Source organism: Bacillus sp. GbtcB10 (assembly GCF_019091365.1).
In the GTDB taxonomy this organism is placed as follows: domain Bacteria; phylum Bacillota; class Bacilli; order Bacillales; family Bacillaceae; genus Bacillus; species Bacillus altitudinis.
Genome location: NZ_JAGXJP010000004.1, coordinates 52721 through 110391, shown reverse-complemented (window position 1 = coordinate 110391; position 57671 = coordinate 52721). Strand labels below are relative to the sequence as shown.

60 protein-coding genes, 2 riboswitches and 1 other annotated feature (2 of these 63 running past the window's edge) are annotated in these 57671 nt (G+C 41.6%); of the genes, 21 read left to right on the top strand and 39 right to left on the bottom strand.

All coding sequences use genetic code 11. The annotated features are described in order from the left end of the window. A protein-coding gene (locus KVT11_RS15520) for a YgaP family membrane protein (RefSeq protein WP_081114585.1) crosses the window boundary here: on the top strand, positions 1-187 show its 3' portion. The gene continues 35 nt to the left of window position 1, outside the view; the window shows 187 of its 222 coding nt (coding positions 36-222); its start codon lies off the left edge, out of view; it ends in the stop codon at positions 185-187. A gap of 25 nt (positions 188-212) precedes the next feature. Here KVT11_RS15520 and KVT11_RS15515 read toward each other — a convergent pair whose 3' ends face one another. Genes KVT11_RS15515 through KVT11_RS15500 form a run of 4 tightly spaced genes read right to left on the bottom strand, consistent with a single transcriptional unit; the run spans position 213 to position 4197 of the window. Beyond that, positions 213-1478, bottom strand: a complete 1266-nt coding sequence (locus tag KVT11_RS15515; RefSeq protein WP_210552323.1) for a peptidase — start codon at positions 1476-1478, stop codon at positions 213-215. Positions 1479-1492: 14 nt separating this feature from the next. Further along, positions 1493-2158: a 3-oxoacid CoA-transferase subunit B gene (locus KVT11_RS15510; RefSeq protein ID WP_025206868.1), complete on the bottom strand. Its 666-nt coding sequence runs from the start codon at positions 2156-2158 to the stop codon at positions 1493-1495. Continuing rightward, positions 2134-2820 (bottom strand): CoA transferase subunit A, encoded by a 687-nt coding sequence (locus KVT11_RS15505; RefSeq protein WP_008344277.1) that lies wholly within the window; start codon positions 2818-2820, stop codon positions 2134-2136. Before KVT11_RS15505 ends, KVT11_RS15510 begins: the two co-directional genes overlap by 25 nt. A gap of 12 nt (positions 2821-2832) precedes the next feature. After that, positions 2833-4197, bottom strand: a complete 1365-nt coding sequence (locus KVT11_RS15500; RefSeq protein WP_210552322.1) for an aspartate aminotransferase family protein — start codon at positions 4195-4197, stop codon at positions 2833-2835. A gap of 191 nt (positions 4198-4388) precedes the next feature. On the opposite strand from KVT11_RS15500, the gene KVT11_RS15495 reads away from it, so the two are divergent. Then, positions 4389-6047: a PucR family transcriptional regulator gene (locus tag KVT11_RS15495; protein WP_210552321.1), complete on the top strand. Its 1659-nt coding sequence runs from the start codon at positions 4389-4391 to the stop codon at positions 6045-6047. On the opposite strand, the gene ablB is transcribed toward KVT11_RS15495, so the two are convergent. The 21 genes from ablB to KVT11_RS15390 form a co-directional block, all read right to left on the bottom strand. Beyond that, positions 6042-6887, bottom strand: a complete 846-nt coding sequence (gene ablB / locus KVT11_RS15490) for a putative beta-lysine N-acetyltransferase (RefSeq protein ID WP_210552320.1) — start codon at positions 6885-6887, stop codon at positions 6042-6044. The genes KVT11_RS15495 and ablB overlap by 6 nt on opposite strands. Positions 6888-6902: 15 nt before the next feature. Continuing rightward, positions 6903-7097 carry a hypothetical protein gene (locus KVT11_RS15485; RefSeq protein WP_008344285.1) on the bottom strand — a complete coding sequence of 65 codons (195 nt, stop codon included), beginning with the start codon at positions 7095-7097 and terminating at the stop codon, positions 6903-6905. 119 nt (positions 7098-7216) lie between these two features. Beyond that, positions 7217-8491 (bottom strand): phosphoribosylamine--glycine ligase, encoded by a 1275-nt coding sequence (gene purD, locus KVT11_RS15480; protein ID WP_116307577.1) that lies wholly within the window; start codon positions 8489-8491, stop codon positions 7217-7219. 12 nt (positions 8492-8503) lie between these two features. Beyond that, positions 8504-10042, bottom strand: a complete 1539-nt coding sequence (gene purH, locus KVT11_RS15475) for a bifunctional phosphoribosylaminoimidazolecarboxamide formyltransferase/IMP cyclohydrolase (protein ID WP_116307575.1) — start codon at positions 10040-10042, stop codon at positions 8504-8506. A gap of 15 nt (positions 10043-10057) precedes the next feature. Continuing rightward, entirely contained in the window at positions 10058-10627 is a 570-nt protein-coding gene (gene purN / locus KVT11_RS15470; protein ID WP_008344288.1) for a phosphoribosylglycinamide formyltransferase, read from the bottom strand. Continuing rightward, positions 10624-11664, bottom strand: a complete 1041-nt coding sequence (gene purM, locus KVT11_RS15465) for a phosphoribosylformylglycinamidine cyclo-ligase (protein WP_113747737.1) — start codon at positions 11662-11664, stop codon at positions 10624-10626. Before purM ends, purN begins: the two co-directional genes overlap by 4 nt. 96 nt (positions 11665-11760) lie before the next feature. Further along, positions 11761-13191 (bottom strand): amidophosphoribosyltransferase, encoded by a 1431-nt coding sequence (gene purF, locus KVT11_RS15460; RefSeq protein ID WP_017359819.1) that lies wholly within the window; start codon positions 13189-13191, stop codon positions 11761-11763. After that, the gene (gene purL, locus KVT11_RS15455) at positions 13167-15398 is read right to left on the bottom strand and encodes a phosphoribosylformylglycinamidine synthase subunit PurL (RefSeq protein WP_008344291.1); all 2232 of its coding nucleotides are present in this window, start codon (positions 15396-15398) and stop codon (positions 13167-13169) included. Before purL ends, purF begins: the two co-directional genes overlap by 25 nt. Further along, complete coding sequence (purQ, locus tag KVT11_RS15450; protein ID WP_008344292.1) at positions 15382-16065, bottom strand: phosphoribosylformylglycinamidine synthase subunit PurQ; 684 nt, start codon at positions 16063-16065, stop codon at positions 15382-15384. The genes purL and purQ overlap by 17 nt, the downstream gene beginning before the upstream one ends. Next, positions 16062-16316, bottom strand: coding sequence for a phosphoribosylformylglycinamidine synthase subunit PurS (purS, locus tag KVT11_RS15445; RefSeq protein ID WP_003214349.1), 255 nt, complete (start codon positions 16314-16316; stop codon positions 16062-16064). The genes purQ and purS overlap by 4 nt, the downstream gene beginning before the upstream one ends. Beyond that, positions 16309-17031, bottom strand: a complete 723-nt coding sequence (gene purC / locus KVT11_RS15440) for a phosphoribosylaminoimidazolesuccinocarboxamide synthase (protein WP_007496901.1) — start codon at positions 17029-17031, stop codon at positions 16309-16311. The genes purS and purC overlap by 8 nt, the downstream gene beginning before the upstream one ends. A gap of 72 nt (positions 17032-17103) precedes the next feature. Continuing rightward, positions 17104-18399, bottom strand: a complete 1296-nt coding sequence (gene purB / locus KVT11_RS15435) for an adenylosuccinate lyase (protein ID WP_017359822.1) — start codon at positions 18397-18399, stop codon at positions 17104-17106. Next, positions 18396-19538: a 5-(carboxyamino)imidazole ribonucleotide synthase gene (purK, locus tag KVT11_RS15430; RefSeq protein ID WP_035391450.1), complete on the bottom strand. Its 1143-nt coding sequence runs from the start codon at positions 19536-19538 to the stop codon at positions 18396-18398. Before purK ends, purB begins: the two co-directional genes overlap by 4 nt. Continuing rightward, on the bottom strand, positions 19531-20019 hold the full coding sequence (gene purE, locus KVT11_RS15425) for a 5-(carboxyamino)imidazole ribonucleotide mutase (protein WP_017359824.1): 489 nt from the start codon (positions 20017-20019) through the stop codon (positions 19531-19533). Before purE ends, purK begins: the two co-directional genes overlap by 8 nt. Before the next feature lie 169 nt (positions 20020-20188). Continuing rightward, positions 20189-20290, bottom strand: a riboswitch (purine riboswitch). 79 nt (positions 20291-20369) lie between these two features. Further along, a complete protein-coding gene (locus KVT11_RS15420; RefSeq protein WP_017366746.1) occupies positions 20370-20570 on the bottom strand; it encodes an NETI motif-containing protein in 201 nt (66 codons plus the stop codon). Then, positions 20567-21121, bottom strand: coding sequence for a DUF2179 domain-containing protein (locus tag KVT11_RS15415; RefSeq protein WP_008344300.1), 555 nt, complete (start codon positions 21119-21121; stop codon positions 20567-20569). Before KVT11_RS15415 ends, KVT11_RS15420 begins: the two co-directional genes overlap by 4 nt. A gap of 306 nt (positions 21122-21427) precedes the next feature. Beyond that, positions 21428-22225, bottom strand: a complete 798-nt coding sequence (locus KVT11_RS15410) for a hypothetical protein (RefSeq protein ID WP_116307568.1) — start codon at positions 22223-22225, stop codon at positions 21428-21430. A 217-nt stretch (positions 22226-22442) separates the two neighbouring features. Beyond that, complete coding sequence (locus KVT11_RS15405; protein ID WP_008344304.1) at positions 22443-22625, bottom strand: YezD family protein; 183 nt, start codon at positions 22623-22625, stop codon at positions 22443-22445. 18 nt (positions 22626-22643) lie between these two features. Continuing rightward, complete coding sequence (locus KVT11_RS15400) at positions 22644-22805, bottom strand: hypothetical protein (RefSeq protein WP_008344307.1); 162 nt, start codon at positions 22803-22805, stop codon at positions 22644-22646. 206 nt (positions 22806-23011) lie between these two features. After that, entirely contained in the window at positions 23012-24337 is a 1326-nt protein-coding gene (locus KVT11_RS15395; protein ID WP_024719393.1) for an NCS2 family permease, read from the bottom strand. Positions 24338-24482: 145 nt separating this feature from the next. Next, positions 24483-24584: riboswitch (purine riboswitch) on the bottom strand. A 126-nt stretch (positions 24585-24710) separates the two neighbouring features. Further along, positions 24711-25589 carry a LysR family transcriptional regulator gene (locus KVT11_RS15390; RefSeq protein ID WP_116307566.1) on the bottom strand — a complete coding sequence of 293 codons (879 nt, stop codon included), beginning with the start codon at positions 25587-25589 and terminating at the stop codon, positions 24711-24713. A 100-nt stretch (positions 25590-25689) separates the two neighbouring features. Here KVT11_RS15390 and KVT11_RS15385 point away from each other — a divergent pair, with 100 nt between their 5' ends. Beyond that, a complete protein-coding gene (locus KVT11_RS15385; protein ID WP_076822773.1) occupies positions 25690-26877 on the top strand; it encodes an MFS transporter in 1188 nt (395 codons plus the stop codon). 18 nt (positions 26878-26895) lie between these two features. On the opposite strand, the gene KVT11_RS15380 is transcribed toward KVT11_RS15385, so the two are convergent. Then, positions 26896-28344, bottom strand: a complete 1449-nt coding sequence (locus tag KVT11_RS15380; protein ID WP_116307564.1) for a DUF4179 domain-containing protein — start codon at positions 28342-28344, stop codon at positions 26896-26898. Next, positions 28313-28858: a sigma-70 family RNA polymerase sigma factor gene (locus KVT11_RS15375; RefSeq protein WP_035391460.1), complete on the bottom strand. Its 546-nt coding sequence runs from the start codon at positions 28856-28858 to the stop codon at positions 28313-28315. The genes KVT11_RS15380 and KVT11_RS15375 overlap by 32 nt, the downstream gene beginning before the upstream one ends. A 179-nt stretch (positions 28859-29037) precedes the next feature. On the opposite strand from KVT11_RS15375, the gene KVT11_RS15370 reads away from it, so the two are divergent. The 6 genes from KVT11_RS15370 to KVT11_RS15345 all read left to right on the top strand — a co-directional run bounded on the left by KVT11_RS15370 (position 29038) and on the right by KVT11_RS15345 (position 32352). After that, positions 29038-29223, top strand: a complete 186-nt coding sequence (locus KVT11_RS15370; protein ID WP_056705714.1) for a hypothetical protein — start codon at positions 29038-29040, stop codon at positions 29221-29223. Positions 29224-29227: 4 nt separating this feature from the next. Then, positions 29228-29797, top strand: coding sequence for a GNAT family N-acetyltransferase (locus KVT11_RS15365; protein ID WP_116307562.1), 570 nt, complete (start codon positions 29228-29230; stop codon positions 29795-29797). Between the two features lie 15 nt (positions 29798-29812). Then, a complete protein-coding gene (locus tag KVT11_RS15360) occupies positions 29813-30265 on the top strand; it encodes a LytTR family DNA-binding domain-containing protein (protein ID WP_116307560.1) in 453 nt (150 codons plus the stop codon). Positions 30266-30270: 5 nt separating this feature from the next. Beyond that, entirely contained in the window at positions 30271-30681 is a 411-nt protein-coding gene (locus KVT11_RS15355) for a hypothetical protein (protein ID WP_116307558.1), read from the top strand. Between the two features lie 95 nt (positions 30682-30776). Next, entirely contained in the window at positions 30777-31505 is a 729-nt protein-coding gene (locus KVT11_RS15350; RefSeq protein WP_210552319.1) for a CPBP family intramembrane glutamic endopeptidase, read from the top strand. A 19-nt stretch (positions 31506-31524) separates the two neighbouring features. Continuing rightward, entirely contained in the window at positions 31525-32352 is an 828-nt protein-coding gene (locus KVT11_RS15345) for a hypothetical protein (protein ID WP_210552318.1), read from the top strand. 119 nt (positions 32353-32471) lie between these two features. Here the strand turns inward: KVT11_RS15345 and KVT11_RS15340 are convergent, their stop codons facing one another. Together KVT11_RS15340 and KVT11_RS15335 are read right to left on the bottom strand one after the other, a co-directional pair. Further along, a complete protein-coding gene (locus tag KVT11_RS15340) occupies positions 32472-33044 on the bottom strand; it encodes a GNAT family N-acetyltransferase (RefSeq protein WP_210552317.1) in 573 nt (190 codons plus the stop codon). Positions 33045-33057: 13 nt separating this feature from the next. After that, entirely contained in the window at positions 33058-33930 is an 873-nt protein-coding gene (locus tag KVT11_RS15335) for an AraC family transcriptional regulator (protein WP_210552316.1), read from the bottom strand. A 409-nt stretch (positions 33931-34339) separates the two neighbouring features. Beyond that, positions 34340-34604, top strand: a binding site (T-box leader). 55 nt (positions 34605-34659) lie between these two features. Between KVT11_RS15335 and KVT11_RS15330 the strand changes: the two genes are divergently transcribed. The 4 genes from KVT11_RS15330 to KVT11_RS15315 all read left to right on the top strand — a co-directional run bounded on the left by KVT11_RS15330 (position 34660) and on the right by KVT11_RS15315 (position 38929). Beyond that, on the top strand, positions 34660-36321 hold the full coding sequence (locus KVT11_RS15330) for a 2-isopropylmalate synthase (RefSeq protein WP_210552315.1): 1662 nt from the start codon (positions 34660-34662) through the stop codon (positions 36319-36321). Beyond that, the gene (locus KVT11_RS15325; protein ID WP_210552314.1) at positions 36322-37404 is read left to right on the top strand and encodes a helix-turn-helix domain-containing protein; all 1083 of its coding nucleotides are present in this window, start codon (positions 36322-36324) and stop codon (positions 37402-37404) included. 15 nt (positions 37405-37419) lie between these two features. Further along, positions 37420-37905 carry a YbaK/EbsC family protein gene (locus KVT11_RS15320; RefSeq protein ID WP_041093237.1) on the top strand — a complete coding sequence of 162 codons (486 nt, stop codon included), beginning with the start codon at positions 37420-37422 and terminating at the stop codon, positions 37903-37905. A gap of 331 nt (positions 37906-38236) precedes the next feature. Further along, positions 38237-38929 (top strand): hypothetical protein, encoded by a 693-nt coding sequence (locus tag KVT11_RS15315; protein WP_046342833.1) that lies wholly within the window; start codon positions 38237-38239, stop codon positions 38927-38929. Between the two features lie 89 nt (positions 38930-39018). Here KVT11_RS15315 and guaA read toward each other — a convergent pair whose 3' ends face one another. From guaA to KVT11_RS15290, 5 genes are all read right to left on the bottom strand, one after another. Then, positions 39019-40560: a glutamine-hydrolyzing GMP synthase gene (guaA, locus tag KVT11_RS15310; RefSeq protein ID WP_017359841.1), complete on the bottom strand. Its 1542-nt coding sequence runs from the start codon at positions 40558-40560 to the stop codon at positions 39019-39021. A 186-nt stretch (positions 40561-40746) separates the two neighbouring features. Beyond that, positions 40747-42945, bottom strand: coding sequence for a transglutaminase TgpA family protein (locus tag KVT11_RS15305; protein ID WP_217609065.1), 2199 nt, complete (start codon positions 42943-42945; stop codon positions 40747-40749). 11 nt (positions 42946-42956) lie between these two features. Next, on the bottom strand, positions 42957-44147 hold the full coding sequence (locus KVT11_RS15300; protein ID WP_210552312.1) for a DUF58 domain-containing protein: 1191 nt from the start codon (positions 44145-44147) through the stop codon (positions 42957-42959). After that, positions 44144-45106, bottom strand: coding sequence for an AAA family ATPase (locus tag KVT11_RS15295; RefSeq protein ID WP_017366721.1), 963 nt, complete (start codon positions 45104-45106; stop codon positions 44144-44146). The genes KVT11_RS15300 and KVT11_RS15295 overlap by 4 nt, the downstream gene beginning before the upstream one ends. A gap of 102 nt (positions 45107-45208) precedes the next feature. Beyond that, positions 45209-46108, bottom strand: coding sequence for a cation diffusion facilitator family transporter (locus KVT11_RS15290; RefSeq protein ID WP_008344349.1), 900 nt, complete (start codon positions 46106-46108; stop codon positions 45209-45211). 482 nt (positions 46109-46590) lie between these two features. Here KVT11_RS15290 and gabP point away from each other — a divergent pair, with 482 nt between their 5' ends. The 3 genes from gabP to KVT11_RS15275 all read left to right on the top strand — a co-directional run bounded on the left by gabP (position 46591) and on the right by KVT11_RS15275 (position 50248). Continuing rightward, a complete protein-coding gene (gene gabP, locus KVT11_RS15285) occupies positions 46591-47979 on the top strand; it encodes a GABA permease (protein ID WP_024719380.1) in 1389 nt (462 codons plus the stop codon). Positions 47980-48076: 97 nt separating this feature from the next. After that, positions 48077-49606, top strand: coding sequence for a multicopper oxidase family protein (locus KVT11_RS15280; protein WP_025206837.1), 1530 nt, complete (start codon positions 48077-48079; stop codon positions 49604-49606). Positions 49607-49873: 267 nt separating this feature from the next. After that, positions 49874-50248: a carboxymuconolactone decarboxylase family protein gene (locus KVT11_RS15275; RefSeq protein ID WP_046342826.1), complete on the top strand. Its 375-nt coding sequence runs from the start codon at positions 49874-49876 to the stop codon at positions 50246-50248. 218 nt (positions 50249-50466) lie between these two features. Here KVT11_RS15275 and KVT11_RS15270 read toward each other — a convergent pair whose 3' ends face one another. Both KVT11_RS15270 and KVT11_RS15265 read right to left on the bottom strand, forming a co-directional pair. Then, positions 50467-51516, bottom strand: a complete 1050-nt coding sequence (locus KVT11_RS15270; RefSeq protein WP_017359848.1) for a hypothetical protein — start codon at positions 51514-51516, stop codon at positions 50467-50469. A gap of 73 nt (positions 51517-51589) precedes the next feature. After that, positions 51590-51958 carry an RlpA-like double-psi beta-barrel domain-containing protein gene (locus KVT11_RS15265; protein WP_003213878.1) on the bottom strand — a complete coding sequence of 123 codons (369 nt, stop codon included), beginning with the start codon at positions 51956-51958 and terminating at the stop codon, positions 51590-51592. 210 nt (positions 51959-52168) lie between these two features. Between KVT11_RS15265 and KVT11_RS15260 the strand changes: the two genes are divergently transcribed. The 3 genes from KVT11_RS15260 (at position 52169) to KVT11_RS15250 (ending at position 54121) form a co-directional block, all read left to right on the top strand. Beyond that, positions 52169-52843 (top strand): hypothetical protein, encoded by a 675-nt coding sequence (locus KVT11_RS15260; RefSeq protein WP_116307530.1) that lies wholly within the window; start codon positions 52169-52171, stop codon positions 52841-52843. Between the two features lie 321 nt (positions 52844-53164). Further along, complete coding sequence (locus tag KVT11_RS15255; protein WP_017366718.1) at positions 53165-53632, top strand: hypothetical protein; 468 nt, start codon at positions 53165-53167, stop codon at positions 53630-53632. A gap of 138 nt (positions 53633-53770) precedes the next feature. After that, positions 53771-54121, top strand: coding sequence for a DUF4064 domain-containing protein (locus KVT11_RS15250; protein ID WP_041506691.1), 351 nt, complete (start codon positions 53771-53773; stop codon positions 54119-54121). A 45-nt stretch (positions 54122-54166) separates the two neighbouring features. Here KVT11_RS15250 and KVT11_RS15245 read toward each other — a convergent pair whose 3' ends face one another. After that, a complete protein-coding gene (locus KVT11_RS15245) occupies positions 54167-54592 on the bottom strand; it encodes a hypothetical protein (protein ID WP_116307527.1) in 426 nt (141 codons plus the stop codon). A 205-nt stretch (positions 54593-54797) separates the two neighbouring features. Between KVT11_RS15245 and KVT11_RS15240 the strand changes: the two genes are divergently transcribed. Then, on the top strand, positions 54798-55676 hold the full coding sequence (locus KVT11_RS15240; RefSeq protein WP_116307516.1) for a D-alanyl-D-alanine carboxypeptidase family protein: 879 nt from the start codon (positions 54798-54800) through the stop codon (positions 55674-55676). A gap of 35 nt (positions 55677-55711) precedes the next feature. Here KVT11_RS15240 and KVT11_RS15235 read toward each other — a convergent pair whose 3' ends face one another. Next, complete coding sequence (locus tag KVT11_RS15235; RefSeq protein WP_116307513.1) at positions 55712-56323, bottom strand: FMN-binding negative transcriptional regulator; 612 nt, start codon at positions 56321-56323, stop codon at positions 55712-55714. A 22-nt stretch (positions 56324-56345) separates the two neighbouring features. Further along, a complete protein-coding gene (locus KVT11_RS15230; protein ID WP_008344363.1) occupies positions 56346-56798 on the bottom strand; it encodes a MarR family winged helix-turn-helix transcriptional regulator in 453 nt (150 codons plus the stop codon). A gap of 696 nt (positions 56799-57494) precedes the next feature. On the opposite strand from KVT11_RS15230, the gene KVT11_RS15225 reads away from it, so the two are divergent. Next, positions 57495-57671, top strand: partial view of a YolD-like family protein gene (locus KVT11_RS15225; RefSeq protein WP_217609064.1) — the 5' portion only. The gene runs 159 nt beyond the window's last position; the window shows 177 of its 336 coding nt (coding positions 1-177); its start codon is at positions 57495-57497; its stop codon lies off the right edge, out of view.

Here is a 57671-nt window from a genome sequence, read left to right as displayed (position 1 = left end):
GAGAATTGCCTGCGGAATGACGATATGTACTGTAGCTGGATCCTTATATGCTCGAAAACCATGGAGTAAATTGCTGCTTTTTGGCATCATGCTCGGCGGATTAAAATTGGGCTCTGGTATTCTTCGTTTTTGTCCAGTGACCTATATGTGTGAACAGCAGAATACACATAAAGAGAAGGCTGAGTAGACAGCCTTCTTTTTTTGTGTGTGAATCATTCCGCTGCTTCGCACCATTTGACCAACGTACCAGCAATGATTTCTGCTGCTTCAATGACATGTTTGATCTCAATAGATTCATTCGGGAAATGGGCAAGCTCTGTCGTTCCAGGTCCAAACACAATGATTGGGATATCCGCTGCTTGTGACAGTAATCCGCCGTCTGTCCCCCAAGGGGCGGCTTCTACCTTTGGCGGGTGCTGCATGACCTCTTCATATTGTTCCTTCAATAGAACTAAAAGCGGGTGATCAGAGTCGATTGACCCTGGAAGCCATCTAGCACCAAACCACTCCACCTCCACAGGATGTTCTTGAAACCAATCATCCTTTTCAGCGAGTCCAGTCATCCAATTTTCTAATTCCTTCTCTGCCTGCTCAACTGTCTCACCTGGCATCACACCAAGCCTGCCTTCCATTGTGACAAGATCTGCGACAGAGGACGGCCAATCACCGCCTTGAATTTTCCCAATGTTGATTGGAATTGGAATCGGGATATGCTGAAACAGAGGCTCCGTCACTCGCTGATTTCTTTCTTTTTCTAGTGCCGCTATATGAGAAAGGACCACCGTGCTCTTTTCAATAGCAGAAACACCGTGATACCTTGTTCCGCCATGAGCTGCCCTTCCTTTAATATGCAGCCTGAACCACTTTGATCCTTGCTGAATCGGAAAAATGTTCATATGACTTGGCTCTGGAATGATGGCAGCATCCGCTGTGTACCCTTTCAATATCGCTGCAAGTGTGCCTGCTCCACCGCTTTCCTCTTCGACGACACTATGAAACACCACATCTCCTTTCAGGGGAATCTGAAGCGCATGCAGTGCCTCAAGCGCAAAGAGTAAAGAAACGTTTCCACCTTTCATATCTGTTGCCCCGCGTCCATAAAGTCTCCCGTTTATGATATGCCCGCTGTAAGGTGGATATGTCCATTGATTCTTATCTCCTGCCGGAACCACATCTACGTGCCCGTTTAATAAAATTGATTTGCCGCCACCTTTTCCTTTCAATCGCCCAGCAACGTTGGGACTCCCTTGAAAAGATCGGCGCGGGGAATAAAAATAAGGATGCTCTAGTAATTCATCGCCGCCAATTTCCCAAACGTCTACATCAAAGCCAATGGCGGACAGTTTATTGGCCACGATCTGCTGAACCTCTTCTTCATTTCCTTGGGTGCTGTCACATTGCACCATTTGCTGAAGAAGCGTAATGGCTTCATCCTGATGCTCTTTCATCCAGTTTCTGATACGTGTCATTGGCTGCAAGTCGTTCATCCTTTCTACACAACAGATTTGACATCAGGCGCTAAAATTAATGGCGCTTCAGTCGCCCTGATGACATCTTCCGGCTGAAATGGCGGCATGACTTCACGTAAAATGAGCAGCTGAGACTTGACCTCAATGACCGCCATATCCGTAATAATCAAATCGACACACGCTTTAGCGGTTAATGGCAATGTACAAGCCGTTTTCACTTTAGATCGACCGTGTTTATCCAGATGGCTCATCACCACTACCACTTTTTTCGCTTTTTGCGCCAGCTCAATCGCTCCGCCCATACCCGGTACTCTTTTCCCCGGTACAATCCAATTGGCAAGATCCCCTTGGCTGCTTACTTCAAGTGCACCCAAAATCGTCATATCCAGCATTCCTTTTCGGATGATGCCAAAAGCAGTCGTACTGTCCATGTACGAGCCGCCCTTTGTTAACGTAATGGGAAAACCACCGGCATTGCACAAATTCGGATCTTCTTCCCCTTGCAGAGGCGAGGCTCCTGCCCCCATAATGCCGTTTTCTGCATGCAGCCACACCTCGTAATGTGATGGAATGTAGTCTGCTGCTAGGGTCGGAATGCCGATCCCAAGATTCACAATCATGCCATCTTCAATTTCTTGTGCTGCTCTTTTGGCAATGCGGTGTCTTAAATCGATGTCTCCCATGCCCATGTCCAGTTCACTCCTTTTGATTGCACGATTTGATTCACAAATACGCCTGGCGTCACGATTTCTTCTGGATCGAGCTGCCCCGCTGCCACAATTTCTTCTGCCTCCGCTATGGTCCAGTCTCCTGCCATCGCCACAATCGGGTTTGTATTCCGTGCGCTTTTATCAAAAATCAGGTTTCCCACTTCATCTGCTTTGTAGGCATTGACGATGGCAATATCCGCTGTGAGCGCAGGCTCTAACATATAATTCTTCCCATTCAGCTCAACCAATTGTTTCTCATCGAGATTCAGGCTATCCATCCCAACATCTGTCACAATGCCCGCCAGCCCCATTCCGCCTGCTCTGATTTTTTCTGCAAGAATGCCCTGCGGGTAAAAATGAACGTCTAATGTACCAGCCTGCATTTTCTGTCCGGCAATGGGATTTGAGCCGATATGAGAGGCGATGATTTTTTTCACTCTTCCTTCTGTGATGAGCCTGCCCACACCAATTTGCGGGAAACCTGCATCATTTCCGATCAATGTCAGATCTTGAATATTTGCTTCCAAAATGGCATCAATCAACGATGGTGGTGAACCCACGCCGCCAAATCCGCCAAACATGATGGTCATGCCATCTTTTAATCGCGTCATCACTTCATCCAAACCCACAGTTTTGTTCATGTTCGTTCCTCCTTACATAGCAGATGGGAAAAACCCTCGATTGATTACTTCTTGTTCGACTTGTGTGATGGTCTGCCCGAATAAATCAATGAGTTCATCCATTTCCTGCTGTGTGATGGAAAGCGGCGGTGCGATCATAACTGCTGCGCCTCCGACTCCATCCTCTCCAGCGCTTGCTGGATACACAAGCAGTCCATTTTGTTTTGCCGTTTCAACGACGAGATTGGTTATCTGAGCATGTGCAGGAAATGGCGTTTTGGATAAACGATCTGCGACAAACTCAATGCCAATCAGCAATCCCTTCCCTCTCACATCTCCTATGATGGAATGATTGACTTGCAAATCTTTTAAAGCATTCATCAGATATCGCCCGGAAAGTTCAGCCCGTTCGGGAAGCTGATGCTTTTTCATATATCGAATGACCGCTAATGAAACGGCTGCTGAAAGCGGATTGGCACTATATGTGTGCCCTGCCATGACAGAGCCGGAGCCGCTGATAATCGGTGCCATCACACGATCCGTTGAGACAACTGCTGCAATTGGAGAATAACCTGCGCTCATGCCCTTTCCAAGAACCATGATATCTGGTACCGTGCCCCAGTGTTCCATCGCAAACATTTTCCCAGTTCGTCCAAAGCCCGTCATGACCTCATCTGCGATCATTAAAATGTCGTTTTCTTCACAGATACGCTTCATTGCTTCGAAATAACCGTCTGGCGGCAGGAGCGCCGCTCCCGCTGCGCCAACAATCGGTTCAGCAATCAATGCGGCGATCCTCTCTTTTCCTATACGCTGAATGACGGTCTTAAATTCCTGAACATACCACTCGACCTGCTTGCTGTCTTCCTTTGGCAGCCATGACCGGTAGCTATAGGGCGGAGACAGCACTGGATGCTTTTCAAGCAGTGGTTCAAAACGCTCTCTCCTTGCAATATGACCTGACATCGACAGCGCCCCTAATGTAATGCCGTGGTAACTCATCCATCTTGAGATGATATGATTTTTTTCCGTCTTCCCCTGCTCCTGCCAATGCTGTATCGCCATTTTCATAGCAGTCTCCGTTGCCTCTGAACCGCTCCCTACAAAAAAAGACCAGTTCAGATCACCTGGGCAAAGTGTACTCAATTCATACGCTAGTTCTTCCGCTGGTTCATTCGTAAATTGTGACCTGTACGTAAAGCTCACCTTTTTCGCTTGCTCCGTCATCGCATCAATAATGTCTTGTATACCATGTCCAATACTTGCCGTGACTGCCCCTGATGAGCCGTCTATATATTTTTTTCCGTCCCGATCATATAAATAAATCCCCTCTCCTCTCACAGCCACAGGATATTGCTGATTTAACATCGGTTTGATTAAGTAATCCCGGGTCTCCACTTTGTCATTCCTCCCTCTCTTGTCAGCAGCTGCACTTTTCTTTTCACATGAATCGCAAGAAAATTTTGTATACTTGGTATAAGATTAGCTTAATCAAGAGGGCAGTCATCCTCCATTCGCCATTTGCCCGAATTTCACGCGTGTTTTTTATACATGGTGTATAAGAGTGTTCAAAAGGAGGTCATGAGTCTATGGCGATTCTCGTCAAAGATGCACTCTCGCTCGATATGATGAAAGAAACCAAACTGCTTGCTGGAGAAAATGGACTGGATCGGCTTATCCAGTGGGTGACCATTGTGGAAATTATTGAGGACACGTCTAGACTTTCAGAAGGAGAATTACTTGTTACAACTGGATTTGGACTGACAGAAAATAAAGAAAGACGCATCCGGCTTGAAAAATTAATTCAATCTCATCGTCTTTCAGCTATTGCTATTTATAAAGGCGTGTACTTAACGGAAATTCCCGCATCACTCATTGAAGCTGCCGAAAATAGCGGTATTCCGCTCATCGAGATTCCGCCTCATGTCAATTTTTCAGACATCACAAAAGCCGTTCTAGAACAAATCGTCAGCAGTCAGCTTCATCAGCTCAAATATTCTTCCGCGATTCATCAAAGACTGACCCATTTAAATGTGAGCAATAAAAATGTCACGCAAATTACGGATGAACTGGCACATCTCACAGCAGCAAATATCGTCGTGCTGGATGTATTTTTGCACCAAACAGCAGCTCATCTCGAAACAGACGAAGTGATATATTCCCCTGCTTTTGGCTTTCTAACAGATGACGAACCGATTGAAACCTCTTCTCTGCTCAAGCAGGCAGAGGAAAAAGGCCGGCTCGTCTATGACACATATGGTGCGTTTGTTCTAGCAGCATGCCCTGTGATTGCAATGGGTGATATTTTCGGATTCATTGTGGCGTTAAAGAAAAAAGAGACGTGGCACCATCTCGATGCCATCGCCATTGAGCATGCCGGTGCGGTGTATGCGATTGAATGGTTGAAACAAAAAGCCATTCAAGATACAGAAAACCAAATGCAGGGGCATTTATTGGATGATATGCTGCAACAGCAATACACAGAAGAAAGTTATGTCATCGAACAAGCAAGAAAACTGCAATATGATATGAGCGAAGAACAAGTCGTCATCTACTTTCAATTTCAGCATCAGCACACACAGCTCGATCATCAAATGGTGCAGCGCCTATCCCAATTGCTCACATCCATTTTTGAACGCAGACAAATTCCTTTTTTATTAAAAGCAAGGCTTGATTCCATTTTCGTTCTGACACCCGCAGGGAAAAACACGTATCAAGAAACAAATTGGTATCGCGCATCAGAAGAATGCCGCAGCACTTGGTCTTATTTTTTCCCCGTCCATCCGATTGTGATTGGCATCGGAAGAGCCTACGACCAGATCAGTCTCTTTGCTAAAAGTGCAAAAGAAGCCCAGTATGCAGCAAGGCTTCTTCCTCTTTTTAAAACAGATGACAGCATCATTCATTATCAGAAGCTCGGTCTATATGGGATGCTGCTTGAAATGAACGAAGCCGGAATGAATTTGCATGACTTTTATGTGGAGCTGTTAAGCCCGCTGCTTTATACAAAAAAACAAGGAGCTGACCTCATTCATACACTCGAAGTGTATTTGGCACATAATGAAAATATTCAAAAGTCAGCGGGGGAATTGTTTATTCACCGGCATACGTTAAGCTACCGGTTGAAACAAATTGAAACGAGAACAGGCTGCAGCCTCAAATCCACTGATGATCGGATGAAGCTGCAGCTGAGTATCATGGCGTACCGCCTATCTGGTCTGCTTGATCAGATGAGAACCATCTCATGATTCATTTGGCGTTTTGACCCAGAGATTCATATCTTCAATTTTGTCAAAAATATAGCAGTTGTTTTGAAAGCGTCCGGTGTATGTATACCCGAGCTGATAAAATACTTGATTCATTCCATAGGACAGTGCACGGGCGAGAGAATAAAAGACATAAATGTGCATGGATTGAAGCTCTTGTTCGAGGGCTAGAATCAAATGATGCATGAATCCTAGTTTTCTGTATGTCGGAAGGGTTGCACAATCTGTTAATTCTGCATGACCATACGGTACATTGATTTCAGCAGAAGCGGCACTTACAAGTTGACCGTCATGTTCAACGGCATAAAAAACCGTCCCTTCCTCCATTACCTTTTGGATGTAATCTGGCTCGTTCATTGGCGTGGGGTACGTTTCAAAGACCGTATCATAGAGCGCTGCCAGCTTGTGCACATCCTCTGGACCGGCTTTCCTCATCACATACTCATCCTGCCACACGCCTTGATCTTTTTTCATCGGCTTTTCTTGAATAGACGTAACGATTTCATCTTCCTTCAGCCAAAACGGGCTGTTCATTCGATCTTCGGTCAGAAAGAGCGACATGCCGTATGCATCACTTCCGAGAAAATAATGAGAAAACACCCCTTCAAGCCGAAAGCCTTTTGCTAAAAAAAGCGGCATATGCTCACGCCTTACTTTTACAATGACCTTAGACGCCTTGCAGTCCGCCGCTTCCTGAAGCACGGACTGAATCACATCCTGCACCCTGCCGCTATAGTCATCCAAACGAATTCGCTCATTGAATGAATCCATACAGATCAAAGCAGAAAAACGCTCGTTTGCAAGCTTCTTCAATTGCACCATACACTCATTCCCCTCTTAGCTAATGAAAAACTTCCAAATTAAAAATGAAGAAATAGCAATGCCAGAAAAAATGGATAGGATCATATAACTAATGGCAAAGCCTTTTTTCAATTTATTCTGCTTAATGGCAGTCACCATGATGTTATTTATAGTTATGAGATATAAAACAAGCATGACGTTTGCAAAGATGATAAATGCTTTGATTTCCATGTTGCCTCCCCAAATTCATTCGTAATCCCATACTACTTCTTCATAACCTGCCCGCATCCCTCTATGAACAGAAGAAGAAAAAACACCTTTCCATCTCGTCAGATAGAAAGGTGTTTTGATTAAACGTTTTTCCCCGCAGCCTTCAGCGCACGGGCGCCAATGTCACGGCGATAGAATAAACCTGGCTGAATGATTTCTTCAACCGCTTCATACACTCTTGATCTTGCCGCTTCAAATGTGTCGTCAAATGCGGTCACATTTGCTACACGGCCGCCATTTGTGACGAATTGATCGTTTTCCTTTTTCGTTCCTGCATGGAAGGTGACGACATCAGAGACCGTTGTTTGCAAAGCACCGATTGGCGTGCCTTTTGCATAGTCTTCCGGGTATCCTTCTGATGCAAGAACGACACTGACAGCGGCTGTGTCTTTCCACTGTAAGTCCACATCTTTTCCATCTAGAATGTCTAGGAATACTTGGACTAGATCTGATTCAAGACGAGGGAGCACTACTTGCGTTTCAGGATCGCCAAAGCGTGCATTGAACTCAATGACCTTAGAGCCTTCTGGTGTCAGCATTAAGCCCGCATATAAAATGCCTGTAAACGAACGCTCTTCCTGCACCATCGCGCGAGCTGCTGGTTTGACGACGTCTTCCACCGCTTTTTGTACGATTTCATCAGAAATTTGTGGAACCGGTGAATAAGCGCCCATCCCGCCGGTGTTTGGTCCTTTGTCATCTTCAAATGCACGTTTATGATCCTGTGCGATCACCATCGGATACACCTTTTCTCCATTGACAAAGGCCATCAGAGAAAACTCTTCACCTGTTAAAAATTCTTCAATGACAACCGATGCACTCGCATCGCCAAACTTTTCATCCTCTAAAAAGTCATGCAGGCAGTTGATTGCCTCTTCAAGCGTCATTGCCACTGTCACGCCTTTTCCTGCGGCAAGTCCATCTGCTTTAATGACAATTGGGGCACCCTTTTCTTCCACATATGCCTTCGCTTCTTCAAACGATGTAAAAGTGGCGTAAGCGGCTGTCGGGATCTCATAATTATTCATTAAGTCCTTTGCAAATTCTTTTGAGCCTTCAATGACTGCGGCTTTTGCATTCGGTCCAAATACCTTTAGACCTGCTTCTTCAAATGCATCGACGACACCTGCAATTAATGGAACCTCTGGACCGACAATTGTTAAACCGATGTTATTGTCTTTTGCAAAACGAATTAACGCCTCATGATCGCCCTCGTCGATTGGGACAAGCTTCGCAGCGTCTGTCATTCCATCATTGCCGGGTGCGACAAATACTTGGCTGACAAGTTCGCTTTGATTCACTTTCCATGCGATGGTATGCTCTCTTCCGCCTCTGCCGATAATTAATACGTTCACACTGTCATCCCCTTAATGTTTGAAATGTCTAACGCCAGTGAAGACCATGGCGATGCCGTATTCATCTGCTTTTTGGATTGATTCTTCATCACGAATGGAACCACCTGGCTGGATGATCGCTGTAACGCCCGCCTTTGCAGCAGCTTCCACTGTATCGCCCATTGGGAAAAATGCATCAGAACCTAGTGCACTCCCTTTTGCCTTTTCACCTGCTTGCTCAATCGCAATGTTAGCCGAGCCAACACGGTTCATTTGACCAGCACCAATACCTGCTGTCATTTGATCCTTCGCGAGAACGATGGCATTAGATTTCACATGTTTGACGACTTTCCAAGCGAGCTTTAAGTCTTTCCATTCGTCTTCAGTCGGCTCTCTTTTCGTTGGAATAGAGATCGTTGCTTCCTCTAAACCGTACGTGTCGATATCCTGAACGAGCAATCCACCATGAACACTTGTGAGCTGCTTTTCTTTTTTCCCAAGATCTGCTTCAACATCTAATGTTAGTAGACGAAGGTTCTTTTTCGCTGTTAGCACATCAAGTGCTTCTTGGCTAAACGATGGTGCGATGACGATTTCTAAGAAAATCGTATGGAGCACCTCAGCCGTTTGCTTGTCTACTTCACGATTAAGCGCCACAATGCCGCCGAAAATAGATGTTTCATCTGCTTTAAATGCACGATCAAATGCTTCTGCAATCGTTTCTCCTGTCCCAACACCACATGGGTTCATATGCTTTACAGCCACAGCCGCTGGCTCCGTAAATTCACGTACAATTTGAAGAGATGCATCTGCATCTTTGATGTTGTTGTAGGAAAGTTCTTTTCCATGTAATTGCGTTGCAGTCGCTAAAGAGCCTTTGCTTGGAAGCGCATTTTCATAGAACGTCGCCGCTTGGTGCGGGTTTTCTCCATAACGAAGAGATTGCTTTTTCTCAAATGTGACTGTGAACTGTTCTGGCTCTGTTTCGCCAACAAAGTTCGTTAAATAATCCGCAATCAGGGCATCGTAAGCAGCCGTATGACGGAATACTTTTGCTGCAAGCTCACGTTTTTTCTCTAGTGAGACGCCGCCTTCTTTAATTTGTTGAACGACAGAATCATAATCACGCGGGTCTACAATCACAGTGACGTCCTGATGGTTTTTAGAAGCAGCACGAAGCATACCCGGTCCGCCAATATCAATGTTTTCAATCGCTTCTTCATACGTGACATCGTCTTTGGAAATGGTCTCTTTGAATGGATATAGATTCACAACGACAAGATCAATCGGCTGAATGCCGTGCTTTTCGATCTGTGCCATATGCTCATCGTTTTCTCTCACTGCTAACAGTCCACCATGAATGTTCGGGTGAAGCGTTTTGAGTCGTCCGTCCATGATTTCTGGGAAGCCAGTCACTTCAGAAATACCAATGACATCAATGCCGTTCTCTTGAAGAAGTTTGTGTGTACCACCAGTTGAAATCACTTCAACGCCAAGTTCTGTTAGTTCTTTCACAAAAGGTACAAGATTTGTTTTATCGGAAACACTGATTAATGCGCGTTTGATCGTCATGCCTTTGTCACCTCATTAAGATAATTCTAAAAGTGATTTGATCACTTTTGGATATAGTGTATGTTCTAATTCATGCATTCTTTTTTCAATGGATTCAAGGTCTTCCCCTTGTTCAATATGAATGGCTGCTTGGTCAATAATCGGGCCGGTATCCATGCCTTCGTCGACATAATGAACCGTGATGCCAGCCACTTTGACTCCTGCTTGATAGGCTTGTCCAATCGCATCGAGTCCAGGAAATGCTGGCAATAAAGAAGGGTGGATATTCACGATTTTCCCTCTAAATGCATCAAGCAATGTCGGACCGATCAGTCGCATATACCCAGCGAGGAAAATCCATTCCACTTCATGCAGCTTCAGCTGTTCAATGATGGTTTGCTCAAAAGCGGCTTTACTCGGGAAAGCCTTCGGCGTAAAAGAAAAGGACGGAATGCCCTCTTTCTCTGCCCGCTCCAGCACCTTCGCACCCGGTTTATCACAGATCACAATGGCGGCTTTTGCCGGCCACTGTTCTTCTTTTAACGTATCAATAATGGCTTGAAAATTTGTCCCGCTTCCAGAGGCGAAGATCGCAAACTTTTTCATGAGAGGCTTCCACCACCGAAAGTGACGCCTTCTCCTTTTTGAACTCGTCCGATAAGAAAGGCTTTCTCTCCGTCTTGTTCAAGTCCGCTGATCACATCGACGAGATCATCCTCTTTGACGGCTAGGACAAAGCCAATGCCCATATTAAATACATTGAACATCTCTTCTGCTTTCAATTGCCCTTTTTCTTGAATAAAGGAGAAAATAGGCGGGACCGGCCATGAGCCGTTATCAATCTCCACACCAAGTCCTTCAGGCAGCATACGTGGTAAATTCTCAATAAAGCCGCCGCCTGTCACATGTGCCATACCATCAACTTTGCCAGCTTTCACTTGTTTAAGAACAGGCTTGACATAAATCTTCGTCGGTTCAAGCAGCTCTTCTCCAAGTGGTCTTGTAAAAGGTTCATACGTTTGGTGAAGATCTAGGCCCGCATCTTCAAGCAATACTTTTCGTACAAGAGAATAGCCATTGCTATGAATGCCGCTAGAGCTGAGTCCAATCAGCAAATGCCCTTCCTGGATGTTCTCTCCTGTGACGATTTCATCCTTTTCAACGACACCTACAGAAAATCCGGCAATATCATATTCTTCTTCTGTGTAAAGACCCGGCATTTCTGCTGTCTCTCCGCCGACAAGCGCTGAACCAGACTGCTCGCATCCGTCAGCTACACCTTTGACGATGGATTCAATTTTCAAAGGATCTGCTTTTCCAACTGCTAAGTAATCTAAGAAAAAGAGCGGCTCTGCCCCTTGTGCAAGTACATCGTTCACACACATAGCAACAGCATCTACACCGATCGTATCGTGTTGATCCATTAAAAAAGCGAGCTTTAATTTCGTACCAACACCATCTGTTCCTGAGACAAGAACGGGCTTTTTGTATGGCAGTTCAGATAAATCAAACATCCCGCCAAATCCACCTAGAGCGCCCATGACACCTGCTCTTTTTGTACGTTCTACGTGTGTTTTCATTCGTTTGACGGCTTCGTATCCTGCTTCGATGTCGACACCGGCGTTTTTATATGCTTCTGACATCCCATTCACTCCTTTTATCTGCTTGTCTTTCATGTATTTTCGGCAGAATGAAAGAGCAGCATATCAAATCACGTTGACTGCTGCTCCATTATTCGATTATTTCGTCAGGACTGTTTCCTTCACATGAGGAAGGACAGTATCTTCATAAATTTCGGTCGGGTATTTTCCAGTAAAGCATGCTAAACACTGACCGCGCTGCGGATCATCATACTTTCTGCCAATCCCGTCCATTAAACCGTCTACAGATAAAAATGCAATGGTGTCTGCACCGATTTCCTGTCTAATTTCTTCCACTGAATGAGATGACGCAATCAGCTCTTCGTGTGTAGACGTATCAATTCCATAAAAACACGGATGAGCGATTGGCGGTGAACTAATGCGTACATGCACTTCCGTCGCACCTGCTTCTCTTAGCATCGTCACAATCCGGCGGCTTGTTGTTCCTCGTACGATGGAATCATCCACCATGACGACACGTTTGCCTTCGACCACCCCGCGCACAGCAGACAGCTTCATTCGCACGCCCTGCTCACGCAATGCTTGAGACGGCTGAATAAATGTCCGGCCGACATAACGGTTTTTAATTAAACCTAGCTCATATGGAATACCTGTTGCTTCGGCATAGCCAATCGCTGCAGAAATACTGGAGTCTGGCACACCTGTCACGACATCTGCTTCGACATGAGCTTCTTCTGCAAGCTTCTTGCCAAGATTCTTTCTCGCACTATGCACGTTGATGCCATTGATATTGCTGTCAGGTCTTGAGAAATAAATGTATTCCATGCTGCACATGCTGCGGTTAATGTTCATCGAGAAGCGCTCAGATTTTAAGCCTTCATCATTAATGATCAGCATTTCGCCAGGCTCCACATCACGTAAATAGGTAGCACCAACGACATCAAAGGCACATGTTTCAGAAGCGACAACATAAGCATCCCCAAGCATACCAAGTGAAAGTGGGCGTAATCCGTTCGGATCAAGCGCTACGATCATTTCTGTTTCCGTCATAATTAAGAAAGCATAAGCTCCTTTTAGCATGGACAGAGCATTTTTGATTTGATCCTTCAAATCCATATATCCGCTACGCTTAATTAAGTGAGCGAGCACTTCGGTATCAGAAGACGTTTGAAAAATACTTCCTTGGTTCTCTAGCTGCTGTTTTAATTGCGTTGCATTGACCAAGTTTCCATTATGAGCAAGGGCAAGGCTGCCATTGTTTTGTGAGCGGAAGAAGAGGGGTTGCACATTCTCAAAGCCGCCTCCGCCTGCTGTCGCATACCGAACGTGTCCGATCGCACCTTTTCCCTTTAAATCCTTAAGCTCACCATTTTGGAACACTTCCGTAATCAGTCCAAGGCCTTTGTGTGACGTCAGGTTTTCACCGTCTGTTGCAATAATTCCTGCACCTTCTTGTCCTCGGTGCTGAAGGCTATGCAATCCGTAATAGGTGATTTGCGGGGCTTCTTCGTGTCCCCAAACCCCAAAGACGCCACATTCTTCGTTTAAGCCTCTGATTTCAGCAAGCATGGGATCGCTCCTTTCCATGCGCGTTCAAGCTCGTTGACTGCCGCATGAATCCATTGTTGTCCTTCTTGATTTTTGACAGTGAATACACCATCATTTGTGACCGTTCCAACTTCTTTTGCATCTTGCACAGCCGCAGCAAACGCTTCGCGGTTTTCTGGTTTCACTGTGACGACAAAACGTGACTGCGATTCACTGAATAGTGATGCTGCGCTGTTTAGATCGATCTGGATATCAGCGCCAAGACCATCTGTTCCAAATGTACTTTCAGCTAAAGCTACACCAAGACCGCCTTCAGACACATCATGTGCTGACTGAACAAGTCCGTTTTGAATTGCTGCTAATAGGGCTTCTTGACGCGCCAGTTCTACATCCAAATCAATTTCTGGTGCTTTTCCGTAGATACGGCCTTCTGTCATTTTTTGAAGCTCACTGCCTGCGAATTCTTCCTTCGTTTCACCAATGACGAAAATCACATCGCCTGCCTGCTGGAACGATTGAGTCGTAATATGAGCTGTATCTTCAATCAAACCAACCATGCCAATAACTGGCGTTGGGTAAATGGCTGTTCCATTTGACTCGTTATATAAAGAGACGTTACCGCCGATGACCGGTGTGCTTAATGTACGGCAAGCTTCGCTAATGCCGTCAGCAGACTTTTCAATCTGCCAGAAGATTTCTGGTTTCTCCGGGTTACCGAAGTTCAAGTTATCTGTTACTGCAAGCGGACGAGCGCCTGAGCAGACAATGTTACGTGCGGCTTCTGCAACGGCGATCTTCCCGCCGACCTCTGGATCAAGGTAGAGATAACGTGCGTTACAATCTGTTGTCATCGCAAGAGCTTTTTTCGTCCCACGGATTCTGAGCACACCCGCATCAGAGCCAGGTGCAACGACTGTGTTTGTACGAACCATATAGTCGTATTGATCGTAAACCCATTCTTTACTCGCAATCGTTGGCTGTTTTAACAGCTGTTTCAATGTATCTGCTGCATCTGTGATCGCTGGAGCTTCCACTTTTGTTTCTAAAAACTCACGATAGTATGCAGGCTCACTTGACGGCTTGTGATAAACCGGTGCTTCTTCTGCAAGTGCATCAACTGGAAGCTCACACACTACTTCTCCTTGATGGAGTAAACGAAGCATTTTATCGTCTGTCACATGACCGACTGAGACTGCTTCAAGATCGTATTTTTCAAAAATATCAATGATTTCTTGCTCACGGCCTTTTTCAATGACCAACAGCATTCTCTCTTGGGATTCAGACAGCATCATTTCATACGCTGACATGCCTGTTTCACGCTGAGGGATCAGGTCTAGGTTCATTTCGATACCTGAACCGGCTTTACTTGCCATCTCTGCACTTGAGCTAGTTAAGCCAGCCGCTCCCATATCTTGAATGCCCACAAGCGCATCATTTTTGATGACTTCAAGGCATGCTTCAAGCAAAAGCTTTTCCATGAACGGATCGCCGACTTGAACCGCTGAACGTTTTTCTTCTGATTCATCAGAAAATTCTTCAGACGCAAATGTTGCACCGTGAATCCCGTCACGTCCCGTTTTAGCACCAACGTACATGACCGTATTGCCAACACCTTTTGCCTGCCCTTTCTTGATGTCTTCATGGTTGATTAACCCTACACACATTGCGTTAACGAGCGGGTTGCCTTCATAGCTTTGATCAAAATGAACTTCTCCGCCGACTGTTGGAATACCGATACAGTTTCCATAGCCTGCAATCCCTGCCACTACTTCTTCAAACAAGTACTTCACGCGCGGTGAAGTCAGTTCACCAAAACGAAGAGAGTTTAATACCGCAATTGGACGAGCACCCATGGAGAATACATCACGGATGATTCCGCCAACACCTGTTGCCGCTCCTTGATACGGTTCAATTGCAGATGGATGGTTATGTGATTCGATTTTAAATACAACCGCTTGGTTGTCTCCAATATCAACGATTCCAGCGCCTTCCCCAGGACCTTGAAGAACATGCTCTCCTTTTGTCGGGAATTTGCTTAAAACAGGCTTTGAGTTTTTATAACTGCAATGCTCTGACCACATGACAGAAAAGATACCCGTTTCTGTGTAGTTTGGCAGCCTGCCAATAATGGATTCGATTAAAGCGAATTCTTCATCACTCAATCCCATTTGCTGATACAATTTCTCTTCTTTAATTTGCTTGTGACTTGGTTCAAGCAGTAGTGACATGAGTGTCCCTCCAATTTTTCACGATAGATTGAAACAATTTAAGTCCGTCTGCGCTGCCTAGTAATGAGTCAACCGCGCGCTCAGGGTGCGGCATCATGCCGAGTACATTGCCCTGTTCATTCGTTACACCTGCAATTCGATTGACACTGCCGTTAATATCGTCACCGTAAGTGAAAGCGATTTGGCCTCGTTCAATCAGCTTCGCTAACGTGTCTTCGTCACAGTAGAAGTTGCCTTCACCGTGTGCTACAGGAATCGTAATCGATTCACCTTTTTGATAACCGCTTGTAAATTGCGTTTCGTTGTTCTCTACAATGAGTTCAACTGGACGACAGATAAATTTTAGATCTTTATTCCGTCTCATTGCACCTGGCAAAATGCCAAGCTCCTGAAGAATTTGGAACCCGTTACAAACACCAAGAACAGGTTTTCCTTCCGCAGCTGCTTTTTTCACAGCCGGCATGATGTTAGAAAAACGAGCAATCGCACCGCATCTTAAGTAATCCCCATAAGAGAAACCGCCTGGTACGAGTACACCGTCAAAACCATCAAGACTCGTTTCGTCGTGCCATACATATTCAACTTGTTCACCTAACTCATCTTGAATCGCATGGTACATATCGATATCACAGTTAGAGCCAGGCAAGACGATCACTGCAAACTTCACTGTGCGACAACCTCCTCCACCTCATAGCGGTAATCTTCAATCACCGTGTTGGCAAGCAATTTTTCACACATTTCTTTGACCACTGTGTCTAAGTCACGATCTGATTTCTCAATGACTAGCTCCATATATTTCCCGATACGGACATCCTTTACTTCCTGATAAGACATACTGTGCAAAGCGTGCTGCACGGCACTTCCTTGTGGATCAAGAACGCTCTCTTTTAAGCTGACAAAAATTTTCACTTTATACATGTTTATGGCCTCCAAGTCTTTTGAAAATTTCTTCGTATGCATTTGTTAAGCCGCCCAGGTTTCGTCTGAACACGTCTTTATCAAGCTTTTCGTTTGTGTCTTTGTCCCAAAGCCTGCACGTATCAGGTGAAATCTCATCAGCTAGCAAAATACGATTCTCGTGATCTATTCCGAATTCAAGCTTGAAATCAATTAAATTCACATGGCAATCTGAGAAGATTTGCTTCAATTCTTCATTCACTTGTCTTGTGATTTGTTTCATTTCCTCGACCTGTTCAGGTGTCGCTGCATGTAAAATGCGAATATGATCTTCTGTAATGAGCGGATCGCCAAGTGCATCATCTTTGTAGTAAAACTCGATCAAAGGTGTGTCCAGTTTCGTTCCCTCTGGAATCCCAAGACGTTTTGACATACTGCCTGCCACCACGTTTCGCACAACGACTTCAAGCGGTACGATGTCTACCTTTTGAATGAGCTGTTCTGTTTCAGATAGGCGTTTCACAAAGTGATTGTTGATTCCTTTCTCATGTAGCATTTGAAAAATCAAGCTGGAAATTTCGTTATTCAGTCTGCCTTTGCCTTCAATTTCCGCTTTCTTTTCACCGTTAAATGCTGTAGCTGAGTCTTTATATTCAACATATAAAATATGCTCGTCATCGGTCTGATAGATTCTTTTCGCTTTGCCTTCGTAGAGAAGTTCTTGTTTCACAGTCATTCAGATTGGCCTCCTAATTTGAATGTTGGCAATTTTCAGGATTAGGCGCCTGACTAGCAGGCGGCCCATTTCTTACGCAAGACCTAGACGTTCGAAAATCATATCGACATTTTTCAAGTGATAGTTGTAATCGAAGCAGTCAGCGATTTGTTCAGGTGTTAAGCGTGAAGTGATTTTCTCTTCTGCTTCTACTAATGTACGGAATGGTACTTGTTTCTCCCAAGCTTCCATCGCCTTTGGCTGAACCGTGTCATATGCTTCTTCTCGTGCCATACCTGTATCAATGAGTGCAAGCAGAACACGCTGTGAGTAAATTAAGCCGAGTGTGCGGTCCATGTTGCGCTTCATGTTTTCAGGGAAAACCGTTAAGTTTTTCACGATGTTTGAGAAACGGTTGAGCATGTAGTTCAGGGCAATCGTTGCATCTGGTAAAATGATGCGTTCAGCAGATGAATGAGAAATATCACGTTCATGCCAAAGCGGTACATTTTCATAAGCAGTCAGCATATAACCACGGATGACGCGGGCAATTCCCGTCATATTTTCAGAACCGATCGGGTTTCGTTTATGAGGCATCGCTGATGATCCTTTTTGTCCTTTTGCAAAGAACTCTTCTACTTCACGTGTTTCACTCTTTTGAAGACCACGAATTTCAACAGCAAATTTCTCAATGCTTGTTGCAACTAAAGCAAGGGTTGCCATGTAATCTGCATGACGGTCACGCTGCAAGGTTTGGGTTGAAATTGGTGCAGCTTTGATGCCAAGTTTCTCACATACATATTGCTCAACAAACGGGTCAATGTTCGCATATGTGCCAACAGCACCAGAGATTTTGCCGTATTCGATGCCGGCTTTTGCTTGTTTAAAACGTTCTAAGTTACGCTTCATTTCCTCGTACCAAAGACCAAGCTTTAGGCCAAATGTTGTCGGTTCAGCGTGTACACCGTGTGTACGGCCCATCATGACGGTATATTTGTGCTCTTTTGCTTTTTCTTTTAGTATGTCAACAAATCTCTCAATGTCCTTGAGCAAAATATCGTTCGCCTGTTTTAATAGATATGAAAGCGCCGTATCCACTACGTCTGTAGAGGTTAACCCGTAATGAACCCACTTTCTTTCTTCTCCTAGAGATTCAGATACAGCACGCGTAAAGGCAACCACGTCGTGGCGCGTGTCTTGTTCAATCTCTAGAATACGATCAATATCAAAGCTTGCATTCTTGCGCATTGTCACAACGTCTTCTTTCGGAATGATGCCAAGTTCTGCCCAAGCTTCACAAGCGAGAATTTCTACTTCAAGCCATGCATTAAATTTGTTTTCCTCTGTCCAGATTGCTGACATTTCTGGTCGTGCGTAACGTTCGATCATTTCCCGTTTCCTCCATCTCTTTCAGTCCATATCTTTGTGATGTTTGCCATCCATTCATCATCAAGCTGTTTCATAAATGTCATATGCCCCATTTTGCGGCCGGCTTTTACTTCATGTTTGCCATATAGATAAAGCTTCGCTTCCTTTAAAAGCTCAGGATGTTCTTTTGGGATGTCCACTTCATCGCCCAGCAAATTCACCATCATGCCCTCTGATAAAAGAGCTGTTCCGCCAAGCGGCAAACCGCATATGGCGCGAATGTGCTGTTCAAACTGACTCGTCTCACATAAATCCAATGTGTAATGTCCAGAGTTATGCGGGCGCGGTGCCAGTTCATTGACGAGCAGCTTCCCTTCATTTGTCAGGAACAGTTCAACAGCAAGCGTACCGACCAGCCCTAGCTTTTCAGCAAGCGTTGTTGCCAGCTCTTTTGCTTTCTCCTGAATGCTGCCATCTACCCGTGCAGGCACGATGCTTTGGAATAAAATATTGTGCTTATGAATGTTCTCAGCGACTGGGAATGTCGCAATTTCCCCATGAACAGACCGCGTCACAATCACAGACAGTTCCATTTGGAAAGGAACCCAGCTTTCTAAAATACATGTCCCATGAGTGAGAAGTGCAGCCGCTTCATGAAGCTGATCCTTCTCTTTGATCACGTACTGTCCTTTACCGTCGTAACCGCCTCTGCATGTTTTCAGCACAGCTGGCAAACCAAGCGCATTTACTGCGTCTTCCAGTTCCTTCTCATCATGAACGATGCGATAAGGGGCGACTTCACAGCCTGCATCTACAATCCCTTTTTTCTCTGTTTCACGGTTTTGGGTTAAAAGAAGGAGTTCGCTTCCTTGCGGTAAATACGCCTCTTCCTTCAGCTGATTGAGTGCATCATAATCAATGTTTTCAAATTCATATGTGACCACATCACTGATGTCCGCCAGCTGCCTTATTGCTTCAAGGTCACTGTATGCGGCTGTAATTTCTGTATCAGCAACCTGTCCACAAGGAGAAAGTGTGACTGGGTCAAGAACTGCTGCACGGTAGCCCATTTGCTTTGCACTGACGGCCATGTATCTGCCAAGCTGTCCGCCGCCGATGATACCAATGGTTGCGTTTGGAAAAATGGTCTGCTTAGCCAAGCTGATCACTGCTTTCTAATACAGTTTGTTTTGTTTGCTCTCTTCTTTCTTCAAGGCGTGCTGCAACGGCTTCATCGAATGCTGAAATCATTTGTGCGGCTAGAAGCCCTGCATTTGTTGCACCGGCTTTGCCGATTGCCACTGTAGCAACAGGTACACCGCCTGGCATTTGAACGATGGATAATAAGGAATCCAGCCCGTTTAATGCTTTTGATTGTACGGGCACACCAATGACCGGCAGTGTCGTTTTTGCTGCGACCATCCCCGGTAAATGTGCTGCGCCTCCAGCACCGGCAATAATGACCTTGAGTCCTTTACCTCTTGCTTCAGTCGCATATTCAAACATCAAATCAGGTGTCCGATGTGCGGATACAACCTGTTTTTCATACGGAATGTTTAATTCCTCTAAGATATCGCACGCATGTTTCATTGTTTCCCAATCAGATGTACTTCCCATGATGACACCTACAAGCGGCTTCATTTTGTCCCCACCTTTAAGCTATTATTCGATTTTGTATCGTTTGACACGCTTCCCAAACCTAAGCAGCTTGTCAAACGCCGAACAAAAAGGCCCGGTTTGTATTGCATTGTTAGGAAGCAACACAAACCGGGCCATGGTAAGCGCTGTTCGCTTTTAAAACGCCATGTCAGTTTTGTTCACTATCCTGCATAGTCCAGTCATTTACGGTAACTGGGTAGAAACTTATGGGCCATATTCCCAAGATTATATGAGGCTCGTGTTTTGATTTCATGTTTATCTTAACAACGGATGTTCATGATGTCAACGGATTTATCGAACAATCTATGAAGTCGTCGTTTTAATGTTCGGATTTAGAGTATTTTTCCCTCAAATACGATTTTTTTCCCAATCGGAATGATCTGAATCGACCCATTTTCCTTCTTTTCCTGAAAGATGGGCTCCTCCATTCGTCGGACAGGTGAGTAGCCTTCGTCCGCCATCTGGGACAACACTTGATCAATCGTCATGTTGTCTTCCACGTAGAATTTCTTTTTCTTTGGTTTTGCGGTCATTCTTTAATTCTCCTTTTCTTCACAGCCTTCACCCAGAAGCCGCCATGAATCGTTTTGGGCTCATACGAAATGATAAACGCCTTTGAATCAAGCGTTTTAATCGTTTCATATAATTGCAGTTCATATTTTCTCGGTGTTAAAATTTGCATCGCTGACCGGTCTCCTTCAAGACCTCCTACTACCCAGTTGGTGACGCCATATCCTTTTTCTCTCAATTGTTTTGGGAGATCTAGATCGATTTCTTTTGTAATCACGTTCACAGTAATGTAGCCAAGTGCCAGCTTCTCTTCAATTTTCATCCCGACAATGATTCCAATTCCATAACCTAGCGCATACGCAATGACATTTTGTACTTGATCTAAGTTATCTAACACGATACTCAAACCAATGACATAAATCAGCATCTCGACAGTACCAGCAAAAGCGGCTGCATACCTTCTGCCTTTCATTGTTAAAATTAAACGCATAGTGGAAAAAGAGACATAGACAATGTTAATCACTAAAATAATCAAAACCATGGTGAACGCATTGGATAAAAGTTGTTGAAGCACGATTCGAACCCCCTGCACTAAAAATCAAATAAAGCACCCCATATTCTACTAGAGAACAAACCTTGATACAATCAAATTTGTGCGAGAAAAACACATATATCTTTCGACAATAAGGGGTGGTCTTTGTTACCAAGAGTTTACCCGTTTTTTCCTCTTCTCAACATGAAAAACCTCCTTTTTCAAAAGGAGGCTTTAGATGGTTGATAAAGGGCTAAAATATACTTTATTTTAACCCTTTGTCTTCTTTTCAGCGTGATAGAAAACCTTTGAATTTTAAAAAGACCGAGTACACGCTGAAACGTGTTTTTATCCAAACCGAACTGGAACAAGTGATGGGATCAAATACTCTCCGACAATGCCCCATAAAAGGGCAATGATAACGAGCTCAATCAACAAAAAGACCCAGCCGGCATACATCAAGTCTCCCCGTACAGCATCTTGCTCTGATTGAATGGAGCGGAAGAGCACAATGGCAATCAGCTGAAGACCAAAAAACATCATCACGGATAAAATCACCGTTACAAATGGAATATTCAGCATGGCAAATACAAGCCAAAGGATAGATAAAACCAAAACCGGCACAAGCACGGCACCGAACTTCGTGATCACTTCTTTCAGCGATATGTTCCCTTTCAGCATGTACTTACCGAGCACCCAAACCGTCAGCATCATCAGTGTCAACAGAATGAGTGTAAAGACCGCTACCTTCAAAAAGGCGTCACCAAAAGAATAATGAATACCAAAACCTAATAAACGGGTCTTTGACGCCTTTAATTGAACGTAGTTGCCTAAAGCAAAAAACACACTGAATAACACAATTGAAATCCAGGCGTACTTCATGCGTAAAGTGTCCGCTTGATGGATCGCACGACTCGGTGATTTTAACATCGCGAGCCCATATGAGCCATAGCGCTTAAACGCACCGCCTACACCTCTTGCAATGCGCTGAATGGCTGAACGCTCTTCATCAGCTGGCTTAGCCGTTCTTCCTCGTTTTGCAGCACTGCGGCTGAGGCGGGACTGCCTTGTTTCTTGATCTATTGATGGCTCTTCGTTTTCGTTTTTCGTTTCGGATGTGACCTGCTCTTGATCTTTCTCTAACATCCCATATCAACTCCTATCTCAGACAATCCGCACAGGCTCAGGTGACCTGCCCGGATGACTCCTATTAAAGTAGCGGAGTCTCTCTATTCAGTCAAGATTCCTTGACGTTCATACGAATAGACGGATAAAAGAATGAAGAGGTTTTAAATGGAGAGAAAATAAGACAAAACAAAAAAGCTGATGAGTGGATCAGCTTTTCATCATCTTTCATTACTTTTCATGAACGATAGCGCCCCTGCTTTGCTTTCTGAATCCGAAGATTCTCTTGGTGTGCGGGGAAACGAGTCTTTTCTGTCGTATCGACTTGTGTAATTTGTCCATTATGAATGGTGATCACCACCGACCCGTATTCAATCCCTTTTAAGGCAGATAAAATAAAATTCAGCTTTTGTTCATCCATCGCTCATCCCCCATCCCACTAATTTTGCTTGCGCTCTTTTAAATAGAGAACCTCATTTTCCAGCTCATGAATCGTATAGTGCATGAGCGCTTCATGTTTTTCTTCATGCCCCCATAAAAGGAGCTGCTCAATCAATACCTGCTTTTTCCGCTCAATCACCTGCCTAAGCCAGCGTGACAAGTCATCCCCTCCCGTTATGATGAATGCAAGAAAAAAGGCACTCTGAACCCTTCTATAGAAAAAAGGAAATCAAAGCGCCTTTGGTGATCCAATCAGCGAATTATGTCTTTTTATCATAAACACATAATTCCTATAAGTCAACTATGTTTTTAAAATTTCCCTACAAAAAACAGCAGCCTCCATGAGCTGCTGTTTCAGACAAACGATTAATGATTTAAGAAAGCAAAATATAGAATAAAGATGACAAACAGGCCGTACATAATTGGATGCACTTCTTTTGCTTTTCCTTTAAAGATCATGGTGATCGGGTAGAAAATGAAACCAATTGCAATCCCTGTCGCAATACTATATGTCAGTGGCATCATAATCATGGTTAAGAAAGCCGGTACCGCAATTTCAAAACGATCCCATGCGATCTTCGCAAGAGGTGCTACCATCAGTGCACCTACAATGATTAAAGCAGGTGCCGTTACATTTGATGTCACGACAGATAATAGTGGCGAGAAGAACATCGCAAGTAAGAAGAAAATACCTGTCACGACGGCTGCAAACCCAGAGCGGGCACCCGCAGCAACACCTGAACTAGATTCAACATAAGACGTCGTCGTTGATGTACCAAGAACAGAACCGACGACGATAGAAGAAGAATCCGCCAGAAGCGCTCTTCCTGCACGAGGCAGCTCATTATTTTTCATTAAACCAGCCTGCGTTGCCACAGCCACAAGTGTACCAGCTGTATCAAAGAACCCAACGAATAGGAACGTTAAAATGACCACAAGCATTTGAATGGAGAAGATGTCTGGCAAGTGAATCAAAGCTTGACCAAAGGTTGGAGACAAACTTGGAATGCTTCCGATAATTTGAGATGGAACTGGCACAAGACCAAAGATCATTCCAGCAATGGCTGTCACAAGCATCCCAATGAAGACACCTGCATTCACACGAAGAACCATTAAAATGACAGTCACAACGATACCAAATACCGTTAACAGGACAGGACCACTATGAATATTCCCGATCGATACAAGCGTATTATCGTTATTGGCAATAATGCCAGAGCCTTGAAGCCCTACAAATGTAATGAACAAACCAATCCCTGCACCAACCGCCAGCTTCAGCTCACTCGGAATAGCATTGATGATTTTTTCACGAAAACCTGTTAAAGAAAGAGCAACGAAAATCAATCCTGAAACAAACACACCGGAAAGTGCTGCCTGCCATGAGATTCCCATACCAAGAACCACTGAGAAAGCGAAGAACGCATTCAGTCCCATACCTGGTGCAATCGCAATCGGGTACCTGGCGATCAATCCCATCAGGAAACAACCTGCCGCAGAAGCTAACGCCGTTGCTGTAAAGACAGCCCCCTGATCAATTCGTAATTTATCTGGAAAATCCGGTACTGCTACTAAAGCAAGTGTGATCGGATTGACAAACAAGATGTAAGCCATCGACAAAAATGTCGTTAAACCGCCGATGATCTCTCTGCGATAATTCGTACCTAACTCATCAAACTGAAAAAACTGTTTCAAAGCCAACTGACTCCCTTCATGTCCTTTTGCTTTAGTCTGCCCCATTCACAAGTCAAATAAAAAACGCCCCAACAGTTTTTGGGACGCTTGACTACAATGTGAATTCAGACCGTGACATCAAACAAGAACAATGCATGATTTATATCAAACGAGTGTGAATTGACGTAGTCAAGCCATTTACGGTAGCTTGGTAGAAACTTGCGGGCCATATCCCCGCCATTATACGACTTCTATCTATTTGATTTCTGTGTCTATTGTACCAACTTCATTTTTAAAACACAATACAAAAAGCGAACATTTTTCAAAGAAATGTCCGCTTCATTCGTCTTATTACACGAATTTGGAAAATCACATCTAGTTCTTTATACACCCATCACTGAATTCTGGCAAAAACCGTTTCTGCTACATCGAAAAATGCCTTCACAGCAGGAGAAGCTTGCGTGAGCGATGGACAGGCAAGCGCCACCTCACGATGATGCGATACATTCAGATGACTGATCTGCACAAGTTGCTGTGTTTTCAGGAATAACTCAGGACCTATCGTCACACCAAGTCCTTCCCCAACCATGCGGGCAATGGTCGTACAATCATGCACTTCAAATAAAATAGACGGCTTGATTTGCGCCTCTGCAAAAATATCCTCTACATGGGATTGATACATGCCAGTTGGCATAATAAATGGTTCATCTGCTAATTCTTCCATGTCTACAATTGGCTGCTGCTTAAAACGATGATTTTCGTGATAGGCGACCACCATTTTATCTTTCATAAGTGGCAATAGATGAAACGCTTCATCCGCTTTACCTTTTACAACAAACCCAACATCAATAATGCCAGAATCGAGCCACTCCAATATTTCTTCATATGTCCCCTCATAGAATTTAAATTCAATCTTTGGGTGCTTTTTCTGATAGCTCACAAGTAGCTTTGGCAATAAACAAGCGGATGCACTGGCAAATGTTCCAATCCGAATCAAGCCAGATTCAATATTTTTGGTGAGCGCAATTTCCTGTTGAATTTTCTCTACTCGATTTAGCACTTCTCTTATATGCGGAAGAAGGGTTTCACCGGTATCTGTCAGCGTAATGCCCTTTTTTCGGTCACGCACGAATAAAGACACGCCCCACTCCGTCTCTAAACTTGCCACCGCATGACTCACGGCAGACTGTGTCATATTTAACGCTTCAGCTGCGGCGGTAAAACTGCCTAGCTCGACCACTTTAGCCATCGTCTCGAATCGAACAAAGCTCATGAGTATTCACTCATCCCTTTCATGAAAAACATCAATTTTACTTATGTTAGCACGGAATTTAAAATGAATACAACGTTTCAACATAAAGGAAGGGTTCAAAATGAAAAGTACATCTTATCCATTGCTCATATTTCTTTTAGCCGTCGGTTCTTTCGTCACAGGCACTTCAGAATTCGTCGTATCAGGCATACTGGACATCATTTCTGACGATCTGCGCATCTCCATCCCGGTTGCGGGACAGCTCATCACCATCTATTCTCTTTTTTATGCCGTGGGTGCCCTCTTTTTAGTCATGGCCACATCGAAATTGAATCGAAAAAAGGTTCTTTTATCGGCAATTTCCATGTTTATAGCGGGGAATGTGCTCGCCTTTTTTAGCCATCACTTTATGCTGCTCATGCTCTCACGGGTCATCATGGCCATGAGTGGCGGCTTATATATTGTACTCGCAACAAATTATGCAGCGCAGCTCGCCCCGCCAGAAAAAAAGGGGAGTGCGATGGCAACAGTAATCACTGGATTTACAGTTTCACTAGTACTCGGTGTACCGATTGGAACATTTTTAGCAGGATATGTAGATTGGCATGCCATTTTTCTCATCATTGCAATAGGGACCGCTTGTCTCTTGTTTCTTCTGTATCGATTATTACCGCCTATGGAGGGACATTCCCATGTGCCATTCAAACAGCAAATGCAAATTCTTCAAGACCGTAGGGTGTTAAGCGGCTTAGCCACGACAGCCTTTTGGATTTTAGGTTACACGATGGTATTTGCTTACATTTCGCCATTATTGCGGCAAACATCCGGATTTACACTTGAACTGACAAGCATTGCCTTGCTTGTCTTAGGCATCTCCGCTTTTATTGGCTCGCGCTTTGGTGGATACGCTGTCGATCAATGGGGACCAAACCGAACCATTACAATCAGCATCACGGTTCAGATGCTCATGCTCTTTGCATTATCTTTTACACAATTTTCTGTAGTTGGCGTCTTCATCACGCTCGCCATTTGGGGCACCGCCACATGGACAACAACACCAGCCAAGCAATTTTATCTCATCTCCCTAAAACCCGAAACATCGGAAACCGTGCTGAGCTTTAATACAGCGATTATGAATATCGGTATGATGCTCGGCTCGTCAATGGGTGGTCTGATTATTCAATATACAAATGTAACGAATTTAAGTTGGATCGGGGGGCTAGCCAGTTTTGTTGCGTTGATGTTGATTCGGTACTCGTTCAATCGCAATCGACTGGCACATCAACAGATAAAAAGCGAACATGTGTAATCATGTTCGCTTGCTTATTTATCGACTAGCTTTTGATGTTTCTTTTTTGACTGGAATGGTTACCGTTATCGCCTTCTGTGGTGCCAACATATTCAGCTCTGACAAATCAATATAAAGCCCATATTCTTTAAATGAAAAATGGTTTAATGATAAAGTATCTAACTCCTTATTATCAAATTCAAAGGTGGATTGCATGGAAGCTGTCTTTAAATTCGTCATCTTCGCATGGTTCCCTTTCAAGTAATATCCGCTTTCATAGTCTGCTTGTGGATCGGGCCATGATTTCATCTTTTCAACATCGCCTAATCCAATGAATTCACCTATATTCTCCATCACATCCTGATCTAATTCTTTTTGATCTACTCCAGTAAATTGATAATCAACAATCACAGAACGGTCTTTTTGCTCTATCTTATTGATTTTGATTCCGATGCCATGGTGTTTTGTTTTGAACTGAACAGGCAGCTTTGTCTGAAGAGGAATGATTTTGCTTTCTTCCCGTTCGATATTCACATATGTGTCAAATGTCAATTCAGTCGCCTTTGGATTGATCGGCTGATTCAAAATCGTTAAATGATCTTTTCTAGTTTTGTCAGAAGACATTTGTTTTTTTCTTAAAACGGTTCCAATCTCAAGCTGATACTCATTCCCTAAATTATCCTTCATTCCATCTATACTGACTTTATCATCTTTGGCAAAACCATTGTAATCAATGGCATATTGAATTGCAGAGCCATTCACTCCGTTTTCTACCTTTACATTTCTTATTTGATAACGTCCATTTAAAATAGACACGTCTTTTTGTCCCGCTAATAAAGTGGTTTTTTGCTTGACCACAGGTAACTTGAAGCGCCAATTCCCTACAATATCCCCAATCTTCGAAATAACAAGCGGTACTTGCTGACCTTGTTTGATCGTTTGTCCATTTGTATAGACTTCCGTCTGCCCAACATAGCGGCCATCTTTCATTTTTTTCAATCCCTGATTGTCGTAACTCGGTTGGAAAGTGTCATTTATACGATCGAAGTTGTTGACTATGAATGGTACAGAATCTTCCTTTGTATTCAAATTCTCCACAGTAAACGTATAAACAAGCCGCCCTGCATCATAATACACACTGTTTACTTTCACAGTAACCCCTCTTGATTCAGCCCCCTCATTGACATGCTTCACCAACTCACTCTGAAAAAGAGACATTCCTACTTTATCGTGAAACATCATATATAACTGTCCAACAAACGGCACTCGAGCCATCGCTGTATTAAGAGAAGGAAAAATGAAGCCTGATGAAAAGTAAAGGACAACAAGGGCGATAATTGAATAGATTGGCGTTCTCCAATTCCATGTGAACCAACGTCTTTTCTTTTCCGCTTTCACATCTCCCATTGCTTGACGAATTGCAGAGGTCAATTCAACTTTTGGTACATCAATCTCTTCATAAAGCTTTTTCATTTCTTTTCGTTCCATCGACACTCTCCTCCTTCTCCAATGTTTGCTTTAATAACTTTCTTGCTCGATACAAATGAGTTTTGACCGTTCCTTCGGGCACACCCATCTGTTCAGAAATCATTGAAATCGAATAATCTTGAAAATAAAATAGCTGAATCACGAGCTGATATTGCTCATCTAATACATCTAGTGCATTTTTTAAATCGAGCTTGTCTTCCAAAAAATCATGACGCTCAACGCTTTCATGATGCTGTTCAAACGGAACAACATCTTGCTGCTTTTTCTTCATCGCAAAAATCGTATGAATCAAAATCCTAGTCAGCCATGTAGAAAAATAAGCCGGTTCTTTTAATCCAGATAAATGCTTAAATGCTTTCATGACCGTCTCCTGAACAGCATCTAACGAATCCTCTTTATTTCTTGTGTAGAGAAAAGCCGTTTTATATAAACGCTCTTGATACATCAGCATTAATGTCTCAAATGCCGGGACATTCCCTTTTTGTGCTTTTTTAATTAGACGCACTTGTTTCATCTCATCCACACCTCCTACACCTGTTAGAGCAAAGTTTCTCTCAAACGGTTTCAACAAACAAAAATTTCTTTTACTCAACATATGTCGGACAAAAATAGAGAAAGTGAAGAATAGGCCGCAAAGATCGTATTGAACTTTTGATATAATGGAAGAAATATCTACAAAAAGGAGGATATTGATTGTTTCTATTTGAAGAACCTGCTTGTGCTAGCTGCCAAAAGAAAATAGAAGGTAACGAAGAAGTGTACGTTAAGCTGATCTATCCAAAAAGACGAGGGATGACAGAAGTGAAGGCTTGGCTAAGGAATGAAGGGGTTTTTTATTGTAAGGCATGTACAGAACAAAAGACATCACATGGAGGATAAACACATGAACAAAATCACTTTTCCACAATCATTTCCAACAATTCATACCGAAAGACTAATCTTAAAACAAGCAACGATCAAAGACGCTGAGGATATGCACCTCTACTTATCAAATGAAACCGTGTGCCGCTACATGGGCATTGATGCACATGAAACAATCGAAGACACAAAAGGAGAAATCAAGTGGTATGACAATATCTTCAAAGAACAAACAGGCATCCGCTGGGGAATATCTCTAAAAGAAAATCCAGCCATCATCGGTAGCTGCGGCTTTCTCAATCTAGAAAAACAGCACCGCCGTACGGAAATTGGCTATGAATTACACCATGATCATTGGAGAAAAGGCATCATGAAGGAAGCGATTACTGCGGTGTTGCGGTATGGATTTCAGGAGATGAACTTGAATCGGATTGAAGCCATCATTGATCCAGCAAATACGTCTTCTGTTCAATTATTGGAGAAGATACATTTTGTACAAGAGGGTTTATTAAGAGAGTATGAATTGGGTCAGAAGGGATTCGATGATGTGTATATGTATTCAATTTTGAAGAGAGATTACGAAAAATCCTATTAAACAGAGGAGAAACAAATGAAAACGGATATTCATTTCATCCAAAAGCCAAAACCAGAGTATGTTTCTTTTCACATTTATGAACTCAATCCAGCGATTGAAAAACTTGTCCAGCAAGTGGAGCAGTCAGCCCCCTATTTCTTAGCACAAGAACCCACGAAAGAAAGAGTGAAAAAGGTCTATTATCACGACATTTTATATATAGTAAGCGTTGATAAAAGATCGTTCTTGTATACGTCAGATGGAGTGTTTCTCTTAAAGGAAAAGTTATTTGAACTTGAAAAACAGCTTGAAGCGCACGATTATGTCAGGATTTCAAAATCGATGATTCTAAATATAGATTCTATTTCCGCTATTTCTCCTAAAACAAGCGGTCGTTTTGAAGCAAAGCTTACAAATGAGGAAAAGGTGATGATTTCACGTTTTTATATCCAATCATTAAAAGAGAAACTTGGGTTACGAAGGAAGTGAACAGGATGAAACGTTATATCACAAATCTTTTGATCACATTTTGTATAATCTTTACTGCACTCGTATTGATTTACTGTTTCACGTTTGGAACGATGCCCATCTATATTTTACAAGCCATCATGTTCAGTTCCTTTTTTTCAAGCGCCCTGACCTTCTTGCTATACCCAAAACAAACGTACAGCCATCAACGGATTCTTTTTCAACAAATTCTATATATCGTCCTTGTGATGTGTATGATTATGACCACCATCATCATCGTCAGCGCTGAAATCAGTCTCCTTTCATTCATCGTGAATTTCCTTGTGGTCATGGCTTTATTCTTTGTGATCAAGTACCTATTGTATAAAAAAGATCAAGCAACAGCTGAGGAAATCAACGACCTTTTACAGCAGCGAAAGAAACGAACAACATCTTAAAGCGCATCTTAGGGCTAAAAATTGACATGTTAGGAAGATTTCATTGTGACTTCTTCTTGATTCCATTACTCTGACATTAGAGGGGGGAATCAACAATGAAACCAATGACAATCATTCGAAAATCAGTACTTCTACTGCTCTTTTCTTTAATCATTCCAACAAGCGCAGGTGTCTACCTATCCATCAAAGAAGTAACCGACCCAATGACCATCTATCTCATCAATGGATGCGCCATGCTGGTTGGGTGTCTTTTACTTCTATTCATTATTCAAAAAAGTCGTTTTCACTTGAAAGAAGTAGGATTTCAAAAAGGCTCTCTCGGTATGTGGATATTTCCGATCCTGATCATCGAGGCCATTCCGTTTATTGCTGGATTCAACAAGGATTTAACTGTTTCTTCCTTTCTAGCACTTTGTTTCTTCATGGTGTGTGTCGGTCTTTTTGAAGAAGGAATCTTTCGAGGCATTCTGTTTCAATATTTAAAACAAATTAACTTGAGCACTGCCATATGGGGCTCCGCCGTACTATTCGGTCTCGGTCATGCTGCGAATCTACTAAGCGGAAAAAGCCTCACCTTAACAGTCGCACAAATCCTCTTCGCCTTTTTATTTGGATTCGTTGCAGCTGAAATCGTGGCACTCACGAACAGCTTGCAATGGGTGATCTTATGGCATGCCGTTCATAATATTGTGGATCAAACCACAAATGGGCAAACGCCTGTGGAATTACAAATGCTTTTGCTTTCGATTCAATGTGTCATTTTGCTTGTTCTTGCGGTGGTGTTGTGGAGAAGATTAAGAATGAAAAAAGTGTTCAATAGATAATGAAAAGAGGAGGAAAGAAATGAAGGGGAACACATGGATAGAAGGCTGGTTTGAAAAGTGTGAAGAACTTGAAATCAAGCCTTGGGAATGGGATTTTAAACAAAGTTATATCAAAGAGCCGATACCGAAAGATAAATCATCAATTGAGTTAATATTAGATTATAAAAGTCGTAAACTGACAGAAATCGGAATTTGCAATGTCACTAAAAGAAGGGGTCGTGATGCTGACTGTGATAAAGAACCCTTTTATATTTATCAATTACTTTGGCGTACTGATTATGAGCCAAAGTCTGAATCACAGCTTAATTTAGACCGTTACAACTTGATCCGTGGAGAAACAATGAATTCCTTTATAACGACTTTCAATCATTTTAAAACACTAACTTATTATTCTCATATCAAACATAAGTTTGAAAAATTCGCTACTGACACCCACTGCATTGGGAACTTCATCGTATTACCACATTGGATGAATACGGGTCGTTATAAATTTTCTCAAGATTATTGGGATGTTACGATGTATTCACTATTTGAATTCTTTCAACCATTAGGCTGTTGGAAACAGTTCGTCGAACGATATTTCCTTCAACCTTATGTGAACGATGATGAGGAATGGACAGTGAGTGAATTTTGGGAAGGTCATTTTGCAGGTATAGGAAATTACAATCAATTAAAACCTCAAAATGAACAAGAATTAAGTGAGTACCTACATAAAGTCAATATTAGGATTGAAGAACGGGGCAAATGGATGATCAAAAAAGTCTGTGAAGAATTGAAGTTACAACACTTCACATTTTATGATGAACTAAAAGATAGACAGATTCGATTTTCCAACGAATTGAAATAAACCATAATGAGCGAGCTCAGTGCTCGCTTTTTTATTTTCTAAAAGGGTTCTGATAAAAGAAAAATGAGATCATAAAAAGCTGATATCTTAAACGCTATATCAGCATCATGTTATCAAGCTTATTCACTCATGTAATCCTCTTTCAGCATGCTGTATATTTCTACATCAACAACTCCTTTGCCAGACCATAAAACAGCTTGTCTAAGCAGTCCTTCTTTGATAAAACCATTTTTCAATAGGACTTTTTTTGATACCTCATTTGCTGGCATGACTTCCGCTTGAATTCTATTGATATCAATCTCTTCAAACAGAAATTTCACTAGTGTAGAGACAGCTTCTGTTGCTATGCCTTTTCCCCAATGTTCCTCTGCAAAGAAATAACCAATCGTCACCGCATTCACTTTTTGATTGATGTCCATTGTTTCGATGATACCAACTAGCGTATGAGAATTATCCTTTTGAAAGATTCCCCATTTCACTCTGCTTTTCTTCGTATAATCTCGTTCAAAATGTCCAATCATTTTTTTTACCGTTTGGAGATTATGTTTGGGAATGATCCCACAATACTGAAAGACTGTGTCATTGTCGTAAATTGAAAATAACTCTGGCAAATGACGTTCTTCCACCTTTTTTAATAATAGATTCTTTGACGCAACTACAGGAAAAGTACCAAAAAGACTTTCTATTTTCATCTCTTAATCCCCCTTATTCCTCGATAGGAATATAGATTTTCATTTTGATATCGTTCGGGCCATTCGAATGTAAGACATCTGTTATTTCAAAATCTGGTCCACTCGTTCTTTCATAATTAGAATTTGGGAGCCAGCTACCATAGATATATCTTCTAGTGTTTTGCACCATTTCATGAGAGCCACTCACTTTAAATTCTGCATATCTCCCCTCAGGAATCACTATTTTTACAAACCCTTCATTTAAATCTATATCGGATTCCTCCACTTCTTCCCCTACCACAAACGAAAAACGGCCATCATCATGAAAGGAAGTAGATACACCATAAGCCATATGAGGTGCTTTTCTCTTTGGAATCTGTTGATAATACTCCTTTTTTCCAAAATCCATATAAAACAAAGGAATGTCCGTGAAATATTCCTCTCTTTGAAGATTCGTTTGATACTCGTAACCAATAATATAAAATTTGTTTAATTGAGTCATGACAGGTTTATTCATATTGAATTCACTGTCTAACTTAGATTGATACGCTAAAAAATCCATTTTGTTTTGTTTCTTTAACTCCATTTCCTCTTTTCGAAACCTGCCTGGTGTCACCCCAAAGAATTGTAAAAAAGCACGGGCGAACGCTTCTTGAGAACCATACTGGAACGCAATCGCTATGTGTAAAATATTTTGATTTGTTTCTTTCAGTAACCTAGCAGCTTCAGAGAGCCTTCTATTTCTGATATACTCTTGCACAGAAAAACCTGTAATGGCTTGAAACAGTCGTTGAAAATGAAACGCTGAAAAGCAGGATTTCGAGGAAATATCCTTTATACTTATATTGTTTTGAAGATTCTCCTCAATAAACTCAATCGAATGCTGTATTCTCTCATAGTAATCCATTGTTTCTCCCTCCTCTACTTTTATTTTATTACTTCCCTCCTCTTACTTTTTGATCATTTGTGCTATTTTTAAATAACCTTCCACAAAATAATCATTCAATTTCCATAGCACAAAAAGTCAAGTTTCTTAAAAATGATTTCCGTTATATTAAACTCGTAAGGTAAAGATGTGCTCGGTTGTCCTATCAAGAACATGAGAAAACGATTCAAGGACCATTAACATCTGAAAGATGAATTACCGCTTCAAACTCTAGCAAAAAACGCTAGTTATTCTACCATTAAAACAGAAGTGAAATAAAATTAAAAATGAAGACAAGACACCCATAGGACAAAAAAAATCAATTAAAAAAGATATCCTTACCACTATCTCTTTTTTGTCATCTTGGTATAATAGAAAAAATCAGAAAAATGAGAATGCGATGATAAGGAATAGTACTTGCCGAAATGTTGTCAGAAAGTTGCTGGTTGATGAGAAGCAATAACATAAAGGCAGGGAACTCACCTTAGAGTAGCCTTAGTGAAATGAAAATGATTGATGTAGTTAAGGTCGGCACCCCACCGTTATACGGGAAGGATATAAGATATAACAATCTGTATCCGAATAAGGGCATGATAATGTAAAGTTATCATGAAACAGGGGTGGTACCGCGTAAGAAGAAGTCTTTCGTCTCCAAGTTCAATCTTGGAGATGATAGGCTTTTTTTATTTCCATTTACAGGAGGAATCGATGATGTTTAACCACAAAAAATACGAAAAAAAATACTTTTTGCCACCGAACCTTACTTATGATTGGGTGAAGAAAGAAACATTAGAACGTGCTCCGATATGGTGCAGTGTGGACTTACGGGATGGAAATCAAGCATTACCTATTCCTATGAACTTAGAAGAAAAATTGGATATGTTTCAGTTACTAGTAGAGATCGGTTTTAAAGAAATTGAAATCGCATTTCCAGCTGCTAATGATACGGAGTTTAAGCTATTACAGACACTGATTGATCGTCATATGATTCCAGACGATGTCACGATTATGGTGATCACGCAAGCGAGAGAGCATATTATCCGCCGAACCTTCGAAGCCATTAAGGGGGTACCGAAAGCGATTGTTCATTTATATAATTCGACGTCAGAAGCGCAGCGCAGACAAGTATTTAAGAAAACAAAAGATGAAATTAAACAAATTGCCATTGATGGCGCTATTTTAGTAAAAGAACTGGCCGAAAAAACAGAAAGTGATATTTATTTTCAATATAGTCCTGAAAGCTTTCCAGGAACAGAAGTGGATTACGCGTTAGATATTTGTAATAGTGTTTTAGATATTTGGAAACCGACACCACATCACAAAGCGATCATCAATATTCCGACAACAGTTGAATATTCAATGCCTCATATCTTTGCAAGTCAGATTGAGTATATACAAAAAAATCTGTCTTACCGAGACAGTGTGACATTGTCTGTTCACCCTCATAATGACCGCGGGTCTGGGGTGAGTGATGCAGAATTTGGTGTGCTAGCTGGTGCCGAAAGAGTCGAAGGGACATTATTTGGTATCGGTGAACGTACAGGGAACGTAGACTTGATTACTTTGGCGATGAATATGTACTCACAAGGTTATGATCCACAATTGAATTTCAATAACCTAGAAGCGATTCGTAAAAAATATGAAAAACTAACAAAAATCACTGTTCATGAGAGACAGCCATATTCTGGGGAGATGGTTTTCACCGCATTTTCTGGGTCACATCAAGATGCGATATCTAAAGGGATGAAATATAGAAAGGAACATCATGTTGATAAATGGGACGTTCCGTATATCCCAATAGATCCAGTTGACTTGGGGAGGAATTATCAAACGGATGTGATTCGAATCAATAGCCAGTCTGGAAAAGGCGGCATAGGCTATATATTAGAAACAAATTATGGCATTCAACTTCCTTATCAAATGAATGAAGCCATGGGATATGCAGCGAAGAAAGTATCTGATCAGACAAATAGGGAATTGTCTGTCGAAGAAATATATCATGTTTTTAAAGAGCAGTATGTTGATTTTCACCCTCATTTCCAGCTGCTTGATTATCAATTTCATAAAGGAGAGAAGCAAGAAGTCACCTTAACTTTGCTGAGAGATCATCAACAAATTGACATACAAGGAACTGGCACTGGAAGTTTAGATGCAATCAGTAATGCGTTAAAAGCACATTTTCATCTCGAGTATGATTTGGAAGTCTATGAACAGAATTCTTTGGGCAAGGATTCTCAAGCAAAAGCCTGTGCACAGATTGGTATTTCATATCAAGGAAAAATGCATTGGGGTGCTGGAATCGATAAAGATATTATAGAAGCAACAGTGAAGGCCCTGGTGGTTGCAGTAAATAAACTAGAGGTTTGGATGTAGATGGAAACAGATACACTTGAAAAACATGAAGCGATGCAATATTTAAGAGAGTACAACGAACAAGAAATCTTTTATCAACAATACCAACAGAAAAAGCATGACAATCAATCATTGCAATTACTTTTGAAGGATTATGATCAAAACAATTTCATGCAAAAGCAAATATATATAGAAGAATTTTTGCTAAGAGGGCAGAACGAATTTGAAAAAGAGGATACCATGTGGTTAGGTCAGGAGAAAGATATCGAAGTGAGAAAGTATAGCCGTTTTATGCCTCAATTGTCGGCTATCCATGATTTCTTTGAGATGATCTATGTTCTGGAAAATGAGATGTATGTAGAAGTGGAAGATAAAAAAATCGCTTTAAAATCAGGAGATATTGTCTTTATTCCACCTGACACAATACACAAACCAATTGTAATGGAGAATACAATTGCAATCCAAATCATGATCCGTAAAAGTACTTTTCAAAAAGTGTTTTTTAAAATGTTAAAAGGAAATCATGTCATTTCAGAGTTCTTTTTGAATGCATTGTATATAAAAGAAAATAAACATATTCTTATTTTCCATAGTCACTTGGATAAAAATTTGCTAGACTGCTCTCTGCATCTATTTACAGAAAATCACAATCGGTTTCCTGGATACCAGTTGATTATGAATAATTTGTTTGAGATATTATTATGTCTTTTATTAAGATTCAAACCAAGTCATATGAACGTCATTCAGGTCAAACCATATAGTGATATACGTATGATTCAAATGCTTCAATATATTCAGCAATGTTGTGAGCATATAACAATCCAGAAGATGGCAGAGGAATTTAACCTTTCACAATCTTATCTGTCTAGATATATAGCTCGTAAACTCGGCAAATCATTTCGTGAGATTCGACAAGAAATAAGATTGGAAAAAGCCTGCGAAATGATAACCGGTAGTGAATTACAAATAGATGATATTGCGGGAGCCGTTGGTTATCAAAATGTAGAGCATTTCATTCGTTTATTTAAGAAAAAGTATCATCTAACACCACATCAATATCGTTTAAATAATAAAGTCGAGCAAACTTCAAATCAACACGAATAAAAAGGAGACATCATCATGTCAATCAAGAAAGTAAAAGATTATTTTAAACAATATGAAATGGATACTCGAATTCAGGAATTTTCAATATCTAGCGCAACCGTAGACTTGGCTGCTTCTGCATTGGGCTGCGAACCTGAAAGAATCGCAAAAACACTCTCCTTTCTAGTAAATGGACAAGCTATTTTAGTTGTGACCTCTGGTGATGCAAAAGTTGATAACAAAAAATTCAAAGAATATTTTAAAACAAAAGCGAAAATGCTGCCTCCTCATGAGGTCGTTGACTTGGTCGGTCATGAAATTGGCGGAGTATGTCCTTTTGCTATAAAGAATGGCGTTTCTGTTTATTTAGATATGTCACTCAAACGTTTTGAGACAGTCTATCCAGCCTGCGGGAGCAGTAACAGTGCTATTGAACTCACAATCAAACAATTAGAAAAACACTCTGGTTATACACAATGGATTGATGTGTGTAAGGGATGGAATGATGAATTCACACAATAAAACGGAAGAAAAAAGTGCAATCAAACATAAAAAAGAGCTAGAAACCCTTGATACACAAAGGTTTCTAGCTCTATTATAACTACTCCCACTCGATGATTTTGCAAATTCATTTAAAGTTAATTTTCCGTCTTAAAAGCTTTTAAATCATTTAAATATACTTCATGGAACATGAATTTATAACTGTTGTTTGCAAATCGTTCTTCTCTAATTTGAGAAACGAAATTTAAAAGAGAGCTGAATGGCTCTCTTTATTTTTAAAAAACATCCATTTTTTTGAATTTTATTGATATAATTAATTATATTTATAAATTGATAAGGAGATTTTTATAATATGGATTTTATAAGTAACCCATGGTTTGTAGGTATTGCTGGTGGTATTGTAAGTGGTGTTATAGTTTTTTTTATAACTACTGCTATTTCGAATAAAATTAGCAAAAAAGATTACTATAATTCAGTAAAAGAAGTTAACTTTAAAGTGTCAAAAATGCTAATAATGTCTATTTCTGAAGGTAAAATACCGAACCCTCAAGTTGTCAGTGCATTACTATCTTCATTAGCGAAAAGAAACAATATTCTTTTAAAAGATATTAATACTGTAGAGGAAACTTATAACGATTTAGTCACTGAATTATTTGAAACAAATTTTATTCCGGTTGAAAAGAAGCAGACTTTAGCGAATGAATTAATCGATACAAAAGAATCTTTAAATCAAACGATTATTTTAGATGAAAATAAGAATATCAATGAAGATGAAAAATATCTTAGGTATCGTTCAATCCGTTTTAAATATCTATACATCTTAGGAGTAACAGTTTCCGCATATATGTTTCTTATCCTTACTTTATTAGATGCTAAAAAATTCAGTTTGCCAATTTCGTCAACTGATGATTACCAAATTTTAATGATTGCTTTTGGTACATTTACAATTGTTCTTAGTCTTTTGATTTTAATTACTACAAAACTAACTCACGATAAAAGAAAAGAGCTCAGAAAACAAAATAATAAAATCGATAAAAATACATAAACTAATAGCTTTTGTTTGCAAATTGTTTGCAACAATAACAAAAAAGAGCTTAGAACCCTTTTAAATCAAGAATTCTAAGCTTCTTTTTATTACTCCCACTCAATCGTAGCAGGCGGTTTACTCGTAATATCATACACCACGCGGTTAATATGCTTCACTTCATTCACGATACGAGTCGAGATCTTCTCAAGTACATCCCAAGGGATTCTTGCCCAGTCACTCGTCATACCATCAATAGACGTAACAGCACGGATACCGATTGTGTAATCGTATGTTCTTGCGTCACCCATGACACCTACGCTGCGGATGTCTGGGAGAACCGTGAAGTATTGCCAGATGTCGCGCTCAAGGCCGAAGTTGGCAATTTCTTCGCGTAGAATCGCATCCGATTCACGGACGATTTCTAGTTTTTCTTCAGAAATTTCACCTAGTACACGGATTCCTAGTCCTGGACCTGGGAATGGCTGTCTCCATACGATGTCGTCTGGAATACCTAGCTCTGACCCTAGAGCACGGACTTCATCCTTGAATAGCGTATTAAGTGGCTCAATCAATTCAAACTGCATGTCTTCTGGAAGACCGCCAACGTTGTGGTGAGATTTGATTGTTTGTGCCGTTGCTGTACCACTCTCAATGATGTCAGTGTAAAGCGTTCCTTGTGCTAAGTAGTCGATTCCTTTTAGCTTGTCCGCCTCGTCATCGAATACATAGATGAATTCGTTACCGATGATTTTACGTTTTTGCTCAGGATCAGACACACCTTTTAGCTTGTTTAAGAAGCGATCTTTCGCATCTACTTTAATCACGTTCATGTTGAAACCTTCGCTAAATGTTTTCATTACCCCTTCTGCTTCGCCTTTGCGAAGAAGACCGTGGTCAACGAAAATACATGTCAGCTGATCGCCGATGGCTTTGTGGATCAATACCGCCACAACAGATGAATCTACACCGCCGCTTAGTGCGCACAATACTTGTTTGTCGCCTACTGTTTCACGGATTTTCTGCATTTCGATTTCAATGAAGTTCTCCATTGACCATTTGCCATCGCACTCACATACGCCGAAGACAAAGTTCTTCAATAGATCATTTCCGTACTCAGAGTGACGTACCTCTGGGTGGAACTGAACGCCATAGAAATTCTTCTCAGCTAAGCTCATCGCTGAGTTTGGACAATGTGCACTTGTTGCATCAACTGTAAAGCCTTCTGGTACTTCAACGACAAGGTCACCATGGCTCATCCAAACGACTTGATCCGTTGGAAGGTCTTTGAATAGAGCAGGTGTTCCGTTAATATGAATGTCTGCTTTTCCATATTCACGCTGGCTTGCCGCTTCTACTTTCCCACCTAAATAGTGAGTCATCAGCTGCATGCCGTAGCAAATGCCTAGAACCGGAATGCCTAGATCAAAAATCTTTTCGTCACAGCGGAAAGATCCTTCATCATAAACACTGTTTGGTCCACCAGAAAGGATGATTCCTTTAGGGGCCATTTCTTTAATTTCTTCAGCAGTTAAAGTGTGCGGATGAAGCTCACTGTACACACCAAATTCACGAATACGGCGAGTGATCAGCTGATTGTACTGACTGCCGAAATCGAGAACCAAAATCATTTCATTTACTAAATTTGTCATGGTGTCACCTCTATGTCCAATATAGTTTTTTATAAACGCACAGAAAAAATGAGAGGAGAAAACCTGCTCTCAGTGTGAATCACGCTTTTGAAGCGCCCAGACTCACATCCGAACGCTTCAATTTCATGTATTTTAGAAGGTTTTAATATTCACCTATTCTAACAACAGGAAGGTACGGGGTCAAGACTATCTCCTGTTTATTAAATTTTCCCATAACTTCACCGACTGCCGCCAAAGCGCCGAGGCATCTTCTCGCCTGTAGAGCGCCCGCTCATAGAACTGCGTTAGTTCAGACATGTGATGATTCCCTTCCTTGTCATCGATCAAAGAAGCAAATTCTCTTAGCGTCATGCCTGGCTTTTTATCGATCCCTCTGCGCCTTAGCTGTTTTAATAGAGCAGCATATGCGTAGAAAAAAGCTTCCTCATCTGGCAGACGTTTTACCTTTCTCACAATAAAGATTGGCAGCCATCTTGCTCTGAACCGGTAAAGCATCCAGCCTATAATTCCAAGAAAGACAATCGCACCTGCTGCGTAGCCCAAGATTGAACCAACATGAATCATACTTGGCTTTGCTTTAGCTGCTTGTTCCTCTTGTTTTGCCGCCTGTTCTGGTTCTTGTTGCTGCGGCTGTTGTGTCTGCTCGTTTTCTTGTTGATCAGATGCGGGCTGATCTTTTTCATCCTGTTGATCATCTGTTTGGTCGTTGTTAGCCGTTGTTTCATTCGTAAATGTCTCTGGGTTCGTGAACCCTTTTGTCGGTTCAAAAGTCACCCAGCCACGGTTTGGAAAATACACCTCTACCCATGAATGGGCATTGTTATTGGTCACTTCATACACATTGTTTCCATCCATCTGTGTTTCATATAACTGACCTGACGTGTACCCTTTCACCCATCTCGCCGGAATTCCAATCGAGCGAAGCATGACAATCATCGAGGTTGAAAAGTTATCACAATAGCCAATCATTGTGTCAAATAAGAACTGATCCACATAGTCTTCGTTACGCCCAGGCACAGCGACATTTTGGGTTTCATATGAAAACTTCGCAGATCCTAAATAATCCTCAATCGCTTTTGCTTTATCATACATATTATCCTTCGTTTCCGTTAAGCTGTTCGCCAATGTTTTCACACGCTCTGGCAGCGAGGATGGGAGCTGCAAGTATTCACGTCCGACCTGCTGGTTCACTTGCTGCTTGGTCGGTACTTTGATCCGCTGTAAGTCCTCTAGGATAAATGTAGGTGATAAGAAGCTGACTCGATAGTTCCCTAAATTTTTGGGCGGGTTTTGAGTGGACGGGACAATTTTCTCCGTTTTGCCCATCATTTGCAGTGGAATGTTTTCCATCGGCGTCATCATAACCGTACCAATCGGATAAACAGCATGATTAAATCGATAATTTGATTCCATATCGACTCTCGTTTCATGCTCCTCTGTTTTCACGCGATTGGTAAACCACCGGTTCGGCACCTCATTCCCTTTTAACCGAGTAGGTTTCGTATCATTTGAAGCATCCTCCCAGCCTTTCCCCGTGTAAATACTTTTTGTTTCTACACGAAAATAAGACGGCTCTTTTCCGCTCCATTTAAATACCGGTGTAAGGTCCTCACTAAATGGTCCCCCAAGCGACGAATCATCCGTACTATATCCCACCTTATTCTGCCCGGCAGAACCATCTTGATTCGTGACCGCTTTAAAAAACGGGACAGGGTCAGGCCATTTCGGATCAGATTTTGGCAAAGACGCACCGAGTGATGCTGATACAAGAACAAGCGCCAGCATGGGTAAGAACCAATTGAGACGCGCTTTCTGTGACACCCGCACACCTTCAGCCGAACGAAGCCGGTCGAAATAGAGCAGGCCAAGCAAACAAAAGCCAAATACCATAATTCGAACGATCGCAAAAGTCGCATCATAAGGTGTAAACGTATCAAGAATCGTGACATATACAATCGTCATCAGTAAAAAGAAAAAGATACGCTGCTGATACACAACCCAATAATGAAGCAAATAAACAAGTAGCCAAAGCAAAATATAAAACAACAATGTGCGGAAAGACGGATACATGTCACTCCACATGCCCATGCTCATCAAAGAAATATTATCTTGAATATCAGCAAACAGCGCAGGCAGATAACTTGGCTCTGATTGATAAAAAATCAAGTATAATGCGAGCAAGATCAATCCAGCACAAATAGGAAACGTCACATACCACTTCAATCGAAAGAACGTAAACAAACACGTAAGCCCTATAAAAATGATGAAATAAGACGTATGACTCGTCTCTGTAAAATCTTGAAGCGGACGAAGCCACTCCCAAAGCAGCAGAAATGCGACAGCATAATAGATGAACAACTCAAAACGGCTTTGCCGCTGATGCATATAAATGTTTGTCACCTCACAGTTCTTTCGTGCAGCCGGTCCTCAAATAAAAGGGTCGTGTGTATCCCAGAAGCTTTAAGCCGGTCCACAAGCTGTTTTTCTTTTGCCGTCAATCGATCAACGGCTCTCTTCACTAAAAGAACAGTGATGTTCTTTCTGTTTCGATTCCCAAGTAAAATGGCAGCAAGCTCTTCTTGCAGATGACCTGTCACCACATACTTTCCTGTCTGCTGGTGCTCACTCGCTGTTAATGATTGATAATCAGGTGCACGAGAAGGCTGATACTGCACCTTTGTTAAATAGTAGAGCATGTCCTGTAAATGCCACTCTCCTTGATCCACTCGAAATATGTGCTGATCCCCAAGCGGGACAAGGCCTACCGGCACCCCTTTTTTCACAGCCGTTTGCAGAACCGATGCGGCCATAGATACAATCGTTTCAAAAGCGGCTTCATCTGTAAAATCAGCAAACACCACCAGATCCTTTGTCTGATTCTGTTCAAACTCCTTCGTCATAAGCTGACCTCTTCTAGCTGTTGTCTTCCAGTCCACCCAAGCGAAACGGTCTCCTTGCTGGTATTCACGCACACCTGTCGTCACATTTGTCGGTTCATTTAACCAAGAGTGCAATGCTTTGCCTCCATTTTCATTCACCGATGCAGCAGATTCAACCGGAATATCCAATATTTTCGGATACACAAGCAATGTTTTCTCTAGTGGAAGAATCACTTCTTTTTCAACAAACCCAAACATATCACCCGTTTTAATTCTAACCGCCGTCAATTGATGCTCTCCCCGCACGATGTCATTGAATTGATATGAAAATCGCCACGTTTTCCGAAACCAAGGAAAGATCATTCGCTTCATTTCAATCTGTTCCTGTAAATGGAAGGTATCCGGCGGTTCATCCTCAAGTATGGCGTACACGTACGGAAATAAATTCGTCCGCTTGATTTCAAGGTCAACAGACAGCACTTCCCCTGCCTTTAACCGGGTATGCTGTAATGTCCTTTTGGCTGTTGCACGAAGTGGAACAAGGGCAAACAGCAAAGCATACAAAGCATATGGTGAAAATGCATAAAAAAGGAACCAGCTCACAAAGCCGCCCTGAAACATGGCATAGCAAAAGGCTGCTGCCGTGAGGAGAAAGAGCATAAACACCCGTAACCATAGTGAAAAAGCGAAACGGTCACGTGACTTCATTGAGTCATCGACTTTTGAACTGGTACGCCAATATGCTCAATCATCTGTCGTAGCAGTGTCTCCGCCTTCTTCCCTTCATACGTTGCTTCTGATGTCAAAATCATGCGATGCGGCAATGTGTAAGGCGCCAAATACTGTACATCATCAGGAATCACATAATCCCGCCTGTTCAACAGCGCATACGCCTGAGCCGCTTTCATCAATGCAATTGAACCCCTTGGGCTCACGCCTAAATAGACAGACGGATGATTTCTCGTCGCTTGGGCGATTTCGACAATATATTCTTTAATCGACGCATCCACATGTACGGTCTGAACCGCTTGCTGCAAAGCATGGATATGATCTTTTGTCATGACTGCCTGAAGCGTGTCAATTGGCGATTGCTTCTCCTGCAAATTCAGCACCTCAAGCTCCTCCAGCATGGTTGGATACCCCATCTGTAGCTTAAATAAGAAGCGGTCCATTTGCGCTTCTGGAAGTGGATAGGTTCCCTCATACTCCACTGGATTTTGCGTAGCCATCACAAAGAAAGGATCTGCCAGCGGCATCGTTTCTCCGTCCACTGTGACACTGCCTTCTTCCATCGCTTCAAGAAGGGCTGATTGTGTTTTAGGAGAGGTTCGGTTGATTTCATCAGCCAAAATAATCTGCCCCATAATCGGTCCTTGTCTAAATTCAAACTCGTTTGTCTTTTTATTATAAATCGACACACCTGTTACATCTGAAGGCAAAAGGTCAGGCGTAAATTGAATTCGCTTAAACTCACACCCAATGGATTTTGCCAGAGCACGAACCATCATGGTCTTCCCAACGCCAGGCACATCCTCTAATAGCACATGCCCCTTCGCCAAAATCGCAACAAGGCTTAATATCGCAATATCTTTTTTCCCTACCATCACTTTATTGATGTTATCTACGATTTTTTGTAAATCTGAATGCATTGGTTCATCAAATGCCATCCTGATCCTCCTATCACGTTTCCGTCAATTTTCATATAGTCTAACTTTACCATACAACACGCATTTGCATGAAACATCAACACGTAGAAAAAAGAAGCCTTCTCACGACGGAAAAGACTTCTGCTCCTCTTTAGGCTCACTTGCTGGTTCCATATGAACATGAGAGTGTAGAATATCATGTTCCTGCTTCATTCTGCGTTCAATTTCATCTGCAATATCATGGCTTTCTGCGATGTTTAAATGCGGTTCTACTTCAACGACCACATCCACATGGACGGTGCTTCCAAGATAACGAGCTTTAATGTCTTTCAAATCGCCCACTCCTGGTGTCGCTTCAATCGTCTCTTTATATTTAGACATATCTTTTATATGAAAACCGTCCGTTAACGAATGAGACGCATCTCTGAAAATCTCCCACGCCGTTTTACAGATAATTAAGCCAATCACAAACGCAGCAAGCGTATCAACCCACGCCAGCTGAAATTGAGAGGCGATAATTCCGACAAACGTCCCGATACTCACATAAGCATCTGATTTATTATCAGCCGCTGCCGCATATAGCGCCTGGCTATTAATTCGTTTAGACAGTTTACGGTTATACATATACACGCCATACATCACAACCGCACTTCCTGCTGCCGTCCAAGCTGCAATCATATCAGGCGTTTGATGCTCTGATGAGAAAAGCGACTGGCCTGCACTCAGCAAAACCTGAAGCCCGACAAGCATCATAATAAAGGAAGCCACAAGTGACGCAATATTTTCAGCTCTAAAATGACCGTATGGATGATCCTCATCAGGTGGCTTCTGAGAAATACGCAGCCCAATTAATACGGCCAGCGAAGCAATGATATCTGTCGTATTATTCAAGCCATCTGCGGAAAGGGCTTCTGAATGAAACACATACCCAATGATCAGTTTGACAGCAGATAAGATCACATAGGCTATAATGCTGACCCAAGCACCTGTTTCACCTTGTCTTAATTCGTTGTAGCGCTCCATACCGAACAGCGCCTCCTCACACATTACTTTTCTATATTTATCTTACAAAGCCAAGCCCGTGTGGGTCTACAGCAACATGATTCGCTTGAATCAGCAAAATAGGAGACATAGAAATGTGTTGACCTAAGCAAACTTATTTTTATAAGGTCAATTGACCTCAAGACCTACTCCCATCAACGTTTTTCAAAACCACCCCGAAAAATGAAAAAGAACAAAATCACTCTACTATCTAATTGTCAGAATAGTTTTATTTCAAAACACAACTTTTCTTTCTTCCTTCTTATGCTATTTTTAAGAATGGGCAGAGGAAAATGAGGGAACATAATCTCTCAAATCCTTTATACTTTTTAACATCATGTTAAGAGGTTTGAAATGTCAGTTTGATAACCTGTCCAATGCTGAATGACAATTCAGTATGATAAAATTTAAAATATTCTAAAAACAAACTCTTGAATAAAAGAGAAATGTTTGGAGGTAAAGAAATGTCCAACATGACAAACGGTCTTCAAAAAAACCTTAAGACAAGACATATTTCAATGATCTCCATTGCCGGGGTCATTGGGGCAGGGCTATTTGTTGGTAGTGGTGCTGTCATTCATTCTGCAGGGCCTGGATCGATTCTTTCCTATTCATTTGCCGGACTTCTGGTCATCTTTATTATGAGAATGCTTGGAGAAATGGCATGTGCCTATCCGACAAGCGGCTCTTTCTCACAATATGCGAGCGACGCCATCGGCCCGTGGGCCGGGTTTACAATCGGCTGGCTTTACTGGTTCTTCTGGGTCATCGTCATCGCCATCGAAGCCATTGCCGGTGCTGCCATTATTCAATATTGGTATGGAGATGCACCTGTTTGGCTCACAAGTCTTATCCTCACAATCCTCTTAACTTTGACAAATATCTTTTCTGTTAAATCTTTTGGCGAATTTGAATATTGGTTTTCATTGATTAAAGTCGTCAGCATTATTCTATTCCTACTCATTGGTTTTGCATTTATCTTTGGTTTTGGCGGTCATCATACTGCAGGTCTTGCCAATTTAACGGGGAATGGCGGTTTCCTTCCAAACGGGTTCGGCTCTGTGCTCCTCGGGATTGTCGTTGTCATTTTTTCCTTCATGGGAACCGAGATTGTGGCAATTGCCGCAGGTGAATCAGCAGACCCTGTCAAATCTGTGACAACAGCTACCCGTTCAGTTGTATGGCGTATTATTGTGTTCTACGTCGGGTCGATCGCCGTCGTTGTCACTTTACTCCCATGGAATTCAGCGAATATTTTAACAAGCCCGTTCGTTGCAGTATTAGAATACATCGGTGTCCCATCAGCCGCTCAAGTCATGAACGTCATTGTTTTAACAGCCGTTCTTTCTTGTTTAAACTCCGGCCTATACACAACGTCCAGAATGCTTTATTCATTAGCTGAAAGAGGCGAAGCACCAAAACGTTTTATGAAAATCAGCAAACGCGGTGTCCCTGTAGCAGCGACAGTCGCAGGTACCTTCTTTTCCTATATTGCCGTCATGATGAACTACTTTTACCCTGAAACCATCTTTCTATTTCTAGTCAATGCCTCTGGTGCCATTGCACTTCTTGTCTACTTGGTCATTGCCGTTTCACAATTAAGAATGCGTCGTAAAATTGAAAAAGAAAATCCAGAGCAACTCAAAATCAAAATGTGGCTGTTCCCATACCTTACGTACTTTACCATTTTGGTCATCTGCGCCATCTTGGCCTCTATGCTGTTTATCGAATCGATGAGACCTCAGCTCATACTGACAAGCATCATTACCATCGGTGTACTAGCCGCCTACTTCATCTTTAAACCGAATAAAAAAGTGCCTGCAAGTGCAGCGCTTGAAAATAAACACCCTTAATTCTCCCGCTGAAAAGCGGGTTTTTTTATTTTATTCACCTATTTGGATGTCCGCACTTATAATGTATCAAATTGATTTTAAGTGAGGATTAGTCAACATGAACCTAGAAAAGTTTGTTGACGAGCTGCCAATTCCAGAAGTCGCAGAGCCCGTCAAAAAAAACCCAAGACAAACGTATTATGAAATCGCTATGGAGGAGGTGTTCCTAAAAGTTCATAGAGATCTGCCCCCAACCAAGCTATGGACCTATAATGGCAGTTTGCCGGGTCCAACCATTAAAGCGAATCGAAATGAAAAGGTCAAAGTGAAATGGATGAACAAATTGCCGCTGAAACACTTCCTGCCTGTCGATCATACCATTCACGCTGGACATCATGATGAACCCGAAGTCAAAACAGTCGTTCACCTGCATGGGGGCGTGACACCTGCAAGCAGTGACGGTTATCCGGAGGCTTGGTTTTCGCGAGACTTTGAAGCGACCGGTCCCTTCTTTGAACGAGAGGTTTACGAATACCCTAATCACCAGCAAGCATGCACATTGTGGTATCACGATCATGCCATGGCATTAACACGATTAAATGTATACGCCGGATTAGCTGGCTTTTATTTGATCTCAGATGCGTTTGAAAAATCACTCGAATTACCGAAAGATGAATATGATATCCCTTTAATGATCATGGATCGGACATTCCAGGAGGATGGCGCACTGTTTTATCCAAGTAGACCAAATAACACACCAGAAGATAGTGACCTTCCAGATCCCTCCATCGTGCCATTTTTTTGCGGGGAAACGATTTTAGTCAATGGAAAAGTATGGCCGTATTTAGAAGTAGAGCCGCGAAAATATCGTTTTCGTATCTTAAACGCGTCCAATACAAGAACTTACGAGCTTCATCTAGATAACGACGCCACAATCTTACAAATTGGATCTGATGGCGGCTTTTTGCCAAGACCTGTTCATCACCAATCTTTTAGCATTGCACCTGCTGAACGTTTTGATGTCATCATCGACTTCTCAGCTTACGAAAACCAAACGATTGTTTTAAAAAATACGGCAGGCTGCGGTCAGGAAGTCAATCCAGAAACAGATGCGAACATTATGCAATTTAAAGTCACTCGACCGCTCAAAGGAAGAGCAGCTAAAACATTACGTCCGATCTTCAAACCACTTCCACCACTCCGGCCGAGCCGAGCTGATAACGAGCGAACGCTGACCCTTACTGGCACACAAGATAAATATGGGCGCCCGATTTTATTACTAGATAACCAGTTTTGGAATGATCCTGTCACAGAAAATCCTCGACTTGGCAGTGTAGAGGTGTGGAACATCGTCAATCCAACAAGGGGTACACACCCTATTCATTTACATCTTGTTCAATTTCGAGTGATTGATAGAAGACCATTCGATACAGACATCTATCAATCAACAGGTGAAATCGTGTACACAGGACCAAATGAGGCGCCTCCTTTGCATGAACAAGGCTACAAGGATACAATTCAGGCGCATGCCGGTGAAGTCATTCGCATCATCGCTCGGTTTGTCCCATATAGCGGACGATATGTGTGGCATTGTCACATTTTAGAACACGAGGATTATGACATGATGCGGCCGATGGATATCATTTAGTAAATATGAAACCTCCTCTCTCTTAATTGCGTAATATAAAAAGGGCTAACAGCTTCTATATATTAGCCCTCTATTTTCTTTTCAATCTCCATGAGAAAAAACGAACAATGTATCGCATGAATGGCATTTATTTGAACATTACACACTTAAAAAGTTGACGAAGTAAACCGATAATACTACTATATACCCATTACCTCTATCAAAAGGCACTTAAGAAACCAAGCACGAACAAATAGAAAATCGTCATAAAAAACGGAGGAGTTCAATTTGAATGAAGAAAAAGAGACTTGCCAGGTCAAGCAAGAAATAGTGGCAGGTAATAGGGAGAAGCTTTCAATTCATGAAAACGAGAGCATTCGATCAAACATTGAACAACTAACAATTGAACTCGGTGAACAAAAAGAATTCAATCACTTCATATTAGATGAAAAACAGAAGGCCATCAGCACATTATCCGCTCTCATTGCAAAAGGTGATTGTGATGAAGAGTTAAAAGCTCATTTTGTACAAGCATTACATATCGGGCTCTCTGTTATAGAGATTATGGAGATCATTAAGCACTGTACAAAGGTTGCAGGATTCCCTCATTCCATTAATGCCTTGTTTATTTTTCAAAACTTACTAGATGAAAACAATAAATAAATAAGAGAAAACGAGAAGTCTTCTGTCCTCTCGTTTTTTTATTTCCACTTACTTTACTCTCTTACGCTGATTCTGTCACAGTAGCAAAATATCAAAATACCACTCATTTCCTTGCTTAAAAAGTGATGTTCATTTCACAAATCCGCATTTTTCACCAACACATCCCATGACAAAATAAAAAAACGTCCAGTTATATGAAATAACTGAACGCGCACCTTTTACCGATTGACAGTGAAATTGTTAACAATCCCGCCTTCTTTCTCCCAAGCGGTTTCTACTGTTTTCTTCTTAATATCATATTCAAAAATGGTTCTGACCTTCGCCTTTCGTCCTGTGTCATCCTTTAATTCCTTTGCGTTCTTTGCAACACCTAAGAAATAAACAGATGTACCATCCGCAGAAAATTGCGGCTGGGCAGCACTTAAAATACGCACATCTTGGCTGTTTTTAACGAGTGTCTTCGTTTTTCCTGTATCTACATCCATCACCTTAATAGATGATACTTCTTTTTCATTTCGAACCTTCACTTCTGTATAAATGAGTTTTTTATGATCTGGTGAAAAAGAAATATCATTGATGGTTTGAGAAATACGTGCAATTCGCTTACCCTTCTCACCTGTTTGTAGGGTAATCTTCATGGTCGTTGGTTCAGGATCCATTCCTTTTTCATTTGCCTCATCCGTCTTTTTATAATCCTCTTTTAACGAATAATGCTGAATGGCCAACAGATTTGATGCTGGATCATAAGCAAAAGAACTCACCGTATCATCATCACTTTTTTCTGGATATAACACTTTCACTTTCTGTGTTTTCAAATCAAAAGACGCTACATAAAATTGCTCACCTGAATCCTTGTTATACCTTAGATATAACTGTTTTCCGTCACCAGAAAGTCTCATACTGTCGATTGAATCGTCACTCGTAAAGAGCGTTTTTTCTTTATCCGTTTTCACATTCAATTCCCGTATACTTACTTTTTGTGTGTCTTCATCTGTATACGTGTAGTATAAAAGCTGTTTCGCCTGATCATAAGCAATTGAAGGATATGCTGTCAGTTTCTCTGTATGAAGCGCCTTGTCATGCAAGTAATAAGTATTGTTTAACTTTTGATCCGTAAATGAAACAAGCAATTCGTCTTTTGCATCTTGATTTGTTTTCACTTTTCCTGCATGTTTTGCCTCTTGCCCCGGCTTCATCATGAAGAAGATGACGGCCGCAATCACTGCGACTCCAATTACTGTGATGATCCACCATGTTGATTTTTTCATTGACTTTCAGACCCTCTCCACAAGAAAAGAAGCCAGAAAATGAACTTTTCCCGCTTCTTTGCATGCCTATGTATTAATAAGTGTAATGCCCTTTGACGACACCTTTACTTGTTTTATACCCAAGTGCTTTGAATGCTTTCGGACTTACGTCTAATACTGCGTTTGGCATTCTACCTACATCATATTTATATACTGTAATCACTTTATGTGGTTTCGCTTTTGTTGTCACTCTTAGTTTTGTACCTTTTTTCGGTACATCAAATCCCATTTTTGTTGCTGCATCCCAATGACCGAGTTTTTTTCCATCTGCGCCTTTTTTACCGACACCATTATACCATGTAATATTGCCGCTTACTTTTTTTGCACTTGCTCCATGTGAGAAACTAAACGCTAAAAATAAACTAGCTACTGTTACGATTGTCGCGATAAGCTTTTTATTCATTAAAAAATCCTCCGTATTTGGTTTCTGACCCTATTATACATGAAGATGCACCCAGTTATTTTACAGTCACATTACAATTCGAATACAAGTTGACCACTTAATGACCGATTTTGTTCATAAATTTCACCAAAAACAGCCAGAACATTGTCAGTAGATCCCTCCCTTTTGTTTTATATAATAGAAATGAATCAAAGATAAGGAGGAATTTTCATGAAAAAGTGGTTCATCGTTTTGAGTGTAAGTTTGATCTTCGTTTTGATGCTTTCAAGTATTCCTGCCTCTGCGGCTGGTCCTCGTCACGGCGCCATCGTGACACAAACGGATGAAGCCAAATGGTCAGGTATCTCGGCTGATATTGTGCTGCCAAAAACAGCCACCATTAAAAATGGCTATGCTGACTGGTATCTTGGTCTCGGTTCTGCCGTTGTTGAAAGCGGGATTTCAAAAACATCTTCCGGCTATAAGGTCTTTCTTGGCAGCGGCTCGCAAGGCGGCAGTCAATATTGGAACAGTGAATATGATAAGAGCATAAAGGATGGCGATCGTGTCAACTTAAAGCTCATCAACAATGGTGATGGCACAGTGTCACTATACGTCAACGGGAAACTGCGTTATAAACAGCCTGTTTTCAACCCTAGTCGTCTGAAAGACCTCGATGTCGTCAAAATGGTACACGGCGTACAAGATAATGGAACAAACAGCTACTCGCAAGCAAGTTTCTCTAATGTACAGCTCCGTGCAAATACATCTGGAAGTGTCTATAAAAAATGGGACGGCACCGTCAAATCATCTCTTTTACGCAAAAATCTAGAATCTGGTGCTCCGGCTCCAAAATTCACGGTCATTTCGTCTATCCCACTTAGTACAACCCTTTCAGCACAATAAAACACGAGCACCCAACTTTGGGTGCTTCAAAATTGCTGACAAAGAGCTAAAATGATTTTATTTTAGCTCTTTGTCTTCTTTTCAGCGTGCAAGAAAACCTTTGCAGTCTAGGAAGGGCGAGCACCGGCGCGGAGCGAATTTGACATTCGTGAGCACCGGCGCGCAGGCCTGACACCGAATGCGAGGGTTTGTCTACACGCTGGAGCACCCAACTTTGGGTGCTTTTGATTGTTCACAGCTTATCAACACTTCTCTTTTAATCAAAACATCAATTCGTGGTAACATAAGCATACATACTTTGAAGAACAAAGGAGAAAGAACGTGAGAAAAAGTCTACTTGTTTTCATGAGTCTTGTTGCAACCTTCTCTATCCTAGCAGCTTGCTCAAATACGGCAAAAGAAGAAAAAACAGAATCTACGGCACTTCCAACGATTAATGAACGCATTCAAAATGAAACGAAAGAGGTCATGGAGCAGTCTAAGCTCGTAAAAGACACAGCGATCACCGTTGATCAAAAGAAAAAAGTCATTTCCTTAAACGTGACGGCTTCATCTGAGACCAATAGTGATTACGCTGAAGTCATTGGTTTGAACTTTGCCAAAACACTAGCTATTGGTGCATCCACTGAAAAGGAAAACAACCTGCATAAACCGGAAAATGACAGCCTCGGCGCCCTCTACTCCTTTTATGACCTAAACATTACCGTGAAACAGGAAAACGGAAAAGTACTGGCAAAAGGAAAGAAAACAACAAATGAAACAAAGATTACCTGGGAGAGAGCCCAGTAATTGGACAAGAAAATTCTTTATGGATTTTCTTGTTTTTTTTAACAAAACTATTAACATTGTGAAAAGAATGCCGATGAGTAAGATTGTGTTGGTTCTTAAGTACCAATAATTCTTATTTACATATCGGAGGAAAGTATCATGAAAAGAACAACGGAATTTGTTTTAGGCTTAATTGGAGGAATTTTTGGATTTTTCGGTGCAATGTTTGCCATTGCCTTTGGAGGACTCGATGCCGCATTTAGTGAATCAGGTACGAGTCAAATCACAGGATTAGGCTGGGCAGCGATGCTTTTCTCTATTCTTGCGATTGTGGCATCTGTTATCGTGAAGAAAAAAGCAAAGCTTGGCGGGATTTTATTATTAGTATCTGCTATTGGTGGTATTATTTCTATTTCTATGTTCTTTATCCTTCCAGCTGTATTAATCCTCATCGCAGGATGCATGGGTGTGTTTAGAAAAGAGCCTGTAAAAACAGTTCCAGCTGAATAAAGTTGATATAAAAAAGCTTGTAGAGAGCCACTCTACAAGCTTCTTTTATTGTATATTTTCATTTAAATCTTCTCTTATGATATCAATCAGCGTGTCAATATCCGAGTGAGCTCTAGATGCTAATCGTACCAGCAAATGATCGATATCCTCATACAAATGACGATCTTTCAACATATACTTCCCATAATACGGAATGACAAAGAAATAGAGCAAATCAGCTACTTCTAGTGCAACGTCATCACCAACTTCATTCTTTAGCGCCTCCCCAACACATTGGATCAGCCAATTCAAATCTTCTTTCTTTTCAATCGGAACGTACATCAGCTGATGAATACGGTCCGTATCTCCCGTTTGTAAAATCTGCTCCGCTACTCCCTTTGATAGAGCACCAATCTCTTTAGAAGATATATTAAGAACCGCGAATTCATTCTCTGATCTGTCTTGATCCATTTGCAGTACGTATTGGTCCATCTCGACTCACTCCCCGTTCTCAGATACTTTTATTATAAGGAATTCAGCTAATTTTTTATGGAAATAGTGGATTTTTTATGTAATTTTAAACAAAAAAAAGAACCTAATGATATGATTCAATCTCAATTGGCATAAAAAAACCATTGCACTTTATTTCAATCTATCTCAATATATGTATGTTAGTAGATTGAAAGGGATGAGAGAAATGAAGATGAAACACCCGTGGATCAAAGGAATTATTGTCAGTGTGGTTCTCGTACTTGGGCTTGGAATCTTTCCTGTCCAGCTGCCCTTTTTACACATGACTTATGCGACACCAGTCGCAAAAGCAGCTACACCGAAATACGTGACAACAGCGAATGTTCATCTTCGCAAGGGACCTGGAACAAAATATTCAGTGATATTGACCATTCCAAAAGGGAAAAGGATTCCTTATCTTAAAAAGAATGGTTCATGGATTCAAACAAAGTATAAAGGAAAAACGGGTTACGTCAGCTCTCAATATATCAAAAAAGCAGGCAAAAGCTCACCAGCTTCATATGCTGCTCCTTCCACTAAAACGCCAGGTACGTATGTAAAAGGGATATTGGTTGTGAATAAGAAACATAGACTCCCGTCTTCATACAATCCCGGAGAAAACAAACAAGCGAGAAAAGCAGTAAACGCTATGATCGCGAAGGCCAAAAAAGCAAACATCCGACTCACCGCTTTTAGCACCTTCCGTTCATACGACCGCCAGCGTGTCTTGTACAACAATTACGTCACCTCTCATGGCAAAAAACAAGCAGATCGATTTAGCGCAAGACCAGGCTATTCCGAACATCAAACCGGCCTTGCTTTTGATATCGGCGGTGCCAATTCAAAACATTGGGCTGAAGATTCTTTTGCCAATACGAAAGAAGCGAAATGGCTGTCCAAACACGCCCATGAATTTGGCTTTATCATCCGCTATCCGAAAGGTAAAGAAAAAGTGACAGGCTATCAATATGAACCATGGCATCTCAGATACCTCGGATCAAAAAATGCGAAAAAAGTGAAAAAGAGCGGCAAAACCCTTGAAGAATATTTGAACATAAAAGGATAACAACAAAAGCACTCTTTTTCTTCAGAGTGCTCTTTTCATATATTCTCTTCTCTCTTTTTCATCGCAGCCACCATTTCCACTTCACCCTCTGCTTCCAGCTGTTCAATAATGCGAGCATAATCTCTTTCATGGCGATTTTGGCTTAACTTAAAAGCAGCTTGAACTTCATTAATGATGATTTTGAAGCCCACAATCCCTTTCATTTGTTTCTCTAACAGTTCCTCAGATAACGTATCCCATAACACTGGCTGATCTCTATGACTTTCATATGTCTCCAGCATCGCTGTTAATTCCTTGACCAGTTCTGATTTTTCGAGCAGTGCAGCCTTTCCATATACATGTACAGCTTGATAATTCCACGTCGGTACGGCTTCTTTCTCATACCATGAAGAGGATATGTAGGCATGCGGCCCTTGAAAAATGACGAGCACCTTCTCATTTTCTTCAAACGTTTTCCACTGAGGATTTCCAATTGCCATATGCCCTGAGATCACATACGAATCGCCAATTTGATGAAAACTCACTGGAATATGTGTCGCAATGGGCTTTTCATTCGTTGTCGTCACAACTGTAGCAAATGAATGTGATTGAATCAATGATTTGATTTTCTCCATATCTTTCACTTGAAAAAATGATGGTATATGCATGGTCCCTTCCCCCCTTATTTAATTAGTAGCTTCTCTTTTTGCCTTTTTTCACATCTTCCCAATCTTTTTCGATATTCTTTCGCACCCTTAGAAGATACTCATAAATCTGTTCCGCTTCCTCTTCAGAAAATCCATCCAGCGCTACCCGATTTGAATGATCATGTTCTCGTTTGATCATTGGATAGACGGCTTTTCCTTTCTCAGTTGGAAACAGCTTCTTGATTTTCCTATTCACTGTGTCATCTTTTTTCTCAATAAAACCATGCAGCTCTAATTTTTGAATAGCCCGGGCCGCCGTTGTTCGGTCTACCTTGATCATCTCCGCTAGTTTTTCCTGAATGATGCCAGGCTCCTCACAAATACGCACAAGATACAAATACTGCCCCTTCGTTAAATCATACTCTTTAAATTCAATATTACTAATGGAATCAAGCGCCCGAGCAATCACGCCAATCTCCCGCAAAATTTCTCTCATTTATCACGCCTCTTTTTTATTGTATTTACATAAATTTTAAAAATTAGTATAGCTCATGAATATTGTATATGCAATAAAAAGCCCACTTCCTCTCTGGAAGTGGGTTCAACCTCTTATTTATCACGCCTCTTCGATCCAAACAATCCAAACACGACAGCCAGTGCAACAATAATCGCCACCCAAGTCGTAAAGCCCATATGATCACCGCTTTTCTTTTGAAAATCATCTCTTTATGTTAGATAAAACCAAAAAAATCACTGTCTCTTTAGTTAACGGATGTAAAGCGGTGAAAGTTTCAATTCATTTAACGCTCTTAACCAAAAAATAAACAAAACAAAAACCCCTATATTTCAAGGGGTTTTCGGGGGTGTTTACATCATTCCACCCATGTACCGTAATCAAACAAGAACATTCGTTCCTATTCATTTCGCCATTTATTTCTTTAATTTAATTGAAATGTTATTTCATCTTTTTGTTGATATTCACATTCAATTTCACTAATTGTGACCAAACTTGTGACCAAAAAAGCCATCCATAAGGACGGCCAGATGTGAGTAATATAAGAAGAAGTTAATCATTGAAATATACGAATTTTTATAACACCTGTTTCCGCAGGTTAAACCGTATACTTTTATTATACACCACACTTAGACACCGAACAAATATTCGGTTATAATCTCTAATGAGGTGTATGAAATGTGGAATACAGAAAAAGATCAAAACCGTTGGAAGATGAAATTCATCTTGCCAGAACATAATGAGGCTTTAAGACAGCTGCATCTTGCAAAACATAAGATTGAGCGGCCAGTTTTAAGCCCTGAACAAATTGAAGAATTTGAGTATACAATAGCGACTGCAATGAGTGAGGACATG

Excerpts from the sequence above, each read along its gene's own strand:
- purS (WP_003214349.1), bottom strand. The coding sequence starts at position 16,316 with ATGTATAAAGTGAAAATTTTTGTCAGCTTAAAAGAGAGCGTTCTTGAT.
- KVT11_RS15325 (WP_210552314.1), top strand. The coding sequence starts at position 36,322 with ATGGAAACAGATACACTTGAAAAACATGAAGCGATGCAATATTTAAGA.
- KVT11_RS15485 (WP_008344285.1), bottom strand. The coding sequence starts at position 7,097 with ATGGAAATCAAAGCATTTATCATCTTTGCAAACGTCATGCTTGTTTTA.
- KVT11_RS15230 (WP_008344363.1), bottom strand. The coding sequence starts at position 56,798 with ATGAGAGAAATTTTGCGGGAGATTGGCGTGATTGCTCGGGCGCTTGAT.
- KVT11_RS15280 (WP_025206837.1), top strand. The coding sequence starts at position 48,077 with ATGAACCTAGAAAAGTTTGTTGACGAGCTGCCAATTCCAGAAGTCGCA.
- KVT11_RS15315 (WP_046342833.1), top strand. The coding sequence starts at position 38,237 with ATGGATTTTATAAGTAACCCATGGTTTGTAGGTATTGCTGGTGGTATT.
- KVT11_RS15345 (WP_210552318.1), top strand. The coding sequence starts at position 31,525 with ATGAAGGGGAACACATGGATAGAAGGCTGGTTTGAAAAGTGTGAAGAA.
- KVT11_RS15405 (WP_008344304.1), bottom strand. The coding sequence starts at position 22,625 with ATGGATGAACAAAAGCTGAATTTTATTTTATCTGCCTTAAAAGGGATT.
- KVT11_RS15420 (WP_017366746.1), bottom strand. The coding sequence starts at position 20,570 with ATGACCGCAAAACCAAAGAAAAAGAAATTCTACGTGGAAGACAACATG.
- KVT11_RS15300 (WP_210552312.1), bottom strand. The coding sequence starts at position 44,147 with ATGAAGTCACGTGACCGTTTCGCTTTTTCACTATGGTTACGGGTGTTT.
- KVT11_RS15495 (WP_210552321.1), top strand. The coding sequence starts at position 4,389 with ATGGCGATTCTCGTCAAAGATGCACTCTCGCTCGATATGATGAAAGAA.
- KVT11_RS15290 (WP_008344349.1), bottom strand. The coding sequence starts at position 46,108 with ATGGAGCGCTACAACGAATTAAGACAAGGTGAAACAGGTGCTTGGGTC.
- purL (WP_008344291.1), bottom strand. The coding sequence starts at position 15,398 with ATGTCACTACTGCTTGAACCAAGTCACAAGCAAATTAAAGAAGAGAAA.
- KVT11_RS15390 (WP_116307566.1), bottom strand. The coding sequence starts at position 25,589 with ATGAGCTTTGTTCGATTCGAGACGATGGCTAAAGTGGTCGAGCTAGGC.
- KVT11_RS15505 (WP_008344277.1), bottom strand. The coding sequence starts at position 2,820 with ATGAACAAAACTGTGGGTTTGGATGAAGTGATGACGCGATTAAAAGAT.
- KVT11_RS15350 (WP_210552319.1), top strand. The coding sequence starts at position 30,777 with ATGAAACCAATGACAATCATTCGAAAATCAGTACTTCTACTGCTCTTT.
- guaA (WP_017359841.1), bottom strand. The coding sequence starts at position 40,560 with ATGACAAATTTAGTAAATGAAATGATTTTGGTTCTCGATTTCGGCAGT.
- KVT11_RS15330 (WP_210552315.1), top strand. The coding sequence starts at position 34,660 with ATGTTTAACCACAAAAAATACGAAAAAAAATACTTTTTGCCACCGAAC.
- KVT11_RS15355 (WP_116307558.1), top strand. The coding sequence starts at position 30,271 with ATGAAACGTTATATCACAAATCTTTTGATCACATTTTGTATAATCTTT.
- KVT11_RS15365 (WP_116307562.1), top strand. The coding sequence starts at position 29,228 with ATGAACAAAATCACTTTTCCACAATCATTTCCAACAATTCATACCGAA.
- KVT11_RS15340 (WP_210552317.1), bottom strand. The coding sequence starts at position 33,044 with ATGAAAATAGAAAGTCTTTTTGGTACTTTTCCTGTAGTTGCGTCAAAG.
- KVT11_RS15260 (WP_116307530.1), top strand. The coding sequence starts at position 52,169 with ATGAAAAAGTGGTTCATCGTTTTGAGTGTAAGTTTGATCTTCGTTTTG.
- KVT11_RS15295 (WP_017366721.1), bottom strand. The coding sequence starts at position 45,106 with ATGGCATTTGATGAACCAATGCATTCAGATTTACAAAAAATCGTAGAT.
- KVT11_RS15335 (WP_210552316.1), bottom strand. The coding sequence starts at position 33,930 with ATGGATTACTATGAGAGAATACAGCATTCGATTGAGTTTATTGAGGAG.
- gabP (WP_024719380.1), top strand. The coding sequence starts at position 46,591 with ATGTCCAACATGACAAACGGTCTTCAAAAAAACCTTAAGACAAGACAT.
- purH (WP_116307575.1), bottom strand. The coding sequence starts at position 10,042 with ATGACGATCAAACGCGCATTAATCAGTGTTTCCGATAAAACAAATCTT.
- ablB (WP_210552320.1), bottom strand. The coding sequence starts at position 6,887 with ATGGTGCAATTGAAGAAGCTTGCAAACGAGCGTTTTTCTGCTTTGATC.
- KVT11_RS15410 (WP_116307568.1), bottom strand. The coding sequence starts at position 22,225 with ATGTTAGAGAAAGATCAAGAGCAGGTCACATCCGAAACGAAAAACGAA.
- purF (WP_017359819.1), bottom strand. The coding sequence starts at position 13,191 with ATGCTTGCTGAAATCAGAGGCTTAAACGAAGAATGTGGCGTCTTTGGG.
- KVT11_RS15265 (WP_003213878.1), bottom strand. The coding sequence starts at position 51,958 with ATGAATAAAAAGCTTATCGCGACAATCGTAACAGTAGCTAGTTTATTT.
- purE (WP_017359824.1), bottom strand. The coding sequence starts at position 20,019 with ATGAAGCCGCTTGTAGGTGTCATCATGGGAAGTACATCTGATTGGGAA.
- KVT11_RS15240 (WP_116307516.1), top strand. The coding sequence starts at position 54,798 with ATGAAGATGAAACACCCGTGGATCAAAGGAATTATTGTCAGTGTGGTT.
- KVT11_RS15510 (WP_025206868.1), bottom strand. The coding sequence starts at position 2,158 with ATGGGCATGGGAGACATCGATTTAAGACACCGCATTGCCAAAAGAGCA.
- KVT11_RS15360 (WP_116307560.1), top strand. The coding sequence starts at position 29,813 with ATGAAAACGGATATTCATTTCATCCAAAAGCCAAAACCAGAGTATGTT.
- purC (WP_007496901.1), bottom strand. The coding sequence starts at position 17,031 with ATGACTGTGAAACAAGAACTTCTCTACGAAGGCAAAGCGAAAAGAATC.
- KVT11_RS15245 (WP_116307527.1), bottom strand. The coding sequence starts at position 54,592 with ATGGACCAATACGTACTGCAAATGGATCAAGACAGATCAGAGAATGAA.
- purB (WP_017359822.1), bottom strand. The coding sequence starts at position 18,399 with ATGATCGAACGTTACGCACGACCAGAAATGTCAGCAATCTGGACAGAG.
- KVT11_RS15305 (WP_217609065.1), bottom strand. The coding sequence starts at position 42,945 with ATGCATCAGCGGCAAAGCCGTTTTGAGTTGTTCATCTATTATGCTGTC.
- KVT11_RS15270 (WP_017359848.1), bottom strand. The coding sequence starts at position 51,516 with ATGAAAAAATCAACATGGTGGATCATCACAGTAATTGGAGTCGCAGTG.
- KVT11_RS15320 (WP_041093237.1), top strand. The coding sequence starts at position 37,420 with ATGTCAATCAAGAAAGTAAAAGATTATTTTAAACAATATGAAATGGAT.
- KVT11_RS15380 (WP_116307564.1), bottom strand. The coding sequence starts at position 28,344 with ATGGAACGAAAAGAAATGAAAAAGCTTTATGAAGAGATTGATGTACCA.
- purN (WP_008344288.1), bottom strand. The coding sequence starts at position 10,627 with ATGAAAAAGTTTGCGATCTTCGCCTCTGGAAGCGGGACAAATTTTCAA.
- KVT11_RS15250 (WP_041506691.1), top strand. The coding sequence starts at position 53,771 with ATGAAAAGAACAACGGAATTTGTTTTAGGCTTAATTGGAGGAATTTTT.
- KVT11_RS15235 (WP_116307513.1), bottom strand. The coding sequence starts at position 56,323 with ATGCATATACCATCATTTTTTCAAGTGAAAGATATGGAGAAAATCAAA.
- KVT11_RS15385 (WP_076822773.1), top strand. The coding sequence starts at position 25,690 with ATGAAAAGTACATCTTATCCATTGCTCATATTTCTTTTAGCCGTCGGT.
- purM (WP_113747737.1), bottom strand. The coding sequence starts at position 11,664 with ATGTCAGAAGCATATAAAAACGCCGGTGTCGACATCGAAGCAGGATAC.
- KVT11_RS15375 (WP_035391460.1), bottom strand. The coding sequence starts at position 28,858 with ATGAAACAAGTGCGTCTAATTAAAAAAGCACAAAAAGGGAATGTCCCG.